The organism is Mesorhizobium sp. B2-4-3 (assembly GCF_006442815.1).
Classification (GTDB): Bacteria; Pseudomonadota; Alphaproteobacteria; order Rhizobiales; family Rhizobiaceae; genus Mesorhizobium.
In genome coordinates, this window is sequence record NZ_VFVL01000042.1 from 1 (window position 1) to 42,663 (window position 42,663).

At 64.3% G+C, this 42,663-nt stretch carries 39 protein-coding genes and 1 tRNA gene; 18 read left to right on the forward strand and 22 right to left on the reverse strand.

The window, feature by feature from the left end; genetic code table 11:
• Positions 1-174 precede the first annotated feature (174 nt).
• From FJ956_RS27545 to FJ956_RS27555, 3 genes are all read left to right on the forward strand, one after another.
• Entirely contained in the window at positions 175-1,125 is a 951-nt protein-coding gene (locus FJ956_RS27545) for an acetyl-CoA carboxylase carboxyltransferase subunit alpha (protein WP_140683524.1), read from the forward strand.
• 224 nt (positions 1,126-1,349) lie between these two features.
• Positions 1,350-2,642: a murein L,D-transpeptidase family protein gene (locus tag FJ956_RS27550; protein WP_140683521.1), complete on the forward strand. Its 1,293-nt coding sequence runs from the start codon at positions 1,350-1,352 to the stop codon at positions 2,640-2,642.
• 11 nt (positions 2,643-2,653) lie between these two features.
• Entirely contained in the window at positions 2,654-2,893 is a 240-nt protein-coding gene (locus FJ956_RS27555) for a sulfurtransferase TusA family protein (protein WP_140683518.1), read from the forward strand.
• Between the two features lie 17 nt (positions 2,894-2,910).
• On the opposite strand, the gene FJ956_RS27560 is transcribed toward FJ956_RS27555, so the two are convergent.
• Together FJ956_RS27560 and FJ956_RS27565 are read right to left on the reverse strand one after the other, a co-directional pair.
• Positions 2,911-4,056: a GTP-binding protein gene (locus tag FJ956_RS27560; RefSeq protein WP_140683515.1), complete on the reverse strand. Its 1,146-nt coding sequence runs from the start codon at positions 4,054-4,056 to the stop codon at positions 2,911-2,913.
• A gap of 8 nt (positions 4,057-4,064) precedes the next feature.
• Positions 4,065-5,231 carry a D-alanyl-D-alanine carboxypeptidase family protein gene (locus FJ956_RS27565; RefSeq protein ID WP_140683512.1) on the reverse strand — a complete coding sequence of 389 codons (1,167 nt, stop codon included), beginning with the start codon at positions 5,229-5,231 and terminating at the stop codon, positions 4,065-4,067.
• Between the two features lie 223 nt (positions 5,232-5,454).
• Here FJ956_RS27565 and FJ956_RS27570 point away from each other — a divergent pair, with 223 nt between their 5' ends.
• A complete protein-coding gene (locus FJ956_RS27570; protein WP_140683509.1) occupies positions 5,455-6,618 on the forward strand; it encodes a M20 aminoacylase family protein in 1,164 nt (387 codons plus the stop codon).
• A gap of 134 nt (positions 6,619-6,752) precedes the next feature.
• Positions 6,753-6,829, forward strand: a tRNA-Arg gene (locus FJ956_RS27575).
• A gap of 212 nt (positions 6,830-7,041) precedes the next feature.
• Here FJ956_RS27575 and FJ956_RS27580 read toward each other — a convergent pair.
• The 7 genes from FJ956_RS27580 to FJ956_RS27610 form a co-directional block, all read right to left on the reverse strand.
• On the reverse strand, positions 7,042-8,436 hold the full coding sequence (locus FJ956_RS27580) for an NAD(P)-dependent oxidoreductase (RefSeq protein ID WP_246672219.1): 1,395 nt from the start codon (positions 8,434-8,436) through the stop codon (positions 7,042-7,044).
• A 337-nt stretch (positions 8,437-8,773) separates the two neighbouring features.
• Positions 8,774-9,337 carry an FMN reductase gene (msuE, locus tag FJ956_RS27585; RefSeq protein ID WP_140683503.1) on the reverse strand — a complete coding sequence of 188 codons (564 nt, stop codon included), beginning with the start codon at positions 9,335-9,337 and terminating at the stop codon, positions 8,774-8,776.
• Positions 9,338-9,598: 261 nt separating this feature from the next.
• Positions 9,599-10,279, reverse strand: a complete 681-nt coding sequence (locus FJ956_RS27590) for an SGNH/GDSL hydrolase family protein (protein ID WP_140683500.1) — start codon at positions 10,277-10,279, stop codon at positions 9,599-9,601.
• Between the two features lie 57 nt (positions 10,280-10,336).
• Positions 10,337-11,263, reverse strand: a complete 927-nt coding sequence (locus FJ956_RS27595) for an ABC transporter permease (protein ID WP_181170366.1) — start codon at positions 11,261-11,263, stop codon at positions 10,337-10,339.
• A 27-nt stretch (positions 11,264-11,290) separates the two neighbouring features.
• Complete coding sequence (locus FJ956_RS27600; protein WP_140683494.1) at positions 11,291-12,253, reverse strand: ABC transporter permease; 963 nt, start codon at positions 12,251-12,253, stop codon at positions 11,291-11,293.
• The gene (locus tag FJ956_RS27605) at positions 12,250-13,779 is read right to left on the reverse strand and encodes a sugar ABC transporter ATP-binding protein (RefSeq protein WP_140683491.1); all 1,530 of its coding nucleotides are present in this window, start codon (positions 13,777-13,779) and stop codon (positions 12,250-12,252) included. The genes FJ956_RS27600 and FJ956_RS27605 overlap by 4 nt, the downstream gene beginning before the upstream one ends.
• Before the next feature lie 80 nt (positions 13,780-13,859).
• The gene (locus FJ956_RS27610; RefSeq protein ID WP_140683538.1) at positions 13,860-14,885 is read right to left on the reverse strand and encodes an ABC transporter substrate-binding protein; all 1,026 of its coding nucleotides are present in this window, start codon (positions 14,883-14,885) and stop codon (positions 13,860-13,862) included.
• A 445-nt stretch (positions 14,886-15,330) separates the two neighbouring features.
• Here FJ956_RS27610 and FJ956_RS27615 point away from each other — a divergent pair, with 445 nt between their 5' ends.
• Both FJ956_RS27615 and FJ956_RS27620 read left to right on the forward strand, forming a co-directional pair.
• A complete protein-coding gene (locus tag FJ956_RS27615; RefSeq protein WP_140683488.1) occupies positions 15,331-15,981 on the forward strand; it encodes an SGNH/GDSL hydrolase family protein in 651 nt (216 codons plus the stop codon).
• A gap of 47 nt (positions 15,982-16,028) precedes the next feature.
• Positions 16,029-17,129 carry an ROK family transcriptional regulator gene (locus FJ956_RS27620; protein ID WP_246672217.1) on the forward strand — a complete coding sequence of 367 codons (1,101 nt, stop codon included), beginning with the start codon at positions 16,029-16,031 and terminating at the stop codon, positions 17,127-17,129.
• Between the two features lie 153 nt (positions 17,130-17,282).
• On the opposite strand, the gene FJ956_RS27625 is transcribed toward FJ956_RS27620, so the two are convergent.
• From FJ956_RS27625 to FJ956_RS27655, 7 genes are all read right to left on the reverse strand, one after another.
• The gene (locus FJ956_RS27625) at positions 17,283-18,173 is read right to left on the reverse strand and encodes an adenylate/guanylate cyclase domain-containing protein (protein ID WP_181170365.1); all 891 of its coding nucleotides are present in this window, start codon (positions 18,171-18,173) and stop codon (positions 17,283-17,285) included.
• A gap of 194 nt (positions 18,174-18,367) precedes the next feature.
• On the reverse strand, positions 18,368-19,297 hold the full coding sequence (locus tag FJ956_RS27630; RefSeq protein WP_140683482.1) for an anti-sigma factor: 930 nt from the start codon (positions 19,295-19,297) through the stop codon (positions 18,368-18,370).
• A complete protein-coding gene (locus tag FJ956_RS27635; protein WP_140683479.1) occupies positions 19,284-19,853 on the reverse strand; it encodes a sigma-70 family RNA polymerase sigma factor in 570 nt (189 codons plus the stop codon). The genes FJ956_RS27630 and FJ956_RS27635 overlap by 14 nt, the downstream gene beginning before the upstream one ends.
• Before the next feature lie 230 nt (positions 19,854-20,083).
• Positions 20,084-20,209, reverse strand: a complete 126-nt coding sequence (locus FJ956_RS31075) for a hypothetical protein (RefSeq protein ID WP_281405637.1) — start codon at positions 20,207-20,209, stop codon at positions 20,084-20,086.
• 119 nt (positions 20,210-20,328) lie between these two features.
• Positions 20,329-21,717: a chromate transporter gene (chrA, locus tag FJ956_RS27645; protein WP_140683476.1), complete on the reverse strand. Its 1,389-nt coding sequence runs from the start codon at positions 21,715-21,717 to the stop codon at positions 20,329-20,331.
• Positions 21,717-22,532: a sulfurtransferase/chromate resistance protein gene (locus tag FJ956_RS27650; protein ID WP_140683473.1), complete on the reverse strand. Its 816-nt coding sequence runs from the start codon at positions 22,530-22,532 to the stop codon at positions 21,717-21,719. Before FJ956_RS27650 ends, chrA begins: the two co-directional genes overlap by 1 nt.
• 177 nt (positions 22,533-22,709) lie before the next feature.
• The gene (locus FJ956_RS27655) at positions 22,710-23,498 is read right to left on the reverse strand and encodes a 3-hydroxybutyrate dehydrogenase (protein ID WP_140683470.1); all 789 of its coding nucleotides are present in this window, start codon (positions 23,496-23,498) and stop codon (positions 22,710-22,712) included.
• Between the two features lie 250 nt (positions 23,499-23,748).
• Here FJ956_RS27655 and FJ956_RS27660 point away from each other — a divergent pair, with 250 nt between their 5' ends.
• The 3 genes from FJ956_RS27660 to FJ956_RS27670 all read left to right on the forward strand — a co-directional run bounded on the left by FJ956_RS27660 (position 23,749) and on the right by FJ956_RS27670 (position 26,719).
• On the forward strand, positions 23,749-24,537 hold the full coding sequence (locus tag FJ956_RS27660) for an acetoacetate decarboxylase (RefSeq protein ID WP_140683467.1): 789 nt from the start codon (positions 23,749-23,751) through the stop codon (positions 24,535-24,537).
• On the forward strand, positions 24,530-25,690 hold the full coding sequence (locus FJ956_RS27665; protein ID WP_140683464.1) for a patatin-like phospholipase family protein: 1,161 nt from the start codon (positions 24,530-24,532) through the stop codon (positions 25,688-25,690). The genes FJ956_RS27660 and FJ956_RS27665 overlap by 8 nt, the downstream gene beginning before the upstream one ends.
• Positions 25,691-25,873: 183 nt before the next feature.
• A complete protein-coding gene (locus FJ956_RS27670; RefSeq protein WP_140683461.1) occupies positions 25,874-26,719 on the forward strand; it encodes an MFS transporter in 846 nt (281 codons plus the stop codon).
• Between the two features lie 324 nt (positions 26,720-27,043).
• Here FJ956_RS27670 and FJ956_RS27675 read toward each other — a convergent pair whose 3' ends face one another.
• The 3 genes from FJ956_RS27675 to FJ956_RS27685 all read right to left on the reverse strand — a co-directional run bounded on the left by FJ956_RS27675 (position 27,044) and on the right by FJ956_RS27685 (position 30,447).
• Positions 27,044-28,072 (reverse strand): CorA family divalent cation transporter, encoded by a 1,029-nt coding sequence (locus tag FJ956_RS27675; protein ID WP_140683458.1) that lies wholly within the window; start codon positions 28,070-28,072, stop codon positions 27,044-27,046.
• A gap of 81 nt (positions 28,073-28,153) precedes the next feature.
• Positions 28,154-29,764 (reverse strand): inorganic phosphate transporter, encoded by a 1,611-nt coding sequence (locus FJ956_RS27680; RefSeq protein WP_140683455.1) that lies wholly within the window; start codon positions 29,762-29,764, stop codon positions 28,154-28,156.
• Between the two features lie 149 nt (positions 29,765-29,913).
• Positions 29,914-30,447, reverse strand: a complete 534-nt coding sequence (locus tag FJ956_RS27685) for a TetR family transcriptional regulator (protein ID WP_140683452.1) — start codon at positions 30,445-30,447, stop codon at positions 29,914-29,916.
• Between the two features lie 149 nt (positions 30,448-30,596).
• On the opposite strand from FJ956_RS27685, the gene FJ956_RS27690 reads away from it, so the two are divergent.
• The gene (locus tag FJ956_RS27690; protein ID WP_246672216.1) at positions 30,597-31,883 is read left to right on the forward strand and encodes an efflux RND transporter periplasmic adaptor subunit; all 1,287 of its coding nucleotides are present in this window, start codon (positions 30,597-30,599) and stop codon (positions 31,881-31,883) included.
• Entirely contained in the window at positions 31,880-34,963 is a 3,084-nt protein-coding gene (locus tag FJ956_RS27695; protein ID WP_140683449.1) for an efflux RND transporter permease subunit, read from the forward strand. The genes FJ956_RS27690 and FJ956_RS27695 overlap by 4 nt, the downstream gene beginning before the upstream one ends.
• 137 nt (positions 34,964-35,100) lie before the next feature.
• Here the strand turns inward: FJ956_RS27695 and FJ956_RS27700 are convergent, their stop codons facing one another.
• The gene (locus FJ956_RS27700) at positions 35,101-35,556 is read right to left on the reverse strand and encodes a L,D-transpeptidase (protein WP_140683446.1); all 456 of its coding nucleotides are present in this window, start codon (positions 35,554-35,556) and stop codon (positions 35,101-35,103) included.
• A 351-nt stretch (positions 35,557-35,907) separates the two neighbouring features.
• Between FJ956_RS27700 and FJ956_RS27705 the strand changes: the two genes are divergently transcribed.
• Positions 35,908-36,240, forward strand: coding sequence for a hypothetical protein (locus tag FJ956_RS27705; protein WP_140683443.1), 333 nt, complete (start codon positions 35,908-35,910; stop codon positions 36,238-36,240).
• Between the two features lie 35 nt (positions 36,241-36,275).
• Positions 36,276-36,440, forward strand: coding sequence for a hypothetical protein (locus tag FJ956_RS27710; protein WP_140647442.1), 165 nt, complete (start codon positions 36,276-36,278; stop codon positions 36,438-36,440).
• A gap of 70 nt (positions 36,441-36,510) precedes the next feature.
• On the opposite strand, the gene FJ956_RS27715 is transcribed toward FJ956_RS27710, so the two are convergent.
• Positions 36,511-37,212: a response regulator transcription factor gene (locus FJ956_RS27715; protein WP_140683440.1), complete on the reverse strand. Its 702-nt coding sequence runs from the start codon at positions 37,210-37,212 to the stop codon at positions 36,511-36,513.
• 93 nt (positions 37,213-37,305) lie between these two features.
• Here FJ956_RS27715 and FJ956_RS27720 point away from each other — a divergent pair, with 93 nt between their 5' ends.
• Positions 37,306-38,034 (forward strand): response regulator transcription factor, encoded by a 729-nt coding sequence (locus tag FJ956_RS27720; RefSeq protein WP_246672215.1) that lies wholly within the window; start codon positions 37,306-37,308, stop codon positions 38,032-38,034.
• Positions 38,035-38,170: 136 nt separating this feature from the next.
• The gene (locus tag FJ956_RS27725; RefSeq protein ID WP_246672214.1) at positions 38,171-40,279 is read left to right on the forward strand and encodes an ATP-binding protein; all 2,109 of its coding nucleotides are present in this window, start codon (positions 38,171-38,173) and stop codon (positions 40,277-40,279) included.
• Between the two features lie 195 nt (positions 40,280-40,474).
• Here FJ956_RS27725 and FJ956_RS27730 read toward each other — a convergent pair whose 3' ends face one another.
• Complete coding sequence (locus FJ956_RS27730) at positions 40,475-40,885, reverse strand: hypothetical protein (RefSeq protein WP_140683438.1); 411 nt, start codon at positions 40,883-40,885, stop codon at positions 40,475-40,477.
• Positions 40,886-40,982: 97 nt separating this feature from the next.
• Here FJ956_RS27730 and FJ956_RS27735 point away from each other — a divergent pair, with 97 nt between their 5' ends.
• Both FJ956_RS27735 and FJ956_RS27740 read left to right on the forward strand, forming a co-directional pair.
• Positions 40,983-41,336, forward strand: a complete 354-nt coding sequence (locus FJ956_RS27735) for a hypothetical protein (RefSeq protein WP_140683435.1) — start codon at positions 40,983-40,985, stop codon at positions 41,334-41,336.
• Positions 41,337-41,363: 27 nt separating this feature from the next.
• The gene (locus tag FJ956_RS27740; RefSeq protein ID WP_140683432.1) at positions 41,364-42,566 is read left to right on the forward strand and encodes an aromatic ring-hydroxylating dioxygenase subunit alpha; all 1,203 of its coding nucleotides are present in this window, start codon (positions 41,364-41,366) and stop codon (positions 42,564-42,566) included.
• The last annotated feature ends 97 nt before the right edge of the window (positions 42,567-42,663 follow it).

The following is a 42,663-nucleotide window of genomic DNA, read 5'->3' on the forward strand; positions in this document are numbered from 1 at the left end:
ACGCAGATCTACACCCATGTGCTGGAAGAGCGGCTGGTGCGGCTGGTCAACGATCATCATCCGCTTGCCGACTAGGCCTCATATCGCTATGTGAGGGCGACGTTCCACCGCCCGGAGCCGGCATTTCAGCGGTTCCGCCAGCCATTGCCTTCCGACGGATCGGTCCGCCCAAGCATGTACAACTACCTCGATTTCGAAAAGCCGGTGCAGGATCTGGAGCTCAAGATCCTTGAGCTGAAGAAGCTTGCCGAGAACGGCGAGGCGGTCGATGTTGCCGAAGAGATCAGCAAGCTGGAAAAGCGCTCGCGCGACGCATTGCGCGACCTCTACAAGGCGCTCACGCCTTGGCAGAAGGTGCAGGTCGCGCGCCATCCCGACCGCCCGCACTGCGTCGACTACATCAAGGCGCTGTTCACCGATTTCACGCCTTTGGCCGGCGACCGCAATTTCGGCGACGACCAGGCGATCGTCGGCGGCTTCGCCCGTTTCCGCGGCGAGCCCGTCGCGGTGATCGGCCAGGAGAAGGGCTCCGACACGGCAAGCCGTATCAAGCACAATTTCGGCTCGGTGCGCCCAGAGGGCTACCGCAAGGCGGTGCGGCTGATGGAGCTTGCCGACCGCTTCCAGATCCCGCTGCTGACGTTGGTCGACACCGCCGGCGCCTATCCCGGCGTCGGCGCCGAGGAGCGCGGCCAGGCCGAGGCCATCGCGCGTTCGACCTCGGCTTGCCTGTCGCTGAAAGTGCCGTCGATCTCGGTGGTGATCGGCGAAGGCGGCTCCGGCGGCGCCATCGCGATCGCCACCGCCAACCGCGTCTACATGCTGGAACACGCCATCTATTCGGTGATCTCGCCCGAGGGTGCCGCCTCGATCCTGTGGCGCGACACCACGCGCTCCAAGGATGCGGCGACCAACATGAAGATCACCGCGCAGGATCTTCTCGAGATGAAGATCATCGACGCCATTATTCCCGAACCGATGGGCGGCGCCCAGCGCGCGCCGGAAACGGTGATCGCCTCGACCGGCGACCTCATCGCCAGGACGATGAAGGATTTCGCCGGCGCCAACACCGATTTCCGCGAGCAGCGCCGCGAGAAGTACCTGGCGATGGGCCGCAGCCTTTAATCGGGCATCTTGCGGTAAACTGTGGCAGCAACGACCAATTTCGCCACAAAAATGCCGCCGGATTCGGCTCAATGGACTTGCCGTGAGGGGTTGGCCCAATTTGTCGCGAAGACTTGCGGTAAGGAATTTTCAAGGTTAACGGGCTTACGGTCCAATGGTGTTCAGCCTGCGGGTCAAGCCACGCCGAGAGCTGTTGGCCCGAGAGAAAAGACGTAGCTGTATCGATGTTTGCCAAGCTTGCCCGCACCGGAGTCCTGATCGCCGCCATTGGCGTCGCCGGCTGCAATGATTCGTCGATGAAGGATTTCGCGCCGGAGGCCAACAAGCCGCTGCCGGACAAGATCCTCGCCGACATGAAGGCCAAGGGCATGGTGCGCACCTCCTCGGTGATGGCGCGCATCTTCAAGGAGGAAGGCAAGCTGGAGATCTGGAAGGCCAAGACCAATGGCCGCTACGATCTCGTCGCCAGCTACGACATCTGCAAATGGTCGGGAAAGCTCGGCCCCAAATACACCGAGGGCGACCGCCAGGCGCCGGAGGGCTTCTACACGGTGCGTCCGTCGCAGATGAATCCGCGCTCGAATTACCATCTGTCCTTCAACATCGGCTTCCCCAATGCCTATGACCGCGCCAACGGCCGCACCGGCCAGAACCTGATGGTGCATGGCGCCTGCTCGTCGTCGGGCTGCTATTCGATGACCGACGCCCAGATCGAGCAGATCTATGCCTTCGGCCGCGACGCCTTCCAGGGCGGCCAGACCGAGTTCCAGATCCAGGCTTTCCCGTTCCGCATGACCGCCGCCAACATGGCGCGCTACCGCGGCGACCCGAACTACGACTTCTGGAAGATGCTGAAGGTCGGCTACGACAATTTCGAGATCACCAAGGTGCCGCCGAAGGTCGACGTCTGCGAGAAGCGCTACGTCTTCAATCAGGTCGCGCCCGAAGGCACGACCTTCGACCCGACCGGCCCCTGCCCCGCGACGACCCAGCCGGATTCGCTGAAGACGGCCTACGCCAACTACGAGAAGAGCTACGACGCGGCCTTCAATTCGGCCGTAAAATCGAGCACGCCGCCGCCGAAGCCGACGATTGCCGGCGTCAAGGAAGCCAGCATCGTTTCCGACTGGTCGAAGCGCCGTGCTCGCGGTGAGCGCGTGCCGATCGATCCGCCGTCGATGAATTCCGACGGCTCGGTGACGGAAACGACCCGCATGGGCCGCATCGATTCCCCGGCCGGCCGCAAGATGGCGGCGGCCGACGCGGAAAAGGAAGCCAAGCGCAAGGCAGAAGAACAGCGCCTGGCGGCGATCGAGGCGGCCAAGGCCGCCAAGGAAGCAGCCAAGGCGCAACAACTGGCCGAAAAGGAAGCCGCCAAGCAGGCGGCCCAGCAGCAGGTCGTCACCGCCGGCGTCGAGGCAGCACCAGCCCAGCCTGATGCGCAGCAGGCAGCCGACGCCGACCAAGGCACCGTCTCGAAGCTCAAAAAGAAGCTGCTCGGCATGTTCGGCGGCTGAGAGCCTTCCGCTTGGCAAGACAGCCCGCCATCTACGATCTCAAGGGACTGAACTGTCCGCTGCCGGTGCTGAAGGCCCGCAAGCGACTGGCCGCGATGCGGCCGGGCACCCGGCTGTGGCTCGAGACCACCGATCCGCTGGCGGTGATCGACATCCCGGCCTTCTGCGCCGATGCCGGCCACCAGTTGCTCCAGACGGCGGCAGTCACCGGCGGCCACCGCTTCCTGGTCGAGCGCGGCAACGCGGCCTGAGCCGGTGTCTTTTCGGCCTATAACCCGGCTATCGCCAGCGGATTGGCTTCCAGCGCCGCGCGATCCGGGGTGTCGATCGACGGCTTGTTGGTGAAGGCGGCGAACAGCCGCCGGATATAGTCATCCGGCATGTCGAGCGTGACCAGCACCAGCCTGGTGCCGCGCTGGCCGTCGGGCCAGGCCGGCAGTCTTGCCGGCGGATGCAGTATCTTCTGCACGCCATGGATAACCAGCGGCCGCGAGGGATCCTCCGCGAGCTCGATGACGCCCTTCATGCGCAGGAGTTTCTCGCCATGCGTCGAGCGCAGAAGGTCGAGGAACATCTCGATCGCCGAGAACGGCACCGGGCCGTCATGGACAAGCGAGTGCGAGCGCACCCGCGTGTCGTGGCGATGCGCATGATGATGGCGGCCATGATCATCGTCGCCGTCATGGTGATGATGGTCGTGATCATGGTGATGATCTTGATCATGGTGATGATCCTGATCATGCGCCGCCTCTTCGCCAAGCCAGCGCCGCACGTCGGCGGACTTGGTCTCAGGATTATAGAGCCCGCAATTGAACAGCGTCGCGGCGCCCGTGCCGGCCTCGCTGACATCGAGCACGACGGCGCCGGGATTGATCTGCTTGAGCCTTGCCCGCAACGCCTCGATCTCGGCCGCGCCGGCAAGGTCCGCCTTGGTCAGCACGATGCGATCGGCCACCGCCGCCTGCTTCACCGCCTCGACATGGGCATCGAGCGTCGCCTCGCCGTTGACGGCGTCGACCAGCGTGATGACGCCGTCGAGCCGGAAGGCCTGCACCAGCGCCGGATGCGCCATGATCGACTGCAGCACCGGCGCCGGATCGGCCAGGCCCGTCGTCTCGACGACGACGCGGGCCAGTTTCGCGATACGGCCGGTCTGCAGGCGGTCGACGAGATCGGCAAGTGTGTCGACGAGGTCGCCGCGCACCGTGCAGCAGAGGCAGCCGTCGGAAAGCTGGATGATGCCGTCGGACGCCTGCTCGACCAGCAGATGGTCGATCGCCACCTCGCCGAACTCGTTGATGATCACGGCCGTGTCGGCAAGCTCCGGATCCTTGAGCAGCCGATTGAGCAGCGTCGTCTTGCCGGCGCCGAGAAAGCCGGTGAGCACGGATACGGGGATAGGAAAGCCGCTCATCGGCTTGGCTAGTTGGCCGATTTGACGGGCTGGTCGCCCTGCGCCCCGGCAGCGGCGGTCGCCACCGGCTCGGCGCCGGCCGGCGCCGGCCTGTCGGGCCGCCAGCTCGGCAGCGGCACATCGGCATAATTCTGATCGACCTGGTCGACGAAAGCCTTCGGCGCCGGACCGGTGGCGCCGCCGAGGCCGACCGCAATCAGCGCCGGATGGTCGAGCTTCACCTGGTAGGGCGATTTCGGCTTATCCTTAGCCGCAACCTCGGGCGCCGCCTCGGACTGCTCTTCGGGCGCCTTCTTCTTGCAGATCTCGTCATGCATGTCGTTGGGCGACAGCGTGTCGCCATAGGGCTTGAGCGCTGCCAGAGTGGTCGAACCCGCAGCCGGCGTATCAAAACCCTGGTCGAGCAGCTTTGCCGCCGCTTCGGCGCGGCTGACCGCCGATTTCTCGCCAAGCACCACGGCGACCAGCGTGCGACCGTTGCGCGTCGCCGAGCCGATCATGTTGAACCCGGAAGAGCAGACGAAGCCGGTCTTCATGCCGTCCGCGCCGGGATAGCGGCCAATGAGCAGATTGTAGTTGGGAAGCGCCTTCTTGCCGACTGCAAGGCCTTCGATCGAGAACCAGGGCGCGTATTGCGGAAAATCGGTGCGCAGCGCCGTCACCAGCACGGCGAGGTCGCGCGCGGTCGTGTATTGTTCCGGCGAATAGAGCCCGTTCGGGTTGACGAAATGCGTTCCGACCATGCCGAGCCTGGCCGCCTCCGCGTTCATGCGGTCGGCGAATGCGGCTTGCGACCCGCCGATATTCTCGCCGACGGCCATGGCGATGTCGTTGGCCGACTTGACCAGCATCATCTTCAACGCATTGTCGAGCCGCATCACCGAGCCGGGCTTGAAGCCCATCTTGCTCGGCGGCTCGCCGGCCGAATGCTTCGTCACCTTGATCGGCGAATCGAGCGCCACCTCGCCCGCCTGGATCGCGCGGAAGGTGACATAGGCCGTCATCAGCTTGCTGAGCGAGGCCGGATACCAGCGCTTGAACGCGTCCTGATGCTCAAGAATGGAGCCGCTCTTCAGATCGAATAGCACCACCGGATTGGCGCGCGCCGCGCTCGCAAACACCGGAAGCGCCAGCGCGCCTGCCAGCAAGAGGTTGAGGAAATGCCTTTGCCGCATGATCAAATCCGAAAATCGCCTCTTGCCGTAGTCGCCGCTGGGTCCGTAAGATTTCGTTACCCATCGCCAGCACAAATGCGGCTCGACCCTCGACCCCGGACCGCATTGTTGTCGTGCTATTTACCCTATGTGACGCCAAAATGGCAAAGTGCCATATATTCACAATTGCTGAGCAGTGGCTTCTGAACCGACTGCCGCCAGTCAACCAAGAGATGGAACGATCATGCCGATTCTGAACCGCGCCGCGCAAATGCAGGAAGAAGTTGCCGGCTGGCGACGACATCTGCATCAGACACCGGAGCTGAATTTCGACGTCTTCCAGACCGCCGGCTTCGTCACCGAAAAGCTGAAGGCGTTCGGCTGCGACGAGGTGGTGACGGGGCTGGGCAAGACCGGCGTCGTCGGCATCATCCGAGGCCGCAAGGGCGATGGTCCGACCATCGGGCTGCGCGCCGACATGGATGCGCTGCCGATCGAAGAGATCACCGGCAAGCCATGGGCCTCGACCGTGCGCGGCAAGATGCATGCCTGCGGCCATGACGGCCATACCGCGATGCTGCTTGGAGCCGCCAAATACCTCGCCGAGACGCGCAATTTCACCGGCACCGTGGCGGTCATCTTCCAGCCGGCCGAGGAAGGCGGCGGCGGCGGCAACGAAATGGTCAAGGACGGCATGATGGAGCGCTTCGGCATCGAGAAAGTGTTCGGCATGCACAATATGCCGGGCCTGCCGGTCGGTCAGTTCGCCATCAAGCCCGGCCCGATCATGGCCGCGACCGCCGAATTCACCATCACCGTCAAGGGTCGCGGCGGCCATGCCGCGATGCCGCACGGCACGATCGACCCGATCGTCATCACCAGCCAGCTGGTCGGCGCGCTGCAGACGATTGCCTCGCGCAGCACCGATCCGGTCGAGGCCGTGGTGGTGTCGGTGACCAAGTTCCACGCCGGCGACGCCTATAACGTCATCCCCGAAACCGCCGAGATCGCCGGCACGGTGCGCACGCTGAAGAAGGAAGTGGCCAAGAAATCGGAAGAGCGCATCCGCGCGCTCTGCGCCGGGCTCGCCTCAGCCTTCGGCGCCACCATCGAGGTCGATTACGACGCCAATTACCCCGTCACTTTCAATCATGCCGAGGAGACCGTGTTTGCGGGCGATGTCGCCGCCGATATCGCCGGCGACGGCCATGTCCACCGCGCCATCCAGCCGGTGATGGGCGGCGAGGATTTCTCCTATATGCTGGAAGCCCGCCCCGGCGCCTTCATCTTCATCGGCAATGGCGACTCGGCCGGCCTGCATCACCCGGCCTACGACTTCAACGACGAGGTCATCCCGCACGGCATGAGCTATTGGGTGAAGCTGGCCGAGACCGCGCTGGCCGCCTGAGCGGCCGCCGGCGAAGGCTCCGCCGCCATACGCTTGACCGGCTCAGCCCGACCTCGCCGAGACATTACGGCCAATGGGGAGGTCAGCATGCCCCTTGGCGAACCGACCCGAAGCGGCTATGTGTCTGGCCGCGTGGTCCCGTAGCTCAGTAGGATAGAGCGGCAGATTCCTAATCTGTAGGTCACAGGTTCGATTCCTGTCGGGATCACCATGCTTTTCAAGGGCTTGGCGAGCAGGTCGCCGCACTCTTTCTGAAGACCGATACGACGAGTTCCTGCGGGCTCCGTGGTTGCGGGCTTCCAGCCTGCCACTGATCCGACGCATCGATTTCCACCGGTAGCGTGGCGTGGACCGCTCCGCCGCCAGGAATCGCCGACGAGCTGCAAGCGCGCCAGCCCCAATACGAGGGTGTCAGGGCCATCCTTAAGAGAACGGCCCGGAAAGGTGGTGCGTGCGCATAAGTGTGGAGAGACGGTTCGCGGCCTCGGCGAACGCTTCGCCACCGGAAGCGATCAGCGCCGGTCGCTCCTGCTCGGACGCGGCCAGAATGCGTTCCCAGAACGCGGCAACGAGAGCGCCCGATCGGGCGAGGTCGGCGGCTACGCTCTGATCGTCGGCCAGCGCCGCCAGATGCTGGGGGTTGATGCCGCCGATACCGGGCGGGGCTTTCGCTCCCATGTCGACAAAACCGGAAGGCAGCGATCCTTTCAGATTGTGGACGCGATGGTCGACGATGACGGCGCAGATCTGATCGACAGCCTGCTTGGCGCCTGCGACACGGGAGGGATGGTCGGTGTCGGCCGCGGCATGCGGGAGAAGTTCCAGACGCTGGCCATGGCGTTCGACCAGCTTCAGGTAAGGCAGCATCGGTCCTGAAAGCGTGGCGCCGTCGGCAAAAACGTCGGCATCGATCGCCGCGTGGGAAATACGGCCCGATTCCAATGCGCGCTCCAGCGCTGCCACGTCGACCAGCTCGCCGCGATCGTAGTTGATCAGCACGGCGCCATGGTTGAGAGCGGAAAGCAGCTCGTCTGAGATCAGTCCGGCGTTGGCGTATCTTTGCCGGCCGGCATCGAAAGCGCCCAGGCCGAGATGGACCGAAAGCGCGTCCGCGCCGCGCGCCGCGTCCACCATGCTTGCGGCGTAGTCGAAGCCTTCCAGCTCGATCCATTTGCGGTGACGGGGCCGCGCATGGATGGTGACCCGCATGCCGAAGGCCTGGCCGAGCCTGGCGAATTCCCGACCGATGTTGCCATAGCCGATCACCGCCAGTCTTTTGCCTTCGAGCTTCTCGGTCGGGTAATGGCGCAGATCTTTTCCCGTATCGAACTGCCCGCCGGCGACCAGGCTGTTGAGCCTATCCACGGGAAGATCCGGCCTGACTTTCAGCAGCGCCTTCATGGCCATTTGCGCGGTGGCGCGACTGTTGATGCCCGGCGTATTCATAAGCGGCGCTTCGCCGCCCTCTCCGCTGCCCCCGCCCCACGATGCCGAGCCCATATTGCCGGTGCCGGTTCCGATGCGCACGCCGCCGAGGCGGAACCTGGCCTCCGCCGGAATGAAGGTCGCAGCCACGATGACGGCGTCATAACGGCCATCGCCAGCCTCGGCCAACAATTCTTCCCGCGTGCTCAATTGCGGCAGGTAGAAGAAATGCAGCCTGCCGGGATCGAGGGCGCCAGCGCTGCCGATGCCTGTCTGATGGAACACGCCGCCCTTGGCTTCGATGTAAGCCTTGACCTCGCTGTGATCGGGATTGCCGTCCGCGCCGAAGCGGAGACCGACAAAGTCGCAGATCAGAATGTTGGCTGATGTCATGAACGTCGTTTCCCTGCAGCTGTCTCCAGCTACTCCCATCCGTTATCCGATGGACCGACGTGAAGCGGCATATCCGGGTCGCAAGCGAGAAATCCGCCCCCTGGGAGCTGGAACCTGCCGGCCCCGAATGGCGAGGCGCTCGATATGTTGGTGACGTTCAAGTTTCGCTACGCCGGGGCAGGTCTCCCGACGTGTTCCATGAATTCGTCTACGAACCCTCCCTGTCGGGATTCGCCGATCGCGCCAATCGCCTGAAGATCGGCGACGGCTTGAAGGACGGCGTTCAATTGGGAGCTATGATCGCGCCACGCTGTCTCGAAGCGATGGACGCCCTTGGCTATTCCGCCGCGATCCGCTGGCCGGCGTCGCGGCGGGAGAGCGCATAGCTTGCTTCGTCGACCGCCTGCGCAACGCGCTTGCGGATCGCGGCGGACACCAAGACGCCGTCGGCGAAGTCCTTGTCCGTCGCATAGACCGCGGTCGGCAAGGCAAGAGCCTCGAAGAAGCCGAACAGCGGCCGCAATTGATGCTCGACGATCAGCGCATGCCGCTCGCCGCCGCCCGTCGCAAGCATGAGCACCGGCTTGCCTCTCAGCGCCGTCGGATCGAGCAGGTCGAAGAAGTGCTTGAACAGACCGGTGTAGCTGCCCTTGTAGGTCGGCGATCCGACCACCAGCACATCGGCGTTGACGACCCTATCGAGAATATCGCGGGCCCGCTGATCGAGATCGCGCGCCCATTTGGCGCTGCCGAGTGAAGGTCCAACATCCTCGATGTCAAAGGTGCTCGCGGATAGGTTGTTGCGGGCCGCGATGTCCCTGACCACCTGCTCGACAAAGCCGCGCGTCTTCGACGGCCGGGTGAAATTTCCGGAGAAACCGACAACGGTTGGATTGGGCATGCTGTGGCACTTTCTCGGTAAGTCGACGCCAGATCCAATGTCTATCATTTTTATAGACTCTGACCTGCCGTAGAAGGAACGATCCGCCTTTCGAAGGCCTCGCCTCGAACATTTTTTCCATGAATCGGCTGGTTCATGGTTTCCGTGGACAGGACGAGACCGCACCACCAACTTACCGAAATTGCGGGCCGGCGGTGCCGCGCCGGTCCCGCGATCGCGCATCGGTCTGGAGGGGCCGATGCGCGATAACACCCGAAATCCTCAGGCGACCTTGCGATCGGGCTGGCGCGCGAAGATCTCCTGGACCTTGTCGGCAATCGCCTTGCCGAGGTCGCGATTGTTCTCAGCCGTGAAGTGAATGCCGTCGCAGCCGTCTGTGGTGATGAAATCCCCGGCATTGAGGAAATCGACCTTCGCGAAATCGGCCATGGCGCGATATTCGGCCGCCAGCGCCGCCGTCTTCTCATGGCCGCCGGCGAACATGCCCTGGAAGAACGGATGCGGCATCGGCGTCAGCGGCGGCGGCGCGACCACCAGCGCCTGCGGGGCCGGATAGGGTGTGCCGACGCCGCCGGCGCTGGTGAGGATCTGGCCGACGAGCTTGGCCATGCCGTTGGCGATCTCATAGGGCGTGCGGCGGAAGAACGACTTGGTGTCATTGGTGCCTAGCATCACGATGACGAGGTCGAGCGGCAGGTGGCTGGCGATGGCCGAGGGCAGATAGGCGCTGCCGTTGAGGCGCGGATCGTTGGGATCGTCGAGGCTGGTGGTGCGGGCACTCAAGCCTTCCTCGATCACATGGTACCCGTCACCGAGATGCGAGGCCATCGCACCCGTCCAGCGGTCCTCATAGCCGTAGCGATGCGTCGGCGATCCCTCGATGACCGGAATCCAGCCCCAGGTCAGCGAATCTCCAAAACACAAGATCGATCTTTTGGTCATGTCTCCAATCCATTTTCCCTATGCAATTTGATTATTGGCCGTTCCGAGCTTGCCCGCTCAGCTCGACCTTTGCCTGATGCCGTAGAAGATCGCCGCGAGCAGGATGATGAGACCTTGCGCGATCAGCTTGCCTGGCTCGTCCACGCCGAAGGTCGTCATCACGACGAACAGCAGCGCAAAGGACAGCACGCCGAAGAAGGGCCCCCAGACACCGCCTTCGCCGCGCCCGAAGACGACGCCGCCGAGGATGGTCGCTGCGACCGCAAGGATCGGCAGGTCGAGGCCGACCCTGACGCTGCCGACGGCGATCGAGGCCGTCTGGACCAGCGCCGCGATGCCAGCGAACAAGCCCGCCAGCGTATGCGCAAGCACGACCGTGCGCGCGACCGGGACGCCGGAGAAATGCGCCGCCTGCACGTTCTCGCCGACCGACGTCACATAACGGCCGAAGACCGTGCGCGACAGGAACAGCGACAGCGCCGCCGAAACCGCAACCCAGAAGATCACTGGCGTCGGCGCCGGGCCGAGCTTGGTGTTGTAGATGTCGGCGAACATGCCGGGCACATCGCCGGGCGGCTTGCCGCTGGACAGATATTGCACGATCCCGACCAGGACGATGCCGACCGCAAGCGTGACGATGACGGCCGAGACCCGTCTCACCCCAACCATCAGGCCGTTGAAGAGCCCGACCGCCAGCCCGATGCCCAGCGCCAGGACGATGAAGAAGGCCATGGAGGCGCCGGGAAAGACGCCGGACGAGATGGTGTAGTTGATGAGCAGGATCACGCCGCCGCCCGACAGGTCGATGCTTCGCACCCGCATCACCAGAAGCTGGCCCAGCACCAATATGCCGAGCGGCACGATCTGGCGCACGAATATGCCCATAATGTTGAGGTTGAGCATGTTCGGCCGCGCGACCCACAGAACCAGGAGCAGCACGGCAAAGACGTAATAGGCGGGCGGAATGCGCAGCAGGCGGCGCATGACGGGATGGGCGAGCGCGGCGGCCACTTACAACCCCATCTTCTTGCGCGACTGCAGGGCGACCACAAGAAGCAGGATCGTTCCCTTGATGGTGGTCTGGATGAAGGGCGACACATTTGTCAGGTTCATGCCGTTGGCAAGCAGCGCCATGACAAGGGCGCCGATGACGGTTCCGTGCAGGCTGCCGATGCCGCCGGAAAGCTGGGTGCCGCCAATGGCGACGGCCGTGATCGCGTCGAGCTCGAAGAGCAGTCCGACATTCGGGTCGCCCGAAACGATGCGCCCGGCGAGGAAAATGCCGGCAAGCGCCGCGAAGCAGGCGCAGATCACATAGGCAAGCACGATGTTGCGTCGGTCGGCGATGCCGAAATTATGCGCCGCATCCTCGACGCCGGACGACACGCCGCCGCCGATCGCGAAAAGATGCAGCCCGAAGCGGGAGCCGTAAAGCAGCTTCCAGGCGACCAGCAGGGTGAATACCCCCCAGAACACCGGCATGGGTATCCCGAGGAAGGAGCCGGCCACGGCGCTGATGACGGCGTCCGGCACCGTGCCGCCCGAAACCGGTCTCAGCACCCGCGTGATCCCGAGCAGAATGTATTGCATCGACAGCGTCGCGATGATCGGATGCACGTTGAAGCGGGTGATGATGAAGCCGTTGCTGAAACCGACCAGCGCGGCCAATACGAACACCGCCGGGATCAGCACCCAGCTGGGTCCGCCGAGGGCGAGCACGGCCGTCGTGAAGCTGATTATCGATCCGACCGAAAGGTCGAGCCCGCCGAGCAGGACGACGAACATCTGGCCGACCGCCGTGATGACGAGCGGCATCGCCTGCGGCACCAGATTGAGCAGATTTTCCCCGTTGAGGAACTGCGCCGTCTTGAGGCTGAGCCAAAGCGTGATGGCCAGCGCGATCAGCAAGGGCAGCATCCACATGCCCTGCCGCGATCCCCTCGCGCCCCTCAGGCGTCTGTTGATGGCTGTCATCGGCGCTCACCTCTCGCCCCATGGGCCTCGCCGTTGGCGCTGAGCGCGGCGTCGAGGATGTTGTGCTCCGTGGCGTCGGCCGCCGGCATTTCCTTGACGATCGTGTCGTTGTGGACGACGCAGATGCGGTCGCAGAGCCCGATCAGCTCGACCGTCTCGCGCGACAGCACCAGCACCGCGCCGCCTTTGCCGGCAAAGTCGCGCAGCAGCCGGTAGATCTCGGACTTTGCGCCGATGTCGACGCCGCGCGTCGGCTCTTCGACGAGCAGGATGTCGATGTCGGCGGCGAGATAGCGGCCGAGCAGCACCTTCTGCTGGTTGCCCCCCGACAGCGTGCCGACGGGGGCGTTCGGACCGCTGGCCTTCACGGCAAGGCTCGACATCATGTCGGCGATCCGCCGCTGATAGCCGGCGGCCAGCGCCAGTTCCGACCGTTTCGAATGGAGTGCGGCGGCAATGTTGTGCGCCACGGAAAGGCCGAGGAAGAGCCCGTCTTCCTTGCGATCCTCCGGTACGAAGCCGACGCCCATCGCTTGCAGCCGGCGCACGCCGCCGCCAGGCGACACCGGCAAGGGCAGCGACTTGCCCTTGATCGTCACACGGCCGGCGAAAGGATGGTATTGACCGACCAGCGAGCGCAGGAAGCGCTGCTGGCCCTGCCCCTCCAGGCCGGCCAGCGCAACGATCTCGCCGCGGCTAAGCGACAGCGAGAACGGCCTGGAGCGCTCGGTGATGCGGAAATCCTCGACCGAAAGCATGGCGGGGCCGGGGGCATCGCCACGCCGGGGAAAGAGATCGGCCAACTCGCGGCCGACCATCATCGCGATCAGCGACGCCGGCGTCATCTCGGCGATCGCCCTGGTGCCGACGAGTTCGCCGTCCTTCAGAACCGTGACGGTGTCGCAGATGGCGAAGATTTCGTCCATCCGGTGCGAAATGTAGACCACCGCCTTGCCCTCATCCTTCAGCCTGCGGATGCGGCGGTTCAACACTTCGACATCGGCGGCATTGAGCGCCGCCGTCGGCTCGTCGAGGATGAACACGCTGGCATCGGTCATGATGCCATGCGCGATCTCCACGAACTGCCGTTCGGCGATGCTGAGCCTCGAGACCAGCGTGCCCGGATCGAGCGTGAGGCCGAGCTCGGCAAGCGCCTTGCCGGCCTCGCGCCGCATGCGGCGATGGTCGATCCCGCCGAAAGCAGTGGTCGGTTCTCGGCCGAGAAACATATTTTCGGCGATCGTCAAATTGGGCAGCAGCGACAGTTCTTGGAACACGGTTGAGATGCCGGCTTCCAGCGCATCCTTCGGCCTGTGGAAGGCGACCTGGCGCCCATCGCGCAGGATGGCGCCGCCATCCGGCCGATGGACGCCGGCGAGTATCTTCATCAGCGTCGATTTGCCGGCGCCGTTCTCGCCCATCAGCGCGTGGACGGAGCCTGATTGGAGCGCGATCGAGACGCCCTTCAGCGCCGCCGTGCCGGCGAAGGCCTTCCGGATATCCGACATTTCGACAAGCGTTTTCACGAAACAAGCACCACCGCATTCAGGAGTATTCGGTGGCGCGGGCCCGCGTCGTCGCCGCCCGCGCCACCATGGCGCCACCTTTACTTCTTGGCGTAGAACTCCTTGAGCTTGTCTTCGGGCAGCTCCGAGGGCCACCAGACATTGGCCGAGAGATCGTCGCGATAATATTTCTTGACCTTCTCGATATCCCAGCCGGGCGGATTGTAGTCGTAGTGTTTCTTCAGCTCCTTGCCTTCGAGCAGGGCCACGGCGGCGCGGATGCCGGCCGCGCCCTGGGCCGGGCTGTATTCGGCCGAGATCGACTTGAAGCCGTCGGCGATCCACTGGCCGAAGAAGCCGTTGTTGCCCTCGCCGGTGATCGGCGGGATCTTGGCGCCGAACTGCTTGAAGACGTCGACGCAGGCGCGCGTCATGTCGGCGCCGGAAGACCAGATGCCGTCGACCTCGGGGTTGTTCAGGTAGAGCGTCTCGCAGAGCTTCTTGGCCTTGTCATACTGCCAGTCGCCATGCTCCTCGGCGATGATCTTGACATCGGTCCCCTTCAGCGCCTGCAGCAGGCCGTTGTACCGGTTGGTGTCTTCCGGATGGCCGGCGAGCCCGCGCAGCACCCAGATATTGCCCTTGCCGCCGAGTTCCTTGACCAGGAAGTCGCCCATCACCTTGCCGAAATGTTCGGCGCCGCCCTGGATTTCGGTGGTGAAGGCGTCGCTCTCGATACGGCCGGTGTGCACGATGACGGGAATACCCGCCGCCACGGCCTTGGCGATGCTGGCGTCCGCCGAGGTGGACGTGACCGGCTGGACGATGATGGCGTCGACCTTCTGGGCGATCAGGTCCTCGATGTCGGCGACCTGCTTCTTCTGGTCGAAGCCGGCATCGAGCAGGATGAATTTGCTGATGCGCTTGTCCTTTGCGGCGGCAGCCTCGGCCTCATGCGCGACCTGCACCGTCCAGGTGTTCGCGTTGACGCCGAAATGGCTCATGCCGATGACCCAGGGCGGATCCTTCTTGAATTTCCCGGCCTCGACCGTTGGATTGTCGCCCGCGCGGGCGGTAACCCCCTCGAGCAGCGATACCTCGTCGGCGAACGAGGGAGCGCAGCACATGGTGGTTGCGACCACTGCCGCTGCGATTGATTGGATAATCCGTCTCACTGAGCCATCCTCCTTCTCAAGCTCCGCGAACCCTGGTGACCAGGGCCACGACCTTCCCCATCGGCGCGGCCATTGCCAAACGCCGCTCCTGCCGGGGCGAGCCCGGCACTGCTTCAGTTCATGCTCAACCCCTTGCGCATGGCCGCTGGAGACAAAGGTCCAGCGTTGCCGCCATTGGATCATGGAAGCAGCCGGTCGGCGCAAAAGGTTCGGGGCATTCCTCCCAGGCTCAGTTCAACCATCGATGCGGCGAGCTGTCAATAATTATTCAGAGTGATGGATTATCTTTGCAGCTTGCGCTACCTTTCCGCAGGATGGCAGGGTCGCTGGACGCGGACGACCGACTCTCGTCCGATAATTTCTGCAAATCAGAATCTTGGCTGGATCGGGGAGGAGCATGCGATCGATCTTGTGCTACGGCGACTCCAACACGCATGGGCAGGTACCCGGCGGCACGCCGCTTGATCGCTATGGCCTGGCCGAGCGCTGGCCCGGTGTCATGGCGAGGGAGCTGGGCGTCGGCTGGCATGTCATCGAGGAAGGTCTCAGCGGCCGCACGACGGTGCGCGACGATCCCATCGAGGGGGCCCACAAGAACGGGCGTACTTACCTCAGGCCCTGCCTGCAGAGCCATGCCGTCCTCGATCTCGTCATCATCATGCTGGGTACCAACGACCTCAAGGCGCGCTTCAACCAGCCGGCCTCGGAAGTCGCCATGGCCATGGGCTGCCTTGTCTACGACATCAAGGAGTTGAAGCCCGGCCCGGGCGGCAGCGTGCCCGAAATCATGATCGTGTCTCCGCCGCCAATGCTGGACGACATCAAGGAATGGCGGTCGATCTTTGCCGGCGCGCCGGAGAAGTCGCGGCAACTGGCGCTCGAATTCGAGATCATCGCCGATTCGCTCGAAGTGCATTTCTTCGACGCGGGCTCGGTCGTCACCTGCGATCCGCTTGACGGGTTCCACATCAACGCACCGGCCCATGTGTCGCTTGGCCGTGCACTGGCCCGCGAAGTCGAAGCAATCGGGTGGCCGGATGAGAGATGAACGCGGCATACGGGTGTCCCGCACGACCGATCGCGAGAGGACGCTCCATGCCTGACATGCGCTTTGCGCCGCCGAACCCGCTCCGCATCGCGGACCGCGCCAGCGGCCTCAACGCCGTCAGCGTGCGCAGCTACAACGAACGCCTTGTGCTGTCGTTGCTGCTTCAGAGCAAAGATATCACCCGTCTCGAGATCGGTGAGCGGACCGGCCTGTCGGCGCAGACTGTGTCGGTTATCGTCCGATCGCTCGAGCAGGAAGGGCTGATCGCCAAGGGTGAGGCCCAGCGCGGCCGTGTCGGACCGCCGACGGTGCCGATCTCGCTCAACCCCGAGGGCGCCTATTCCGTCGGCATCAGCGTCGGCCACCGGCAGGTGGAGGTCGTGCTTGTCGACTTCGTCGGCTCGATCCGCTCCCATACGGTCCTGCCGTTCTCAGCCGCACAAGACACCAACCACCCGCAATTCATGACCGCCATCGCCAAGGCGATTGCCGATCTGCCCCGGCATCTCCACTCGCGCATCGCCGGTATCGGCCTTGCCCTGCCCGGCGACGAAGCAGAACTCGAGCTAACGCCAAAGGCGGCGCGCGAGCGGTTCGACGCCCTGCAGGAGGAGGTCGAGAGGGAGATCGGTTATCCCGTCTACGTCCAGAACGACATCACCGCCGCTGCCGGTGGCGAAAGCATGTTCGGCGTGGCAAAGCATCTTTCGGACTACCTTTTCTTCTATCTCGGCGCGCGCCTGCACAGCCGCCTGATCCTCAATCACCAGATCTACAACACCACCGCCGCGGTGAGTTTCGACGTCGGCATCCTGCGCCTGGAGCAGGAGATCCGGAAAAATGGCAATTCGCCCTCCGAGCTGTGGGAGCGGCGCGCGGACTGGCCTTCTTTCGGCGATGCCGAGATCGCGTGGCAACGCGAGCTGCTGGAGCAGATGAAGTCGTCGATAGCGGCGCTGAAGCCGTTCGTTCCCGTGGCTTCGGTCGTCCTGTCCTCTTACGCGCCGCAGGCGGTCTGCAAGGCGATCTGCCGGGAGCTGGAGCAGGCTATGCCTGGTATAAGCGCCATAGCCGGCAACATCGAGCGTTCGCCCAAGGCGGTGGGAGCGGCGGGCCTGCCCTTCAGCTCGCGGTTCATGGTGGAGTGACGTTCATGATCACCGGCGTCTCGCTGCCCATCGACGGCGGCTACACCCGCCGGTGATATCGGGCGCATAATAAACACTGGACCAAGCCACCAGCAGCGGCGGGACAGCGGCGCGGCCGCCTGAAGCCAGCCACGCTCTAACGAACCCAGCCGGTCAGCCTGAGATAATTTCGTAGCGAAGGATCTGGGCGTCGCCGAGGGCCGATCTGCGTCCAGGCGAGATGACGCCGGACCCGAAGAGGAGAATATCTTCGCGGCGTACGAATACTTCATCGCCTGGTCCCATCGACACAAATGTGCCCGACGAGCTTCGCTCGACAAGCCGGGCCTTGCCATTCGAAATGCTGAAGGTCGCGTGGTGCCTTGAGACCCAGGGCCTCTGGATGACGATATTGCATTCTGGAGACCGGCCGATCGTCACGAATTCGTTGTTTCGGCAGGATCGCAACTGATCTTCGTAGCGGATGACCAGATTGATCTGCGGCTGCGGGGCGGAGCGCCTGTCGACAAAGGTGCCCCGGCTGGCGATGTGCGTGCTGAGGGCCCCATCGTCGCTCCTCAGGGTATAGACATCGAAGAGTTCTTGCTTTCCCTTGAAGCCCATTTTGTCGAGGAGCCGCAAGGTACTGCGGCTGCCTGCGGAAAGGGCTTCGAAGAAGCTCTGGCTGATCAGGACCTCCCCAGGGTTGGCCGTGGCGGACAACCTTGCGGTGACATTGACAACGTCGCCGAATACCGCGCCCCGCGCGCGAATGACCGCCCCGAAATGCAATCCGATCCGGGCGATCAAAGGCTCTTTCGCCAGTTGGCTGCCAATCTGACAGACGGCCCTCAGCGCCGCCTCCGGTCTCTCGAACAGGCTGAGCACGTCATCGCCCTTCGAGTAAATGAAGTCGCCGCCGTGCCGGGCGACGATCTCGCGTATCGCGTCGAGGCAATCCGAGACCTGCCGCAGGGCGGCATCGTCGCCGATGCGCTCATAAAGTGTCGTGCTGCCCACGACATCAGCCAAGAGCACTGCGGCTAGAAGTCTTTCCTGATCCATCGACACGTATCCGCCCCGAGAACGCGGCGTGTATAACATACCAAAGGTGACCTTGGCTTATCTACCTGCGCGCCCGGGCGCCGGCGCAACGGGGCAAGTGCTTTGGCGCGACTATCTTGGACGGACAGGCATCTGCCTTCCCGCCAAACGGGTTATCGGCCTCAAAATAGCGGCGATAGAGACGTTTCGTTTCCCTAACCCGGGCTGCCGGCCGCCGGATTGGCGATGATGGCGGCCCGGAAGCGGGCGACGAAATCGTCGAGCGCCGGGCGCTCGGCGTCTGAGATCGCCCAGTAGGAAAAGGCGTCGTCGGTCCAGTGGACCAGAAGGAAGCCGCCCGCCGACAGATCGTCCGCCACCGGCACCGATTTGGCCTCGTTCTGCCGGGGTGCGGCCACCAGCGTGATCAGGTGCTCGTGATGGCGGTAGACCAGCGCCGGCATCGGCCTGTCGCCGATCACCTCGACGCGGCCGCCGAGCAGCGCGTAGCCGTCCTTGGCCATGTCGGGCGCCGCCGGCGACACGCCGATGCGCCCGTCGAGCCATGGCTTCACCGTATGCCGGTCGGACGAGACGATGTCGACCGGGGTCGCCGCGAGCAGGCTGCGGCGATGGCCGTTGGCGACGGCAACCGCGAAGCTGTCGGCCCCATTGTCCGCCGTCGTCAGCCATTGCGTCGCGCCGCTGGCCAGGAACGCCGTCAGCGCGATCGATGCCGCCATCTGGCGCCAGTCGAAGGAGTTGAACCAGCGCGACGCGCGTGGCCGCATCGCGATGACCTGGCCCTGCTGCTGTTGCGGCACGGAGGGCTGTGCCTCCACCCTCACATCTTCAGCCTGCGTGGCCTCCGCGACCTCGGGATCCTTCACCTCGGCGATCACCGCGATGCGCGCCAAAAAGTCGTCGCTGACGGCGGGCCGCGGCACATTGGCAAGCGCACCGCGCAACGCCACCAGACGAGCATGTTCGGCGGCCAGCTCCGGATCGGCGGCCATGCGCCGCTCGACCGCCAGGGCAGCCGCGGCATCGAGCTCGCCGTCGACAAGGGCGTGGATCATCAGCTTCATATCCTGCGGGTCTTGCGGCAATCCATCCTCGCGCGGGCGATTTTCATGCGGGCTCATGGCGCCCTCCAAGTTCCGTCATCAAGAGGCCGCGGGCTCTCGCCAGCCGCGACATCACCGTGCCTTGAGGCACGCCGAGCATGGTGGCGATCTCGCGGTAGCTGAGACCGTTTATGTCGCGCAGCACCACCGTTTCGCGGAAGGCTTGCGGCAGCCTGGCGATCGCCGCCTCCACCGCCGCCGAATTCGCCTTGGCGATCAGCACCGCTTCGGGGCTGTCGGCGTCATTGTCCGGCGGCGGCGAGACGTCGTCGAGATCGGCGAGGTCGCCGACGGCGATCACGCTGCGCGGGCGGTTGCGCGCCATCCATGTGTAAGAAGCGTTGCGCACGATGGTGAGCAGCCACGCGCGGGGGTTTCCCCCAACGAACCCGGCAATGCCGGCATGCGCCTTGAGGCAGGCCTCCTGCACCACATCCTCGGCATCGACTTGATTGCCGGTCAGCCAGCGGGCGAGCGACAGCGCATCGCCAAGATGCGGCAGCACCACTTCGGCAAAACGCGCGGCCAGCATCTTTTCGCTCAACACCGTTCCGCCGTCGGGCGCTCCCGCCATGGGTCTGCCGCCGCCCTCAGCGGGAGGCGATGATCTGTCCCCGCTCGTGCGGGTGAAGATCGCGACCGCAGGCGGTGGCGCCTGCTTCGAGTGAGGAGAAGGCATTGGTGTCACCGGAGTCAAGTGTCTCGGAAGCAAGGGGCGCCTCGGGAAGGGACGGCGCATCGCTGGCTGCAACGGGATGCTCGCCGTCATGGTCGTGGATCTCGATGGATGCGATCGGCACGGGATCAGGGCTGGCGGCGGGGCGGTATCGCCCAGAACAGATGCGCCCAGCTCCAACGCTCCAAGGGACGACGACGGCTGACGCCTTCGCCGTCTTCGGTCCTTGTGCTTTTGTCTTCGTGCCGCTTCATGATGGTCTCCTGCTGTCGCGCACAAATGGCGCATGCCCTGGAGACCGGCGGACCGTGCGGTTTATTCCCGGCCGGTCGGCTTTTTCGTTCACGCTAACGTGATCGGACAGCTTGCGGGCCTACAGCGCCAGCAGCGCAAGCCCCGCCAGCGCCGATCCTGCCAGCGTCGGCAGCATGCCGAGTTTCAGCCTGAACATGGCAACCATGGCCGCCGCCGACAGCAGCGCGGCGCGCCAGTCGAGCGAGGCCGGGACCGGAACCTCCACGCCCCAGCCGACGCTTGCTACCTTGCCGAAGACGACATGCAGCGCGAACCACAGCGCAAGGTTCATGATGACGCCGACCACCGCCGCGGTGATCGCGCCAAGCGCCGCCGCCAGCGCCTTGTTCCGTCTCAATTGCTCGATGTAGGGCGCGCCGAGGAATATCCAGAAGAAGCAAGGCACGAAGGTGACCCAGAGCGTCAGCAGCGATCCGAGCGATCCAGCCAGCAGCGGGTTGGCAAAGCCGGCATGGCGATAGGCAGCGGCGAAGCCGACGAATTGCAGCACCAGGATCAATGGCCCCGGCGTCGTTTCGGCAAGCCCGAGCCCATCGACCATTTGGCCGGGCGAAAGCCAGCCGAACGAGGTCACCGCCGCCTGGGCGACATAGGCAAGAACTGCATAGGCGCCGCCGAAGGTGACGACGGCCATCAGGCTGAAGAAGCCGCCGATCTGCGCCCAGACGCTCCCCGGCCCCGCCAGCACGGCGACCAGCGCCACCGGCCCCAGCCAGATGGGCAACCAGATGGCGATGGTGCGGATGGCATGCCCTCGCTTCGGCATGGCGTGGCCGAGTTCGCCGCGCTCGAACATCAGGTCGACAGCGCCCCTGGTTTCGGCGCCGGCTGCAGTCTTGCCATGCGCCGCGGCGGAGAACAGCGCCGGCGCGAAGCGGTTGCCGGCCCAGCCGACAAGCCCGGCTGCGAGCACGATCAGCGGGAACGGCACCCGGGCGACATAGATGCCGAGGAAGGCCGCCACCGCGATCACGACCATGGCCCGGTTCTTCAGTGCTCGCTTGCCGATGCGGATCACCGCTTCGACGACGACGGCGAGCACCGCCGCCTTGACGCCGAAGAACAGCGCCTCGACGACCGGAGCATCGTTGTAGAGCATGTAGAAGCTGCTCAGGCAGAGCATCACCAGCGCGCCCGGCAGCACGAACAGGATGCCGGCGACGAGACCGCCTGCCGTCCGGTGCAGCAGCCAGCCGATATAGACGGCAAGCTGCTGCGCCTCGGGCCCAGGCAGGAGCATGCAGTAGTTGAGCGCGTGCAGGAACCGCTCCTCGCCGATCCAGCGGCGCTCCTCGACCAGTTCCTTGTGCATCAGCGCGATCTGCCCGGCCGGCCCGCCGAAGGACAGCAGGCCGATCTTGGCCCAGAGCCGCGTCGCCTCGCGAAAACTCGGCGCGGTCGGGACATCGACCAGGGGCGCGGCGCCGTCCTTGGCGAGTGCGGTCATTACGCCTTGCCTCCCGCTGGCCAGTTGTGCGTCTCGTCCGCGGCATCGCGGCACCAGCGGAAGAAGGCGTCATAGAGCAACATGCCGGCTTCGAGCTGCTCCAGGTCGTCGCGGAACATGCGCGACAGACCGAGCGAAACGGCGAGGAACCCGGCCGCCTGCGGCACGAGGTCCAGGCGCGCCGTATCGGCGCCGCGCACGATCGGCGCCAGACGATCGAGCGCGTCCACGCGCAGGCCGAATTCCTCGATCATCGTGTCGAAGGTGCAGCGATCGCCACGATGGCTCCAGAACACGCCTTCGATATCGAAAGGCACCGCGCCGAAGCGATCCGCGACCAGAGGCACCTCGGCCGGGTCGACGAAGAGGAAAACCGCATCGGGATCGACGAAGCGGCGGATCAGCCAGGGGCAGGCGATGCGGTCGACCTTTGGCCGCGAACGCGTGACCCATACGGTGCGGCCCCTCTCGTCGCGGGGCGGGATCGCGCCGGCGCTGACCAACGGCGCCCTGGCGGCGACCCAGGCCTCGAAGCCGCCTTCAAGCGACTCCGCCGGAATGCCTTCGTGGCGCAGCCAAGCGGCAACGCCTTGCGAGAGCTTCTGCCCCCTCTGGCAGACCACGGCGACTTTGCGTCCGGAAAATTCCGACGCCCAGCTTGAGACAGTCCTGAAATCGCGCCGGCATGAGGCCGGCAACAGGCGCGGATCGGCTTCATAGTCCTCGTCGATGCGCACATCGACTAGGCAAGGCACATCGGGCAGGCCGACGAGACGGGAAAGCTGCGGTACGGTGATTGCGGTTGTTGACGGCATGGCGTCCACCTCCTGAACAAAGAGAGTTTGGACGCGATCGTTGGGCTGACGCCTCACGGGGTCGTCGCGGGGAACCCCTTGGCCACGATGCTGGAACGCTCCCCTACGATTGTCAAGAATTCAAATTGCTAGGGAAGATGGGAACTCCGCCCTGTCTCCCTTAAACGGTCGTTGCCCTTACTGCGCCGTCCAGCCGCCATCCATCGGCAGGGTCGTGCCGGTGATCTGCCTAGCGGCGTCCGAGCACAGGAACAGCGTCAGCGCCGCAAGCTCCTCGACGGTGACGAACTCCTTGGTCGGCTGCGCGGCCAGAAGCACGTCGTGCTTGACTTGCTCCTCGGTCATGCCGCGCGCCTTCATCGTGTCGGGGATCTGCTTCTCGACCAGCGGCGTCCAGACATAGCCGGGCGCGATCGCATTGACGGTGATGCCGTCCTGCGCGACTTCCAGCGCCACCGTCTTGGTCAGGCCGGCGATGCCATGCTTGGCCGAGACATAGGCCGACTTGAACGGCGAGGCGACCAGCGCATGCGCCGAAGCCGTGTTGATGATGCGGCCCCATTTGCGGCTCTTCATACCGGGCACCACTGCCTTGACGGCATAGAAGGCGGCCAAAAGGTTGATGCGGATGATGGCTTCCCATTTGTCGTCGGGAAATTCCTCGATCGGCGCGACATGCTGGATGCCGGCATTGTTGACCAGGATGTCGAGGCTGCCGAACGCTGCCTCGGCCTCGTGGACCATGGCGGTGACGGCGGCGCCGTCCATCATGTTGGCGCCCGAATAGCGGCACTTGACGCCGAAATCCTTTTCGATGCCGGCCCGCTCCTGCTCGATCGCCGCGGCGTCGCCCAGGCCGTTGATGGTGACGTTGGCGCCCTCGGCGGCGAAGGCACGGGCGATTGCAAGGCCGATGCCGCTAGTCGAGCCGGTGACGAGCGCATTCTTCGAAGACAGGGAACCCATGGGAGATCTCGCGACAGGACGACAGGAGGGAAGAGTATGAAGACGGACAGCCGGGAAGGCACATGATTTGTGCGCCGCAGCATCACAATGCCACACCCATATGTCGGCGCTATTACAGCTCCGCAAGGGGGTTTGCCGGCTGTAGGAAGCGTCGTCTTGGCGCTGACACGGCACTGTCATGCTGCCGTGCAACATACCTTGCCAGCGCATTCGCGCGGGGTCATTTCAAACCTGTTTTGGGGCACCAGCCATGGAAATCGCCGACGTCGTGAAGCGCGCCTATGCGATGCCGCTCACCAACCCGTCCTTCCCGCCAGGCCCTTATCGCTTCTTCGACCGCGAATACATCATCATCACCTACCGCACGACGCGCGAAGCGTTGGAAGCCGTCGTTCCGGCGCCGCTCGAGATCGACGAGCCGCTGGTCAAATACGAATTCATCCGCATGCCTGACTCGACCGGCTTCGGCGACTACACCGAGACCGGCCAGGTCATCCCGGTGCGCTACAAGGGCCAGCATGGCGGCTATGTGCATTCCATGTATCTCGACGACGATGCGCCGATCGCCGGCGGCCGCGAGCTCTGGGGTTTTCCGAAAAAGCTCGCCAACCCCAAGATCGTGCATGAAGGCGAAGTGGTGGTCGGCACGCTGCATTATGGCAGCGTTCTGTGCGCCACCGGCACAATGGGCTACAAGCACCGCGAGGCCGACCACGACCAGGTGCTGGCCTCGCTCGCCGCGCCCAATTTCCTCATCAAGATCATCCCGCATGTCGACGGCAGCCCGCGCATCTGCGAGCTGGTCCGTTATTACCTTACTGATGTCACACTGAAGGAAGCCTGGACGGCGCCCGCCGCGCTCGACCTTCGCCCGCATGTCATGGCCGACGTCGCCAAGCTGCCGGTGCTCGACATCGTCTCTGCCGTTCACTTCACCGCCGACCTGACGCTGGGTCTCGGCGAAGTCGTGCATGATTACCTCGCGGACCACGGCCGATCGGCTGCCGGCGCGAAGGAGCTGGAGAAAGCCGGTGCTTGAGCGCAACCGCAGCAAGGCGGCCGCCGCCACCATTCAGGAAATCACGGCGCAATATGACCGCATCGCCCTGGTCTTCCAGGGCGGCGGCGCGCTGGGCGCCTATCAGGCGGGAGTCTATCAGGCGCTTGCCGACGCCGGCTGCGAGCCGACCTGGCTCTCCGGCGTCTCGATCGGCGCCATCAATGCCTCGATCATCGCCGGCAACGAGCCGAGCCGCCGCCTGCAGCGGCTGGAGCAGTTCTGGCAGACGATCTCGGGCCGCAAGATCTGGGCCTATACGCCCGAAGGCGACATCTATCGCGACATCCGCAACCAGACCTCGTCATTGATGACCATGACGATGGGCCAGCCCGGCTTCTTCAAGCCGCGCAGCCCGAACCCCTGGTTCCAGCTGGCGGGAGCGGAAGGCGCCACCAGCTTCTACGACACCGCCGAGCTCAAGGACACGCTGGAGAGCCTGATCGACTTCGACGTGCTGAACGACGGCAAGAAGCGCTTAAGCGTCGGCGCGGTCAATGTCAGGACCGGCAACTTCGTCTATTTCGACACCGACAAGGTGCGCATCGGGCCGGAGCACATCATGGCGAGCGGCGCGCTGCCGCCGGCCTTCCCCTCGATCCGCATCGAAGGCGAGTATTACTGGGACGGCGGCATCGTCTCCAACACGCCGCTGCAATATCTGCTCGACCAGGAGGAGGACCGCTCCTCGCTGGTATTCCAGGTCGATCTGTTCAGCGCCCGCGGCGTGCTGCCGCGCGGCTTGGCGGACGTCCTGTCGCGCCACAAGGACATCATGTATTCCAGCCGCACACGCCAGAACACCGACAACTTCCAGCGCATCCATGCGCTCAAGATGAAGCTGCTCGACGCGCTCAAGCGCGTGCCGCCGGAGCAGCTGAAGGACGGCGAGAAGGAACTGATCGCCGACTATTCCGACGCCGGCGTCGTCAACATCGTCCACCTGATCTACCAGCACAAAGGCTATGAAGGCCACGCCAAGGACTATGAGTTTTCCGGCACCTCGATGCGCGAGCACTGGGAGATGGGCCTGGAAGACACCGAGCGCACGCTGCGCCACAAGAAGTGGCTGATGCTGCCCGACAATGCCGACGGCGTCACCATCCACGACCTGCACCGCGAAGACCCGACCTGATACTTGCATCCGCCACAAGCGGCGCAATCTCGGAAAGGGCACTGCGGCCGTTCGCCTGGAAGCCCGTAAAACTGTGAAGCTCTGCTTCATGGACCATCAACATTATCGCGGATAGCCGCTCGCGGAGAGCGGGCCTACATCTGGGCGCCAGTAGAATGCGCTGGGCTCAATGGAATACCGCCGATGACCGCCGAAGCCGTTTCCCCTGCCATCATTCCATCGCATAGCGCCCGGCGCGGCCTGCTCTGGTTTGCGCCGCTCACAACGTTGTGGCTGCTCTTGATCTATCGTTGGCCGGCGATCCCGGACAGCGGCGTTCCGACCACGTTCCACCAGCTCGCGGCCCACGGACTCATCGCTCTGGGATTGTGGCTCGGCCTCGAACATACGAGCCTGACGCCGGGTCAACGCCGCGCGACCTGGTTGGCGATCATGATCACGGACACGCTGTGGTTCGCCGTCGCTTGGAGTGCTGCTATCAATGGCATCTTCCACCCGGACGCCACGGTTTTACCGGCGTTGCCATCGGCTATCTTGCTGCCGGTGATCATCGGTGCGCCGCTGTTGCTGTTCTCCAGGCGGGTCGGGCAGGTGCTCGATGCGATACCGGCGAGCTGGCTCGTCGCGCTTCAGCTCTACCGCGTATTCGGCAGTTGGGCGCTCGCGGCGTGGCTGCATGGTGCGCTGCCCGGCGTATTCGCGGTGCCGGCAGGCGTCGGCGACGTGCTGACAGGGCTGTTCGCGTTGCCGACGGCGATCGCGCTGGCGACCGGCACAGCCGAGGGCCGGAGGGCAGCAACTCTGTGGAACATCCTTGGCCTTGCCGATTTCGCCGTCGCGATCACCATGGGCATAATCACCTCGCCCGGCCCGTGGCAATTGATCGTTCCGGATGTGCAGAGCATCGGCGCTGGCGATTATCCGGGTGTGCTGACCCCTGCTTTCGTGGTGCCAAGCTCAATCCTGCTCCATCTTTTGTCGCTGCGCCAGCTGCGCCGCCGTAGCAGGGCGGAGATTGCGCGACGATAGGAATGCGCCTCGCGACTGTACGAATTCGGCATCAGCGCCGACTGGAACGAGTGCATTCAGCCCGTCACGCCGATACCGGATAATCGGGGGCCGCTCCCGCCATCAATGCCTCGACTATCGCCGGCAACGAGCCGAGCCGGCGCCTGCAGCGGCTAGAGCAAGATCCCGAAAAGTGGGAACCGGCTTCCGGAACAGATCAGGCTCCAACGAGGAGTTGGACCAGGAAGGCGATTCAACGAAACGTCATCCTGGTCTGGAGCGATTCTGGCAGACGATCTCCGCCGCAAGGTCCGTAGGCCTATACGCCCGACGGCGACATCCAATTTAGAATTTGAGATCGGCGCCTGCCCGCAGCAGCAGCCAGTAGAACAATCCGGTCGCCCCACCCGCAAGCAGCATCGCCAGCAGGAAGCCGCCATGCGTGTGCGTGAGCGGCAGTCCTTCTGTATTCATGCCGAAGATGCCGACGATCAGCGTTCCCGGCAGAAGCAGCGCGCTCATGACCGCCAACGCCTTCAGGCTGCGGTTGGATTCGTCCGCGAGTTCCGCCGCGACCTCTTCCTGCAGCAGCCTTGCCCGGTCGTTGACCATGACGACTTCGCGGTCCAGCCTTTTGAGGCGAGCCGCCAGCTTGCCCAATATCTCATGCGCGCCGGCCGATAATTCCCAGCCGGCACGGTTCTCGTCCAGGAACAGCGCGACCTGTGCCGCGATCGGCCGGTGCAGCGACACCCCCAGGCGACGCACCTCCTTGATCCGGCGCCTCTCGTCGGCAAGGCGCTCGGTGACGAGACGGTCCTCGACCTCGTCAAGCTGCTTCGTGGCCAGCGCCAGCCGCCCGCTCGCGCTTCCGCAGAAGGCAAGCACGATAGCGCCGAACAGCTCGAAGGCGGTCGCCGGTTGGAACCCTTGCGAAAGCGCCTTGTTCACCTCTTCCACAGCCGCCAGCGAATGGCGGCGGCCGGTCACCAGCAACCGGTCCGTCACCGCGAAATGCAGCCTGCCGATGGTGGTCGACCTTCGCCCGATCTCGCCATGCAGGTCGGCGGCGATCCCGTGCACGACGCCCTTTTCATGCGCCAGCGCCATGCTGTCCTCATGGCCTTCGAGGATCGCATGCGCCGATTGCGGCAGCGCGCAGGCATGGCTGATCCAGGAATGCGCCCGCTGGTCGATGAGATCGACATGCAGCCAAACCCAGCCGTCCGGCGCGGCAAGCGCTGCTTCGATGTCCTTCGGCGCGATCGGCTGCGGCGCTTGGCCTGCGGCGCCGCGATAGGCCCAGATCAGGCCGGGCGCGTGATGGCGGCTGTCGTCCCAGGCAAGCAGCGTCAGATGCGATGCGTCATTCATGGCCGCTCAATCACATGCTCGAAAGCAAGACGGCGCCGGAACCGGCGCCGTCGATGTTGCTGGTCAGGCAAGAACCGCCGCTCAGAAAACGTGACGCAGGATCACGAACAGCACGAAGGCCAGAGCGATCGAGCAGGGCAGCGTGAGCACCCAGGCCAGCAGGAGGTTGCGCACGGTCGACCACTGCAGGCCGGAGCCGTTGGCCGCCATGGTGCCGGCGACGCCGGACGACAGCACGTGCGTCGTCGACACCGGCAGGCCGAAACGGTCGGCCATGCCGATGGTGATCATCGCGACCAGCTCGGCGGCGGCGCCCTGGCCATAGGTCAGGTGGCTCTTGCCGATCTTCTCGCCGACGGTGACGACGATGCGCTTCCAGCCGACCATGGTGCCAAGGCCGAGCGCCAGCGCCACGGCGATCTTCACCCACAGCGGGATGAACTTCGTCGCGTTGTCGACCGCCTTATGGTAGTCAGTCACCGACTTCAGGTCGGCGTCCTGCATCGGCAGTAGCTTCTTCTTGTCGATCAGCTTCAGCGCTTCGCCGATCAGGTATATGTCGTTGCGCGCGTTGCTGACCAGGTCGGTCGGCACGTTGTCGACGGAAGCGTAGGGCTGCAGCCCGGCGGTGGTGTTGTGGATATAGGTCTGCAGCGCAACGGTCGTCTGATCGTTCCATGTCTTGCTGCGCACGGCTTCCTGCACGGCTGCCTTTGCGGCGTTGGCATCGGCAACGGTGACGCCGGGCTTGGCATATTTGCCCAGCGCCGTCTCGACGCTGGCGGAGGCCGACTTGTAGGCTTCGAGATAGTTGATGTCGGGCGTGCGGTTGAGCGCGTAAGCCGTCGGCACGACGCCGATCAGGATCAGCATGATCAGCCCCATGCCCTTCTGACCGTCATTGGAACCGTGCGCGAAGCTGACGCCGGTGCAGGTGAAGATCAGCAGCGCGCGGATCCACCATGGCGGCGGCGCATTGCCCTTCGGCGCTTCGTAGAGCGCCGGATTGCGCACCAGGAGCTTCATGGCATAGAGCAGGATGGCGGCGGCGAAGAAGCCGACGATCGGCGAGACTAGCAAGGTGATGCCGACATTGGTCGCCTGGCCCCAGTCGACGCCGCTGGTGGCGCTTCCGGCCGGGGCCATGAACTGGTTGGCAAGGCCGACGCCGATGATCGAGCCGACCATCGTGTGCGAGCTCGAGGCCGGCAGGCCGAGGAACCAGGTGCCGAGGTTCCACAGGATGGCGGCGACCAGAAGAGCGAACACCATGGCGAAGCCGGATGACGAGCCGACCTGCAGGATGAGCTCGACCGGCAGCAGCGACAGTATGCCGAACGCCACCGCGCCACTCGAGGTCAAGACGCCGAGGAAATTGAAGACCCCCGACCACATGACGGCGAATTCGGCCGGCAACGACCGCGTGTAGATGACGGTGGCCACTGCGTTGGCGGTGTCGTGGAAGCCGTTGACGAACTCGAAGCCCAGCGCAATCAGAAGGGCGATGCCGAGCAGGATCCAGGGCACCGTCTTGGCGATGGCCAGATCCTGGCTCAGCGCATAGCCGACATAGATGATGCCGACGAGCACCAGCACGCCGAAAGCCGGCAGGAACCATTTGGCACCGCCCGATTGTTCTAGGGGATGATCCGGTCTCGGGATCCCCGCCTCACTGGAAACTACGTCCACCATTGTCCCACTCCGTTTGCATTGCAGCAAAGAACCGGGGAGGACGCTATGTCCCCAGGATGAAGCTGGTGTGACGCTCTTAACAGTTTGGTCACCACCAAACAGTTTGGTCACTACCAAACAGTTTGGTCACTACCAAACCGTTTGGCGACCTATCCGGCTATCTTCAGGAGCGAGGACACCAGAAGCCTGCGCTCGTCTTCGGACAGCACGTCTGAATCGAACAGATTCATGCTGCGCATCCCCTCGATGGCGAGATAGCAGACCAGCAGCGAGCCGAGGTCGTCCGTCTCTCCCTTCAGCCGTTCGAACAGCTGGTGCTTGAAGGCCTTGATCGGCGTCAGGAAATCGGGATCTTCGGCGATCGCCGAGAACATCCAGGACGCCGAGGGTTTCGGCCGCTCGCAGTCGTCGGCCGACAGCTTGATATAGGCTGAGAGCACGCTTTCGTGGCCGGCCTCGGTAGCGCGTGTTTCCAGCGCCTTCTGGAAATCGCTGAGATAGCTTTCGACCAGCCCCTGCATCAGCTTGGCCTTGGTTGGGAAGTTGTAGAGCAGGCCGCCTTTCGACACGCCGGCGCGGCTGGCAACCGCCTCGAGCGACAGGCTTCCCGGACCAGCCTCGCGCGCCACGTCGGCGGCGGCGGCAAGTATCTTTTCGCGTGAGTTGGCCCTGGGTACTCTCATCGCGCTTCCCCCTACATTAGCCTAGGCGGAATTGACAAGACCGTCCAGCCGGTACAGTAAGGCGCCCGCCATTTGAAATCGGGACTTATCGTCGATATGTGTCCCGGCATCGATTGTTTTGCCGGTTGCCGGCTCGAGGGGAACCATCCGTGAAGCGCTTTTTCATCATCGCCGGATTTTTGCTTTTGCTCGCTCTGGTGTGCGTCGGCATCGTAGGCTTCAACTTCATGCGCGATGCCGGCATCAAGCAGTATTTCGCCACCATGAAGCCGCCGGCCGCGACGGTCTCGACAGTGACCGTCGAGCCTTCGAAGTGGACGCCCGGCGTCGAGGCCATCGGCACCGTCAACGCCGTACGCGGCGTCGATCTCACCCTCGAGACGAGCGGCATCGTCAAGGACATCCTTTTCCACGCCAACCAGAAGGTTGCCGCCGACGCGGTGTTGGTGCAGCTCGACGATGCCGTGGAGAAAGCCGATCTGGTGGCGCAGAAGGCGCAGGCCGCCTCCGACCAGGCGGCGCTAACCCGCGCCATCGAATTGCAGCGGCGCGGCGTCGGCACGGACGCGACGCTCGACGCCGCGCGTGCGGCGGCCGACGCCTCGGCCGCGCAGGTCAACAAGCTGCAGGCAGTGCTCGACCAGAAGCAGTTGTCCGCGCCCTTCGGCGGCACGGTCGGTATCCCGAAGATCGACGTCGGCCAGTACCTGGCCCCCGGCAACGCGGTGGTGACGATCCAGGATTTGGACACGATGCGGGTCGACTTCACGGTACCCGAACAGCAGCTGCCGCTGCTCAAGATCGGCCAGACCGTCAAGCTCGGCGGCAACCTTGCCGACATGTCCTTTGCCGGCTCCATTCGCGGCATCGACCCCAAGATCGATCCGGCAAGCCGGCTGGTCTCGATCCGCGGCGAGGTCGCCAATCCGGAAGGCAAGCTGACGCCTGGCCAGTTCGTCCAGATCCGCGTCGAGCTGCCGCAGGAAAACAACGTCATCTCCGTGCCGCAGACGGCGGTGACGACGAGCCTCTATGGCGATTATGTCTTCGTGGTCGAGCCGGCGAAATCTGCCGAGGGCGCGGCGCCGGCTCCGGCAAAGCCGGACGAGCAGAAGGCCGGCGCCGGCAAGGCGGCCGGCGATGCCGCCAAGCCCGCCGACAACGCGGCAAAGCCGGCGGACGCGAAGCCGGCCGACAAGGCGTCCGGCGACGCCGCAAAGCCGCCAGAGGCCGCGCAGCAGCCTGCGCTCACCATCTCGCAGGTCTTCGTCAAGCTCGGCCGCCGCAACAACGGCATGGTCGAGATTGCCGAGGGCCTCAAGGCCGGCGACCAGGTCGTCACGGCCGGCCAGAACCGGCTCTTCAACGGCATGTCGGTTGCCGTCGATAACACCATCGATCCCAGCAAATCGGCGAACAAGCAGGTTCAGCAATGAGCTTCTCCGACCTCTTCATTCGCCGGCCGGTGCTCTCGACGGTGCTGGCCTGCCTGATCCTGCTGCTCGGTTTCCAGGGCATCTTCGGCCTGTCGATCCGTCAGTATCCTAAGGTCGACGAGACGGCGATCACCATCACCACGGCCTATCCCGGCGCCAGCGCCGACCTGATCCAGGGCTTCATCTCGGCCCCGATCGCGCGCGCCGTCGCCTCGACCGAGAACATCGACTACGTGACCTCGTCCAGCCGTCCGTCATCGAGCGCGGTGACCGTGCAGATGAAGCTCGGCTCCAATCCGGATGTGGCGCTGGCAGAGGTGTTGTCCAAGGTCCAGGGCGTGCGCGGCACCTTGCCCGACGCGTCCAAGGACCCGGTCATCGTCAAGGGCACCGGGCAGCAGTTCGCGATGATGTACATCTCGATGCAGAACCCGAACATGACCAAGGAGCAGCTCACCGAATATATCGAGCGCGTCATACGGCCTCGCATCTCGACCGTGGAAGGTGTCGCCGACGTCCAGATCTTCGGCGCCCAGGAATATTCCATGCGCATCTGGATCGACCCCATCCGGCTCGCCGCCCGTGGCGCCACCGCCGTGGACGTGCTGACCGCGATCAACAACTCGAACTTCCTGTCGGCGCCCGGCAACACCCAGAACGAATATGTGGTCTCCTCGATCACCGTGCATTCGACCCTGCAGACGCCCGAGGCCTTCGCCCAGTTGCCGATCCGCTCGACGGATGGCCAGGTGGTGCGCCTGCGCGATGTCGCGCGTGTCGAGCTCGGCGCGGAGAACACCGACACCAGGGTGAGCTTCAACGGCAAGCCGGGAACCTTCCTGGCCATTTTCCCGACGCCCGCGGCCAACCCGCTGACGACGGCGGCGGCGCTGACCAAGCTCGTGCCGCAGATCCAGGATACGCTGCCGAAAGGCATGACGATCGAGGTCGTTTACGACGCGACGGGCCAGATCAGCGCCTCGATCGAGGAGGTGTTCAAGACCATCGGCGAGGCGGTCGCCATCGTCATCGTGGTCATCCTCCTGTTCCTGGGCTCGTTCCGCTCGGTGATGATGCCGATCGTCACCATCCCCCTGTCGCTGATCGGCGTCTGCTTCATCCTGTTTGCGGTCGGTTATTCGATCAACCTTCTGTCGCTGCTGGCCATGGTGCTGGCGATCGGCCTTGTCGTCGACGACGCCATTGTCGTGGTGGAGAACATCCACCGCCACATGGAGGAAGACGGCATGTCGCCGATGCAGGCGGCCTTCAACGGCATGCGCGAGATCGCGACGGCCATCGTGGCGATGACCGTGACGCTGGCCGCCGTGTTCGCCCCGCTTGCCTTCACCGGCGGCCTCACCGGCGCGCTGTTCCGCGAATTCGCGGTGACGCTGGCCGGCTCGGTGGTGCTGTCGGGCCTGATTGCCATGACCATCACGCCGATGATGTCCGCTCGCCTGCTGAAGCCGGGCCAGCACGGCCGCTTCCAGCGGATCGTCGACGGAACCTTCAGTCGCGTCGAGCGCGTCTACGAACGGGCAGTCACCGCTTCGCTCAGGAACCGGCCGGTGACGCTGATCATCGTGATCGCCCTCGTCGCGCTGACCGGCTTCATGTTCACCAAGACCTCGACCGAGCTGGCGCCGGAAGAAGATCAGGGCTTCCTGCTCTCGATCGTTACCGCGCCGCGCTACGCGACATCGGATTACACCGAGACCTACGTCAACCAGATGCTTGGCCTGGTGAAGGATATTCCCGAGACCAGGGCGCAATTCTCCGCCGTCGCCTTCGGCGGCGCGACCAACGGCGCCTTCGTCGGCTTCGCCTTCAAGGACTGGGCGGAACGCAAGCGCAGTTCGAAGGAGCTCCAGGCCGACATCCAGGGCCGCCTGGCCAAGGTGGCCGGCGTCGAAGCCTTCGTCTTCGCGCCGCCGACGCTGCCCGGCTCCGGCGGCGGCCTGCCGATTTCCATGGTGGTGCGCTCCACCGGAGCTCCCTCGGAGGTCTTCGAGCAAGCGGAGAAGATCAAGAGCAAGGCGCAGGCCTCCGGCCGCTTCATCGTCGTGCAGAACTCGATGTCTTACGATGCGCCGCAGGTGACCGTGACGATCGACCGCGAGCGCGCGGCAGCATTGAACTTGCCGATCGCCGATATCGGCAATACGCTGACGCTGCTTGTCGGCGGCTCGGAAGTGGCGCAGTTCGACCGCGACTCCAACAGCTACGACATCATTCCGCAGGTGCCGCAGGAATTCCGCGACAATCCCGACAAGCTCGGCGAGTATTTCGTGCGCAGTGTCGACGGCAAGATGGTGCCGCTGTCGGCGGTCGTGAATATCTCGACCAATGCCTCGCCGGCGGCCATCGAGCAGTTCAACCAGCTGAACTCCTCGACGATCTCGGCTTTGCCTCTGCCCGGCGTGACCACCGGCGACGGCCTGAAGGTGCTGGAGGACCTCGCTAAGGAGACCCTGCCCGACACTTTCTTCGTCGACTATTCCGGCCAGTCGCGGCAGGAGAAGGAACAGGGCAACACCATCCTGATCGCCTTCGCGGCGGCGGTGATCGTGATCTATCTGGTGCTGGCGGCCCAGTTCGAGAGCTTCCGCGATCCGCTGATCATCATGATGGCGGTGCCACTGTCGATCTTCGGCGCGATCGTGCCGCTCAACATCGGCCTGGGGACGCTGAACATCTACACCCAGGTCGGCCTGATCACGCTGATCGGCCTGATCACCAAGCACGGCATTCTGCTGGTGGAATTCGCCAACCAGCAGCGTGAAATACATGGCATGCGCCGACGCGACGCCATCATCGCTTCGGCCAAGGTGCGCCTGCGGCCGATCCTGATGACCACGGCGGCCATGGCGCTCGGCGTCGTGCCGCTGATCGTCTCCAGCGGCGCCGGTGCGGCCGCGCGCTATTCGATGGGCCTGGTCATCTTCACCGGCATCCTGGTCGGCACCATGTTCACGCTCTTCGTCGTGCCGATGTTCTACACCTTCATCGCCAGCAAGGACTTGCCGCATCTCGCCGAGAAGCCCGATCCAAAGCTGATGCCGGCGCTGCCGAGCTGAGACGGCAAACGAAGCGAAAAACAAAAGAGGCCGGAAATTCCGGCCTCTTTTTGGTGGTCGCCCCACGGCTTCGGCGCTATCCCGAAGGCGGCAACCCGCCTGCTACTTTACCCAGCCCGTTACTTGACCCCAGCCTGCTACTTGACGATCACGATGCTGGTGTTGCCGGGGCCGAAGGCCTCGACGAGCTGGTAGAAGTCGGCCGCCGCATCCGGATGCAGCCGCACGCAGCCATGCGAGGCAGGACGGCCGAGACGGCTGATGGCATAGGTGGCGTGAACGGCGTAGCCGCCGCTGAAGAAGACCGAATGCGGCATCGGCGCATTGTCGTATTTTTTCGAATACCACATCTCATGCAGGCGGGTCGGCTTGAACGAGCCGGTCGGCGTGATGTGCCTCCTGTCGCCGGTCGACACCTTCCAGGTGTAGGTCGGGCGGCCATCGACCGTGACTTCCATGATCTGCTGCGACAGCGAAACCTTGGCGACGATCTGGTTGGCATGGGCAGTGTTGCCGGCGCCGAAGAGCAGCGTCGCGCCGGTGAGCGCGGCGGCGGTGACATTGATAAGCTTGGCGGAAATGGCGGTATGCATGACGATCCCTCTCTGTTTTTGGCCGGTCGCGCCGGTTTCAATTCGATGGACCGCCTTATCGAGGACGCCTGTTTCAGATCAATTTCGCTTGATGCTCGTTTTTGTTTCGAATTTGTTTCTCGAAGTTAACAGAGAAGGTCCCGGAACTGAGTCCGCCGCAAGGTGCGGCTCGCTCCACCTTGCAACCAAATCGTATGTTGCAGTGCAAACGAAAGCCAATTTTGCCCGTATGTGAAAGCAGGGCGGCCAATTTCGAAACCGATTTGCAACAAAGTGCGTCTCCGGCGGCATGATGTGGATACAGGCCGGCGTCAGGTTTGACGCAACGGGAACAGACATCTGCAAACGAAAATGGGCAGGAAATCGAAACTCCGCTCCTGGCTTCCCAGGATCAGCGTCGCGGCGATCGTGCTCGGCGGCGCCGGCTCGGTGGCCGGCAACCCGGCGACGACGCTGGCGGCGGTGAATTCCGGCGAGGTTTCGACGCTGCACATGGCTCTGTTCATCGCCACGGTCTGGATTTTGTCCAGCCTGCGCGTCCACCGGCTGAAGGCCCTCTGGCGGGTCGGCCTTCGGCTGATGAGGACACGCGGCCCCTCCGGCTACTTGCTGCCGAGAGGACCGAAGGCCCGCGCCGCAGCGGGGGGCTCCGTCAGCGGCGCGGGCGCTTCGGGAGTTTCCTGAAGCACCGACGATTTCGAGATTGGGGATTTAAAGAGATGAAGACGAAATTTGCCGCTTCTGTGCTTTCCGCGCTGCTTTACGCGCAGGGCCTGCTCGGCTTCGCGGCGCTGGCGACGGTGCTGCTCAAGGAGCGCGCCAAGGCCGAGATAACCGCTAGCGCCGACCTTCCATCCGGCCCCTCTGTCATCGTGGTGCGCTGAGCGCCGGGCGTCGGACCCGGAATGACCACGCTTGGGAAAACCGATGCTCCAACGCCTCGCCGACCGGAACTTACTCGTTGCGTGGGACCGGCGGATCGAAACGATAGCCGGCGCCCCTGATGGTGGTGATGGTCTCGGTGTCAAGCTTGCGGCGCAGCCGCACGATGCGCGAGTCGATCGAACGGTCGAATGCGTCGGCATTCTCGGCCGGCGCCGCGGCAATGATGTCGTCGCGCGTCAGCACCTTGCGCGGGCTCGCCAGGAACAGCCTGAGCAGCGCCACCTGCCCCGGAGAAAGCTGATCCTCCGACCCCGATCGATGCATCACCATGGCCGACCGCAGATCGACGGTGGCGTTTTCCAGCACGATCAGTTCGCCGCCGGCCCTGCCGCGTCTGGTCAGCAGGCCGCCGATACGCGCGGCAAGCTCGCGCACGTTGAGCGGGCTTTCGATGACGTCGGCAGCACCCAGCTCGAGCGCCAGCACCTTGTCGACGAGGTCGCGCGGCCGGCAGATCAGGACGAAGTCGGGACCGCCCTCGCCACCCCCGCCCTGGCCGCTGTAACGCCTGAGCAGTTCGCGGCCCTCGGCCTGGGTGACGTCGTCGCCGACGACCACGATATCGATGCCGCCGGCCGAAAGCAGCGTCTCCGCCTCCCAGGGCTGGCGCGCCTGGCGCACATCGTGCCCGCGCCGGTCGAGATGGTCAGCGAGATTTTTGGCCACCACCTCGGCGACGGACACAAGCGCTATGACGGATCGTGCGGCCATTTTCTTCACCCCGCCACAGACAACTCGAGATGAGTGCTGGACATCATGTTTATACCCAATCTACTTTCCACCGAAAGCGGGAGCGAGCGCGTCGTGAAGGCACGCATCATCGTCGTCGAGGACGAACCGGATCTGAGGGAGGCTGTGGCCGAATATCTCGGCGCCAGCGGCTATGACGTCGTCACGGCCGAGAATGCGGCCGCCGCGCGCGCGCTGTTCGAGGCGCAGTCCTTCCACCTTGCCATCCTCGACATCGCCATGCCTGGCGAGGACGGGCTGTCGCTCGGCCGCTGGCTGCGCTCGAAAACGCAGATCGGCGTCATCTACGCCACGGCCGCCGGCACCGCGCTCGACCGCATCGTCGGGCTGGAGCTCGGCGCCGACGATTATATCGTCAAACCGTACGAATTGCGCGAGGTGCTGGCGCGCGTGCGCAGCGTGCTGCGCCGCGTGCCGCAGCCGGCCGAGCCGCAGGCGCAGAAGGCCGAAACCGGCAATCGCCGCTTCGTGAATTTCGGCGGCCTCCAGGCCGATTTCGACGGCCGTCTGGTCATCGGCGCCAATGGCGCGGTCATCGAGATGGCCAAAAGCGAGTTCGACGTGCTCGAGGTTTTTCTCACCCGCGCCAACCGGCTTCTGACGCGAGCGGCGATTTCGGAAGCCATCGGCTTCGTGGAGGATCCGGAATCCTCGCGCGCGGTCGACATCCGCATCATGCGGTTGCGAAAGAAAATCGAGGCCGATCCCGCCAACCCGAAATTCCTGCGCACGGTACGCGGCGAAGGCTATATCTTCTCGCTGCCGAGCGGCGACGGCAATTGAACCAGCCCAATGCATGTTGCCCAAAAATGCGCAGCGGTTTTGGGAACGACATGCATCGAAATACGGACTTGAATCGCGTCGCTCGAATCCGTTTCGACGCGACGCACTTCAAGCGGGCTCCGAGAGACGGCCGACCATGACTGCTGACACAGCACGCGCCGATACGCATGGCTCGCGCCCGGGCGGCGCCGCTATGGCGGCTGTCCATGTCGTGCGCCGCCTGCGCGAGGCAGGCGACTGGCAGCGCGAGATGGACGACATACTGGGAACAATGTGCCGCAAGATGGATTGCCAGCGCGGCATTCTCTTCCGCCTGCGTGAATTGCCGGGTGAAGGCTTCGCCCAGTCCGTCGCCGCTTATTGGATCGACCCTGACTTCGGCGGCGAGCTGGCGTCGCCCTCGGTGATCATGCAATCGATCATCAACTCGGACTCGCTGCTGGAGCAGTTGCAGGAGGATGAGCGGCAAGGCAAGATTTTCTCCGGCCACACACGCGACCTCGACGGTTTCCTGCGGACCGATTTCGAGAAGCAGAACATCAGGTCGTTCCTGTCCGTCTCCGTGTTCGCGCATGGCCACCTCTGGGGCACGCTGGCCGTCAACGACTGCGTCGCCGAGCGCGAATGGACTGACGAGGAAGAAGCGACCCTGCACATCATCGCCCTGGCGATCGGCGACGCTATCGAGCGCTCGCCATCCGAGGCGCATGCCAGCGAAGTGATCCGCCGCACCATGCTGCAGGCCTCGCTCGACGCCATCATCGTCATCGACGAGGCCGGCTCGATCATCGAGTTCAATCCAGCCGCCGAGAAGATGTTCGGCTTCCAGCGCAGCGCCATCCTTGGCAAGGACCTGCTCGATACCATCGTTCCGATATACTATCGCAAGGGCTATGCCTCGGGCGCCGAATACATGGCCGGGCGCGGCGCGCCGATGGTCGGCCAACGGCTGGAGACCGTTACGCAGAACGCCGCCGGCGAGATTTTCCCGATCGAGCTGACGGCGACCGAGATGCGCGTTGCCGACCGCCGTCTGATCTTCGGCTCGATCCGCGACCTGCGCGAAAAGCTGCAGGCCGAGGAAGAGATCAACCGCCAGCGCGAGAAGCTGCACCAGAACGAGAAGATGGCGGCGATGGGCTCGCTGCTTGCCGGCGTCTCGCATGAGCTCAACAACCCGCTGGCGGTGGTTGTGGCGCAGTCGACGCTGCTGCACGAATTCGCGAGCGATCCGCAGACCAAGGTCCGCGCCGAAAAAGTGCGCGCCGCCGCCGAGCGCTGCGGCCGCATCGTCAAGAGCTTCCTGTCGATGGTGCGCCTGCACCCGACTGAGCAGGCCGAGACCGATCTCAACCAGGTGGTGCGCTCGGCGCTCGAAGTCACCGCCTATGGCGCGCGCTCCAGCGGCATCGTCATCGACACCGATTTCGCCGGTGGGCCACTGCTTGCCATGGCGGATGCCGACCATGTCACCCAGGTTGCCGCGAACTTCTTGATCAATAGCCAGCATGCGCTGGCCGGCGTCGAGGGCGAACGGCGCATCAAGGTGCGGACTTTCCGCGGCGAGCGCGGCAATCCGGGCTTCTCCGTCGAGGACAATGGCCCCGGCATTCCCGAGGCGATCCGCTCGCGCATCTTCGAATCCTATTTCACCACCAAGCCGGTCGGCGTCGGCACCGGCATCGGCCTGTCGATCTCGAAATCGATCGTCGAACGCCACAACGGCAACATCTGGTTCGAGGAGGTCGAGCCGCACGGCGCGCGCTTCGTCGTGCAATTGCCGGCGATCGCGGGCAACGGCACCGCGCCCGGCGAAGGTCCGGCGCGTTCGAGCGGGCTGCGCCATGCGCTGGTGATCGACGACGAGCCGGACGTCGCCGCCTCGTTGTCCGACATACTCGAGCTGATGGGCGTGAAGTCGCGCGTCGTGGCAAGCTGGACATCGGCGGCCGACGTGTTGAACGGTCACATGCTGCCTGACATCGTCTTTTCCGATCTGCGCATGCCGGGTACCAGCGGCATGGCGATCTACCGCGAACTGCTTTCCCAGCGGCCCGCTCTGGCCAAGCGCTTCGTGCTGGTGACCGGCGACATGATCGGCGCCAAGGCGGAGATCGAAGCGCTGCCGCCGCAGCAGCGCCCGCAGATTCTGGAGAAGCCTTTCTCGACGCTCGACGTCCGCGGCATCCTCTCGACCGTCGCCGACGAGGTCGCCGCCGCCGCCGACAACGGCGCCCACATCTGAGTTGACTAGCGCGGAGCCGACAGGGAAACGTGAGGAAGGTGCGGCGAAACCTTGTTCTGGCGCCGCCGCGGGGTCTGTTGAGATTCAGGTCAGGCCGGCCTCACCTGAATATCGGCAGGCCCCAAAAAAGAGGCTCCCGACCGACTTTCGGCGGGAGCCTGACTCGAGCGCAGGAGGGTGCGCTCAGGGGAGGTCTTAAAAAACGTTCGGCGTGCTGGTGAGCGGCGCGGCGCTGGCGATCATGCGAACCGCGCGCTCCCGGTGCTGGCCAGACTGCTCGGCGATGGCGCGCAGGCAGTCGACGCTCTCGGCGCCCCAATTCTGGCCCTTGCAGGCAAAGTCGATCGAGGGTTCCGGCAGGCGGGCGGTCTTGAGCGTGGTCTGGGCGCCCTCGATGACATTGGCCGGCGGATTGATCGAGGCGAAAGCCGGGCCTGAGGCAGGTGCCGCCAGCATGGCGACAAGGGCGCACGCGCCGATCAGCATGAACATCGCCATCGGATGGTCGCTGGCGCGCTGGCGCAGCGCAAGCTTCGGCCGGCGGTCATTGCGTTCCGGCACATCAAGGCGGCGATTGGCGTCGGCGGCGCGAGCTTTCGCGAACATCGTTGTTCCCTTCGTTATCTTTCTTTTTTCTATGAAACGAACATAATCGCACCAGGTAACAGCCGGATGATCGGCGGCGGCTGCCTGTGTAACAGGATTGAAACAGGCCGCTCGACGCGGCAGCATCCAATCCGCGGCAACCATTCGGCCGGTCATTGAAGCGGTCGGCGCAGATGTGCGCCTGTCGCGCCCGGCCGACTGTAAACAGCCTCACACTGCAGTGCCTGAAAATCGAATGCACCGTGGCTGCCTGCCGCACGCTCGATATCAATCGAAACATGCCCATTCCGAGGCAGGTGGCGGCGGCCGCAATCGCTGTTCTGCTTCCTCGATTAAGACCCGGATTTTCCGGGATTTTTCCGGCTCGGGCGAGGCCAGACTTGCCGCCACGGAATTTCCACATTTCCGCAAGCCATTGCATTTCAAAGAAAAATATGTTTATATTGAATGAGTATTCAACAAAAAGAAGAGCATGCCCATGAACCCGCACCTCCGTGACGTGGCGATCCCCAACGATTGGGACCGGCGGGGTTTGCCGGGGTGGAGTTACCATTCCAACGCCCTTCTCGAGCTCGAGAAGGAATATGTCTTCCGCAATCACTGGCAGATCGCCGGCCATGTCTCCGACGTGCCCAACGCTGGTGACTATCTGACCATGGACGTCATCGGCGAGCGGGCGCTGATCGTGCGCGGCAAGGACGGCGTCGTGCGCGCCTTCAACAACATGTGCCGCCACCGCGGCAGCCGCGTCGTCGCCGACAGCCAGGGCACCTGCAAGAACGCGCTGGTGTGCCCGTTCCATGGCTGGGTCTACAATCTCGACGGCACGCTGCGGGGCGCCGCCCGTCCGCGCTCCTTCCCCGAGCTCGACAAGACCGAGTTCGGCCTGATGCCGCTCGACCTCGAAATCTGGATGGGCTTCATCTTCATCCGCTTCCGCAAAGGCGGTCCGCAGCCTTCGGTGGCCGAGCTCTTGAAGCCGATCGAAGCCGAGATGGCGCATTACAAGGTCGCCGACATGGTCCCGTCCTGGGGCATCTGGACGCAGAAGTCGCCTGTGAACTGGAAGTCGGTGCGCGACGTCGACAATGAAGGTTATCACGTCGCCATGGCGCATCCGGCGCTGCAGGACCTCTATGGCGCGACCTATTTCGACGAACCCTTCATCAACGGCGTGTCGCGGTCCTTCGCCACCTACAATCCGCATGCCGGACGGCGCTGGAGCGTCAACCAGTACATCAAGCTCTCGCCCGAGCCGACGCACCTGCCGGAGCATCTGCGCAAGGCCTGGATCTATTACGGCATCTTCCCCAACAACGCGTTGTCGATCATGCCGGAATCCGTCCAGTTCTATCAGGAGTTCCCGCTGTCGACCGGCGAGACGCTGCTGCGCGGCGCCATCTACCGCTACAAGGACGAGACGCGCGAGCAGGCCGCGGCGCGCTACCTCGCCTACCGCATCGACCGCGACACGATGAGCGAGGACGTCCAGCTTTCCGTGTGGTCGAACGAATCCATGCTGTCGGAAGCCTTCGAGGGCTTCTATCTCTCCGACCTCGAATATGGCGTGCGCACCCACCATGACCATCTGCGCAAGCAGGTCCCGGTGCTCAATCTGGAGACGGCGCCCGAGGAGAAGGACATGTGGGGGCTGAACGACGCGCTGCGGTCGAGGGGGTAGAGCGAGGCGCCGGAGCTGCTGATCTCCCCCCTGTATGGACTGGGGACATCGCGAACAGGTGTGCGAAGACATCGCGAACAGTTTCGTGCGTTTTGCG

What these genes read in the sequence shown, in the direction of transcription:
- FJ956_RS27545 (WP_140683524.1), top strand. Translation starts at nt 175, where the DNA reads ATGTACAACTACCTCGATTTCGAAAAGCCGGTGCAGGATCTGGAGCTC.
- FJ956_RS27550 (WP_140683521.1), top strand. Translation starts at nt 1,350, where the DNA reads ATGTTTGCCAAGCTTGCCCGCACCGGAGTCCTGATCGCCGCCATTGGC.
- FJ956_RS27560 (WP_140683515.1), bottom strand. Translation starts at nt 4,056, where the DNA reads ATGAGCGGCTTTCCTATCCCCGTATCCGTGCTCACCGGCTTTCTCGGC.
- FJ956_RS27565 (WP_140683512.1), bottom strand. Translation starts at nt 5,231, where the DNA reads ATGCGGCAAAGGCATTTCCTCAACCTCTTGCTGGCAGGCGCGCTGGCG.
- FJ956_RS27570 (WP_140683509.1), top strand. Translation starts at nt 5,455, where the DNA reads ATGCCGATTCTGAACCGCGCCGCGCAAATGCAGGAAGAAGTTGCCGGC.
- FJ956_RS27580 (WP_246672219.1), bottom strand. Translation starts at nt 8,436, where the DNA reads ATGACATCAGCCAACATTCTGATCTGCGACTTTGTCGGTCTCCGCTTC.
- msuE (WP_140683503.1), bottom strand. Translation starts at nt 9,337, where the DNA reads ATGCCCAATCCAACCGTTGTCGGTTTCTCCGGAAATTTCACCCGGCCG.
- FJ956_RS27590 (WP_140683500.1), bottom strand. Translation starts at nt 10,279, where the DNA reads ATGACCAAAAGATCGATCTTGTGTTTTGGAGATTCGCTGACCTGGGGC.
- FJ956_RS27595 (WP_181170366.1), bottom strand. Translation starts at nt 11,263, where the DNA reads ATGCGCCGCCTGCTGCGCATTCCGCCCGCCTATTACGTCTTTGCCGTG.
- FJ956_RS27600 (WP_140683494.1), bottom strand. Translation starts at nt 12,253, where the DNA reads ATGACAGCCATCAACAGACGCCTGAGGGGCGCGAGGGGATCGCGGCAG.
- FJ956_RS27610 (WP_140683538.1), bottom strand. Translation starts at nt 14,885, where the DNA reads ATGTGCTGCGCTCCCTCGTTCGCCGACGAGGTATCGCTGCTCGAGGGG.
- FJ956_RS27615 (WP_140683488.1), top strand. Translation starts at nt 15,331, where the DNA reads ATGCGATCGATCTTGTGCTACGGCGACTCCAACACGCATGGGCAGGTA.
- FJ956_RS27620 (WP_246672217.1), top strand. Translation starts at nt 16,029, where the DNA reads ATGCCTGACATGCGCTTTGCGCCGCCGAACCCGCTCCGCATCGCGGAC.
- FJ956_RS27625 (WP_181170365.1), bottom strand. Translation starts at nt 18,173, where the DNA reads ATGGATCAGGAAAGACTTCTAGCCGCAGTGCTCTTGGCTGATGTCGTG.
- FJ956_RS27630 (WP_140683482.1), bottom strand. Translation starts at nt 19,297, where the DNA reads ATGAGCCCGCATGAAAATCGCCCGCGCGAGGATGGATTGCCGCAAGAC.
- FJ956_RS27635 (WP_140683479.1), bottom strand. Translation starts at nt 19,853, where the DNA reads ATGGCGGGAGCGCCCGACGGCGGAACGGTGTTGAGCGAAAAGATGCTG.
- FJ956_RS31075 (WP_281405637.1), bottom strand. Translation starts at nt 20,209, where the DNA reads ATGAAGCGGCACGAAGACAAAAGCACAAGGACCGAAGACGGCGAAGGC.
- chrA (WP_140683476.1), bottom strand. Translation starts at nt 21,717, where the DNA reads ATGACCGCACTCGCCAAGGACGGCGCCGCGCCCCTGGTCGATGTCCCG.
- FJ956_RS27650 (WP_140683473.1), bottom strand. Translation starts at nt 22,532, where the DNA reads ATGCCGTCAACAACCGCAATCACCGTACCGCAGCTTTCCCGTCTCGTC.
- FJ956_RS27655 (WP_140683470.1), bottom strand. Translation starts at nt 23,498, where the DNA reads ATGGGTTCCCTGTCTTCGAAGAATGCGCTCGTCACCGGCTCGACTAGC.
- FJ956_RS27660 (WP_140683467.1), top strand. Translation starts at nt 23,749, where the DNA reads ATGGAAATCGCCGACGTCGTGAAGCGCGCCTATGCGATGCCGCTCACC.
- FJ956_RS27670 (WP_140683461.1), top strand. Translation starts at nt 25,874, where the DNA reads ATGACCGCCGAAGCCGTTTCCCCTGCCATCATTCCATCGCATAGCGCC.
- FJ956_RS27675 (WP_140683458.1), bottom strand. Translation starts at nt 28,072, where the DNA reads ATGAATGACGCATCGCATCTGACGCTGCTTGCCTGGGACGACAGCCGC.
- FJ956_RS27680 (WP_140683455.1), bottom strand. Translation starts at nt 29,764, where the DNA reads ATGGTGGACGTAGTTTCCAGTGAGGCGGGGATCCCGAGACCGGATCAT.
- FJ956_RS27685 (WP_140683452.1), bottom strand. Translation starts at nt 30,447, where the DNA reads ATGAGAGTACCCAGGGCCAACTCACGCGAAAAGATACTTGCCGCCGCC.
- FJ956_RS27695 (WP_140683449.1), top strand. Translation starts at nt 31,880, where the DNA reads ATGAGCTTCTCCGACCTCTTCATTCGCCGGCCGGTGCTCTCGACGGTG.
- FJ956_RS27700 (WP_140683446.1), bottom strand. Translation starts at nt 35,556, where the DNA reads ATGCATACCGCCATTTCCGCCAAGCTTATCAATGTCACCGCCGCCGCG.
- FJ956_RS27705 (WP_140683443.1), top strand. Translation starts at nt 35,908, where the DNA reads ATGGGCAGGAAATCGAAACTCCGCTCCTGGCTTCCCAGGATCAGCGTC.
- FJ956_RS27710 (WP_140647442.1), top strand. Translation starts at nt 36,276, where the DNA reads ATGAAGACGAAATTTGCCGCTTCTGTGCTTTCCGCGCTGCTTTACGCG.
- FJ956_RS27715 (WP_140683440.1), bottom strand. Translation starts at nt 37,212, where the DNA reads ATGGCCGCACGATCCGTCATAGCGCTTGTGTCCGTCGCCGAGGTGGTG.
- FJ956_RS27725 (WP_246672214.1), top strand. Translation starts at nt 38,171, where the DNA reads ATGACTGCTGACACAGCACGCGCCGATACGCATGGCTCGCGCCCGGGC.
- FJ956_RS27730 (WP_140683438.1), bottom strand. Translation starts at nt 40,885, where the DNA reads ATGTTCGCGAAAGCTCGCGCCGCCGACGCCAATCGCCGCCTTGATGTG.
- FJ956_RS27740 (WP_140683432.1), top strand. Translation starts at nt 41,364, where the DNA reads ATGAACCCGCACCTCCGTGACGTGGCGATCCCCAACGATTGGGACCGG.